The sequence below is a fragment of the Photorhabdus aballayi genome, assembly GCF_026153155.1.
In the GTDB taxonomy this organism is placed as follows: Bacteria; Pseudomonadota; Gammaproteobacteria; order Enterobacterales; family Enterobacteriaceae; genus Photorhabdus; species Photorhabdus luminescens.
Map to the genome: position 1 here is coordinate 1 of NZ_JAPFCD010000018.1, position 57,671 is coordinate 57,671.

55 protein-coding genes and 1 pseudogene (1 of these 56 running past the window's edge) are annotated in these 57,671 nt (G+C 40.6%); 24 read left to right on the top strand and 32 right to left on the bottom strand.

Features of this window, described 5'->3' with window-relative positions:
- Nucleotides 1-235 precede the first annotated feature (235 nt).
- The 3 genes from OO184_RS11390 to OO184_RS11400 all read left to right on the top strand — a co-directional run bounded on the left by OO184_RS11390 (nt 236) and on the right by OO184_RS11400 (nt 3,232).
- A complete protein-coding gene (locus tag OO184_RS11390; RefSeq protein ID WP_265379288.1) occupies nt 236-1,165 on the top strand; it encodes a nucleoside hydrolase in 930 nt (309 codons plus the stop codon).
- A 26-nt stretch (nt 1,166-1,191) separates the two neighbouring features.
- Entirely contained in the window at nt 1,192-2,184 is a 993-nt protein-coding gene (gene add / locus OO184_RS11395) for an adenosine deaminase (RefSeq protein WP_265379289.1), read from the top strand.
- 361 nt (nt 2,185-2,545) lie between these two features.
- On the top strand, nt 2,546-3,232 hold the full coding sequence (locus tag OO184_RS11400) for a Crp/Fnr family transcriptional regulator (RefSeq protein ID WP_265379290.1): 687 nt from the start codon (nt 2,546-2,548) through the stop codon (nt 3,230-3,232).
- Between the two features lie 78 nt (nt 3,233-3,310).
- Here OO184_RS11400 and OO184_RS11405 read toward each other — a convergent pair whose 3' ends face one another.
- Genes OO184_RS11405 through OO184_RS11420 form a run of 4 tightly spaced genes read right to left on the bottom strand, consistent with a single transcriptional unit; the run spans nt 3,311 to nt 8,015 of the window.
- On the bottom strand, nt 3,311-4,843 hold the full coding sequence (locus OO184_RS11405; protein ID WP_265379291.1) for an asparagine synthetase B family protein: 1,533 nt from the start codon (nt 4,841-4,843) through the stop codon (nt 3,311-3,313).
- A 35-nt stretch (nt 4,844-4,878) separates the two neighbouring features.
- Nucleotides 4,879-6,234 (bottom strand): 3-phosphoshikimate 1-carboxyvinyltransferase, encoded by a 1,356-nt coding sequence (gene aroA / locus OO184_RS11410; protein WP_265379292.1) that lies wholly within the window; start codon nt 6,232-6,234, stop codon nt 4,879-4,881.
- A gap of 28 nt (nt 6,235-6,262) precedes the next feature.
- Nucleotides 6,263-7,567, bottom strand: coding sequence for a carboxyvinyltransferase (locus OO184_RS11415; protein ID WP_265379293.1), 1,305 nt, complete (start codon nt 7,565-7,567; stop codon nt 6,263-6,265).
- 49 nt (nt 7,568-7,616) lie between these two features.
- Nucleotides 7,617-8,015 (bottom strand): RidA family protein, encoded by a 399-nt coding sequence (locus OO184_RS11420; RefSeq protein ID WP_265379294.1) that lies wholly within the window; start codon nt 8,013-8,015, stop codon nt 7,617-7,619.
- A gap of 427 nt (nt 8,016-8,442) precedes the next feature.
- On the opposite strand from OO184_RS11420, the gene OO184_RS11425 reads away from it, so the two are divergent.
- From OO184_RS11425 to OO184_RS11435, 3 genes are read left to right on the top strand one after another with little or no spacing between them, the layout of a single operon-like run.
- Nucleotides 8,443-9,723: an ATP-grasp domain-containing protein gene (locus OO184_RS11425; RefSeq protein WP_265379295.1), complete on the top strand. Its 1,281-nt coding sequence runs from the start codon at nt 8,443-8,445 to the stop codon at nt 9,721-9,723.
- A 15-nt stretch (nt 9,724-9,738) separates the two neighbouring features.
- Nucleotides 9,739-10,584 (top strand): EamA family transporter, encoded by an 846-nt coding sequence (locus OO184_RS11430; RefSeq protein WP_265379296.1) that lies wholly within the window; start codon nt 9,739-9,741, stop codon nt 10,582-10,584.
- Between the two features lie 49 nt (nt 10,585-10,633).
- The gene (locus OO184_RS11435) at nt 10,634-10,837 is read left to right on the top strand and encodes a hypothetical protein (RefSeq protein WP_265379297.1); all 204 of its coding nucleotides are present in this window, start codon (nt 10,634-10,636) and stop codon (nt 10,835-10,837) included.
- A gap of 104 nt (nt 10,838-10,941) precedes the next feature.
- On the opposite strand, the gene ppx is transcribed toward OO184_RS11435, so the two are convergent.
- The 5 genes from ppx to purM all read right to left on the bottom strand — a co-directional run bounded on the left by ppx (nt 10,942) and on the right by purM (nt 16,957).
- On the bottom strand, nt 10,942-12,474 hold the full coding sequence (ppx, locus tag OO184_RS11440; protein ID WP_265379298.1) for an exopolyphosphatase: 1,533 nt from the start codon (nt 12,472-12,474) through the stop codon (nt 10,942-10,944).
- A gap of 3 nt (nt 12,475-12,477) precedes the next feature.
- A complete protein-coding gene (gene ppk1 / locus OO184_RS11445) occupies nt 12,478-14,547 on the bottom strand; it encodes a polyphosphate kinase 1 (protein ID WP_265379299.1) in 2,070 nt (689 codons plus the stop codon).
- Nucleotides 14,548-14,610: 63 nt separating this feature from the next.
- Nucleotides 14,611-15,180, bottom strand: coding sequence for a spermidine N1-acetyltransferase (speG, locus tag OO184_RS11450; protein ID WP_088371496.1), 570 nt, complete (start codon nt 15,178-15,180; stop codon nt 14,611-14,613).
- A gap of 101 nt (nt 15,181-15,281) precedes the next feature.
- On the bottom strand, nt 15,282-15,920 hold the full coding sequence (gene purN, locus OO184_RS11455; RefSeq protein ID WP_265379300.1) for a phosphoribosylglycinamide formyltransferase: 639 nt from the start codon (nt 15,918-15,920) through the stop codon (nt 15,282-15,284).
- On the bottom strand, nt 15,917-16,957 hold the full coding sequence (gene purM / locus OO184_RS11460; RefSeq protein ID WP_265379301.1) for a phosphoribosylformylglycinamidine cyclo-ligase: 1,041 nt from the start codon (nt 16,955-16,957) through the stop codon (nt 15,917-15,919). The genes purN and purM overlap by 4 nt, the downstream gene beginning before the upstream one ends.
- A 227-nt stretch (nt 16,958-17,184) precedes the next feature.
- Between purM and upp the strand changes: the two genes are divergently transcribed.
- Nucleotides 17,185-17,811, top strand: coding sequence for a uracil phosphoribosyltransferase (gene upp, locus OO184_RS11465; protein WP_265379302.1), 627 nt, complete (start codon nt 17,185-17,187; stop codon nt 17,809-17,811).
- Nucleotides 17,812-17,879: 68 nt separating this feature from the next.
- Nucleotides 17,880-19,172, top strand: a complete 1,293-nt coding sequence (gene uraA / locus OO184_RS11470; protein ID WP_265379303.1) for a uracil permease — start codon at nt 17,880-17,882, stop codon at nt 19,170-19,172.
- 272 nt (nt 19,173-19,444) lie between these two features.
- Here uraA and OO184_RS11475 read toward each other — a convergent pair whose 3' ends face one another.
- The 7 genes from OO184_RS11475 to OO184_RS11505 form a co-directional block, all read right to left on the bottom strand.
- On the bottom strand, nt 19,445-19,645 hold the full coding sequence (locus OO184_RS11475) for an AbrB/MazE/SpoVT family DNA-binding domain-containing protein (RefSeq protein ID WP_132343420.1): 201 nt from the start codon (nt 19,643-19,645) through the stop codon (nt 19,445-19,447).
- A gap of 41 nt (nt 19,646-19,686) precedes the next feature.
- On the bottom strand, nt 19,687-19,857 hold the full coding sequence (locus OO184_RS11480) for a hypothetical protein (protein WP_155416447.1): 171 nt from the start codon (nt 19,855-19,857) through the stop codon (nt 19,687-19,689).
- A complete protein-coding gene (locus tag OO184_RS11485; protein WP_049581199.1) occupies nt 19,838-20,068 on the bottom strand; it encodes a hypothetical protein in 231 nt (76 codons plus the stop codon). Before OO184_RS11485 ends, OO184_RS11480 begins: the two co-directional genes overlap by 20 nt.
- Before the next feature lie 233 nt (nt 20,069-20,301).
- Complete coding sequence (locus OO184_RS11490) at nt 20,302-21,609, bottom strand: 6-phospho-beta-glucosidase (protein ID WP_265379304.1); 1,308 nt, start codon at nt 21,607-21,609, stop codon at nt 20,302-20,304.
- Nucleotides 21,606-21,947, bottom strand: a complete 342-nt coding sequence (locus tag OO184_RS11495) for a PTS lactose/cellobiose transporter subunit IIA (protein WP_265379305.1) — start codon at nt 21,945-21,947, stop codon at nt 21,606-21,608. The genes OO184_RS11490 and OO184_RS11495 overlap by 4 nt, the downstream gene beginning before the upstream one ends.
- An 18-nt stretch (nt 21,948-21,965) precedes the next feature.
- Entirely contained in the window at nt 21,966-23,294 is a 1,329-nt protein-coding gene (locus tag OO184_RS11500) for a PTS sugar transporter subunit IIC (RefSeq protein WP_265379306.1), read from the bottom strand.
- Between the two features lie 28 nt (nt 23,295-23,322).
- A complete protein-coding gene (locus OO184_RS11505; protein WP_265379307.1) occupies nt 23,323-23,628 on the bottom strand; it encodes a PTS sugar transporter subunit IIB in 306 nt (101 codons plus the stop codon).
- A 380-nt stretch (nt 23,629-24,008) separates the two neighbouring features.
- On the opposite strand from OO184_RS11505, the gene OO184_RS11510 reads away from it, so the two are divergent.
- Nucleotides 24,009-24,641 (top strand): hypothetical protein, encoded by a 633-nt coding sequence (locus OO184_RS11510; protein ID WP_265379308.1) that lies wholly within the window; start codon nt 24,009-24,011, stop codon nt 24,639-24,641.
- Between the two features lie 292 nt (nt 24,642-24,933).
- Complete coding sequence (gene hda, locus OO184_RS11515) at nt 24,934-25,641, top strand: DnaA inactivator Hda (protein WP_265379309.1); 708 nt, start codon at nt 24,934-24,936, stop codon at nt 25,639-25,641.
- Nucleotides 25,642-25,679: 38 nt separating this feature from the next.
- Here hda and arsC read toward each other — a convergent pair whose 3' ends face one another.
- Together arsC and bepA are read right to left on the bottom strand one after the other, a co-directional pair.
- Nucleotides 25,680-26,036 carry an arsenate reductase (glutaredoxin) gene (gene arsC / locus OO184_RS11520; protein WP_265379310.1) on the bottom strand — a complete coding sequence of 119 codons (357 nt, stop codon included), beginning with the start codon at nt 26,034-26,036 and terminating at the stop codon, nt 25,680-25,682.
- A 9-nt stretch (nt 26,037-26,045) separates the two neighbouring features.
- A complete protein-coding gene (bepA, locus tag OO184_RS11525; RefSeq protein WP_265379311.1) occupies nt 26,046-27,509 on the bottom strand; it encodes a beta-barrel assembly-enhancing protease in 1,464 nt (487 codons plus the stop codon).
- A 136-nt stretch (nt 27,510-27,645) separates the two neighbouring features.
- On the opposite strand from bepA, the gene OO184_RS11530 reads away from it, so the two are divergent.
- Entirely contained in the window at nt 27,646-28,725 is a 1,080-nt protein-coding gene (locus OO184_RS11530) for an AI-2E family transporter (RefSeq protein ID WP_265379312.1), read from the top strand.
- Nucleotides 28,726-28,852: 127 nt separating this feature from the next.
- Here the strand turns inward: OO184_RS11530 and bcp are convergent, their stop codons facing one another.
- Together bcp and OO184_RS11540 are read right to left on the bottom strand one after the other, a co-directional pair.
- Nucleotides 28,853-29,323: a thioredoxin-dependent thiol peroxidase gene (gene bcp / locus OO184_RS11535; RefSeq protein WP_265379313.1), complete on the bottom strand. Its 471-nt coding sequence runs from the start codon at nt 29,321-29,323 to the stop codon at nt 28,853-28,855.
- A gap of 26 nt (nt 29,324-29,349) precedes the next feature.
- Complete coding sequence (locus OO184_RS11540; RefSeq protein ID WP_265379314.1) at nt 29,350-29,895, bottom strand: glycine cleavage system transcriptional repressor; 546 nt, start codon at nt 29,893-29,895, stop codon at nt 29,350-29,352.
- Nucleotides 29,896-30,153: 258 nt separating this feature from the next.
- Here OO184_RS11540 and dapA point away from each other — a divergent pair, with 258 nt between their 5' ends.
- From dapA to OO184_RS11580, 8 genes are all read left to right on the top strand, one after another.
- The gene (dapA, locus tag OO184_RS11545; protein WP_265379315.1) at nt 30,154-31,053 is read left to right on the top strand and encodes a 4-hydroxy-tetrahydrodipicolinate synthase; all 900 of its coding nucleotides are present in this window, start codon (nt 30,154-30,156) and stop codon (nt 31,051-31,053) included.
- A 16-nt stretch (nt 31,054-31,069) separates the two neighbouring features.
- On the top strand, nt 31,070-32,119 hold the full coding sequence (gene bamC / locus OO184_RS11550) for an outer membrane protein assembly factor BamC (RefSeq protein WP_265379316.1): 1,050 nt from the start codon (nt 31,070-31,072) through the stop codon (nt 32,117-32,119).
- Between the two features lie 421 nt (nt 32,120-32,540).
- A complete protein-coding gene (purC, locus tag OO184_RS11555; RefSeq protein ID WP_265379317.1) occupies nt 32,541-33,254 on the top strand; it encodes a phosphoribosylaminoimidazolesuccinocarboxamide synthase in 714 nt (237 codons plus the stop codon).
- A gap of 610 nt (nt 33,255-33,864) precedes the next feature.
- Nucleotides 33,865-35,595, top strand: coding sequence for an ABC transporter ATP-binding protein (locus OO184_RS11560; protein ID WP_265379318.1), 1,731 nt, complete (start codon nt 33,865-33,867; stop codon nt 35,593-35,595).
- On the top strand, nt 35,592-37,244 hold the full coding sequence (locus OO184_RS11565) for an ATP-binding cassette domain-containing protein (protein WP_088374395.1): 1,653 nt from the start codon (nt 35,592-35,594) through the stop codon (nt 37,242-37,244). Before OO184_RS11560 ends, OO184_RS11565 begins: the two co-directional genes overlap by 4 nt.
- Nucleotides 37,245-37,487: 243 nt before the next feature.
- On the top strand, nt 37,488-37,688 hold the full coding sequence (locus OO184_RS11570; RefSeq protein ID WP_265379319.1) for a hypothetical protein: 201 nt from the start codon (nt 37,488-37,490) through the stop codon (nt 37,686-37,688).
- On the top strand, nt 37,681-37,836 hold the full coding sequence (locus OO184_RS11575) for a hypothetical protein (RefSeq protein ID WP_265379320.1): 156 nt from the start codon (nt 37,681-37,683) through the stop codon (nt 37,834-37,836). Before OO184_RS11570 ends, OO184_RS11575 begins: the two co-directional genes overlap by 8 nt.
- 123 nt (nt 37,837-37,959) lie before the next feature.
- Nucleotides 37,960-39,138 carry an alpha/beta hydrolase family protein gene (locus OO184_RS11580; protein WP_265379321.1) on the top strand — a complete coding sequence of 393 codons (1,179 nt, stop codon included), beginning with the start codon at nt 37,960-37,962 and terminating at the stop codon, nt 39,136-39,138.
- Nucleotides 39,139-39,144: 6 nt separating this feature from the next.
- Here OO184_RS11580 and OO184_RS11585 read toward each other — a convergent pair whose 3' ends face one another.
- From OO184_RS11585 to OO184_RS11625, 9 genes are all read right to left on the bottom strand, one after another.
- Nucleotides 39,145-39,375: a phosphopantetheine-binding protein gene (locus OO184_RS11585; RefSeq protein ID WP_265379322.1), complete on the bottom strand. Its 231-nt coding sequence runs from the start codon at nt 39,373-39,375 to the stop codon at nt 39,145-39,147.
- Between the two features lie 34 nt (nt 39,376-39,409).
- Entirely contained in the window at nt 39,410-40,633 is a 1,224-nt protein-coding gene (locus OO184_RS11590; RefSeq protein ID WP_265379323.1) for an ABC transporter permease, read from the bottom strand.
- Nucleotides 40,634-40,635: 2 nt separating this feature from the next.
- Nucleotides 40,636-41,301, bottom strand: a complete 666-nt coding sequence (locus OO184_RS11595) for an ABC transporter ATP-binding protein (protein ID WP_265379324.1) — start codon at nt 41,299-41,301, stop codon at nt 40,636-40,638.
- Nucleotides 41,285-42,442, bottom strand: coding sequence for an efflux RND transporter periplasmic adaptor subunit (locus OO184_RS11600; RefSeq protein WP_265379325.1), 1,158 nt, complete (start codon nt 42,440-42,442; stop codon nt 41,285-41,287). Before OO184_RS11600 ends, OO184_RS11595 begins: the two co-directional genes overlap by 17 nt.
- Before the next feature lie 24 nt (nt 42,443-42,466).
- On the bottom strand, nt 42,467-46,858 hold the full coding sequence (locus OO184_RS11605; protein ID WP_265379326.1) for a condensation domain-containing protein: 4,392 nt from the start codon (nt 46,856-46,858) through the stop codon (nt 42,467-42,469).
- Between the two features lie 175 nt (nt 46,859-47,033).
- Nucleotides 47,034-47,528, bottom strand: coding sequence for a hypothetical protein (locus OO184_RS11610; RefSeq protein ID WP_265379327.1), 495 nt, complete (start codon nt 47,526-47,528; stop codon nt 47,034-47,036).
- Complete coding sequence (locus tag OO184_RS11615; protein ID WP_265379328.1) at nt 47,525-48,535, bottom strand: hypothetical protein; 1,011 nt, start codon at nt 48,533-48,535, stop codon at nt 47,525-47,527. Before OO184_RS11615 ends, OO184_RS11610 begins: the two co-directional genes overlap by 4 nt.
- A 523-nt stretch (nt 48,536-49,058) precedes the next feature.
- Entirely contained in the window at nt 49,059-50,063 is a 1,005-nt protein-coding gene (locus tag OO184_RS11620; protein WP_265379329.1) for a hypothetical protein, read from the bottom strand.
- Nucleotides 50,064-50,067: 4 nt separating this feature from the next.
- Nucleotides 50,068-51,132 (bottom strand): radical SAM protein, encoded by a 1,065-nt coding sequence (locus tag OO184_RS11625; RefSeq protein WP_265379330.1) that lies wholly within the window; start codon nt 51,130-51,132, stop codon nt 50,068-50,070.
- Nucleotides 51,133-51,385: 253 nt separating this feature from the next.
- Between OO184_RS11625 and OO184_RS11630 the strand changes: the two genes are divergently transcribed.
- From OO184_RS11630 to dhbA, 3 genes and pseudogenes are all read left to right on the top strand, one after another.
- A complete protein-coding gene (locus OO184_RS11630; RefSeq protein WP_265379331.1) occupies nt 51,386-53,005 on the top strand; it encodes a (2,3-dihydroxybenzoyl)adenylate synthase in 1,620 nt (539 codons plus the stop codon).
- A gap of 22 nt (nt 53,006-53,027) precedes the next feature.
- Nucleotides 53,028-53,648 (top strand): annotated as a pseudogene (locus OO184_RS11635) (isochorismatase family protein); the annotation flags it as partial.
- 76 nt (nt 53,649-53,724) lie between these two features.
- Entirely contained in the window at nt 53,725-54,495 is a 771-nt protein-coding gene (gene dhbA / locus OO184_RS11640) for a 2,3-dihydro-2,3-dihydroxybenzoate dehydrogenase (RefSeq protein ID WP_265379332.1), read from the top strand.
- An 87-nt stretch (nt 54,496-54,582) separates the two neighbouring features.
- On the opposite strand, the gene OO184_RS11645 is transcribed toward dhbA, so the two are convergent.
- Nucleotides 54,583-54,732, bottom strand: coding sequence for a hypothetical protein (locus tag OO184_RS11645; protein WP_265379333.1), 150 nt, complete (start codon nt 54,730-54,732; stop codon nt 54,583-54,585).
- On the opposite strand from OO184_RS11645, the gene OO184_RS11650 reads away from it, so the two are divergent.
- Entirely contained in the window at nt 54,724-55,176 is a 453-nt protein-coding gene (locus tag OO184_RS11650; protein ID WP_049581226.1) for a DUF441 domain-containing protein, read from the top strand. The two genes, OO184_RS11645 and OO184_RS11650, sit on opposite strands and share 9 nt — an antisense overlap.
- Before the next feature lie 5 nt (nt 55,177-55,181).
- Entirely contained in the window at nt 55,182-57,233 is a 2,052-nt protein-coding gene (locus OO184_RS11655) for a tRNA(Met) cytidine acetyltransferase TmcA (protein ID WP_265379334.1), read from the top strand.
- On the opposite strand, the gene OO184_RS11660 is transcribed toward OO184_RS11655, so the two are convergent.
- Together OO184_RS11660 and OO184_RS11665 are read right to left on the bottom strand one after the other, a co-directional pair.
- The gene (locus tag OO184_RS11660) at nt 57,184-57,372 is read right to left on the bottom strand and encodes a YpfN family protein (RefSeq protein ID WP_139655930.1); all 189 of its coding nucleotides are present in this window, start codon (nt 57,370-57,372) and stop codon (nt 57,184-57,186) included. The genes OO184_RS11655 and OO184_RS11660 overlap by 50 nt on opposite strands.
- Nucleotides 57,372-57,671: the 3' portion of a M15 family metallopeptidase gene (locus OO184_RS11665; RefSeq protein WP_265379350.1), read on the bottom strand. The gene runs 363 nt beyond the window's last position; 300 of the gene's 663 nt are visible here — the last part of the coding sequence; its start codon lies beyond the right edge, outside the window — the gene reads right to left on this strand; it ends in the stop codon at nt 57,372-57,374. The genes OO184_RS11660 and OO184_RS11665 overlap by 1 nt, the downstream gene beginning before the upstream one ends.

A 57,671-nucleotide genomic window follows, 5' to 3' on the forward strand; every position in this document is an offset into this window, starting at 1 on the left:
AAATAACTGTGATTGCCTATCTTAGTCGGCTATTTTTCTTAATGTTTTATATATATAAATACTATTTAGGACATATTTTTACAAATTGTTTATTAGCGGAAGATTGTGAAGTAAATCACATATTGGTTATTTATCTCTGTGCATATTGTTTCTGGATTCTGGAAAAAGGTCATGTGACTTTTTTTTGGCGGAGCTTATAGACTAATGTAAGGAATATGATAAAGGGAAATAGGCTATGAGACATTTCATTATTGATACGGATACGGCTTCTGATGATGCAGTTGCATTACTGATGGCGCTCCGTGAGCCTTCAGTTTTTATTGAAGGCATCACTATTGTTGCCGGTAATTGCGCTATTGATCAATGTAGAAAAAATGCGTTGGTCAGTATTGAAAAAGCAGGAACATATATTCCTCCAGTATATGAAGGAATGAGCAAACCATTATTTAGAGATCACTATACTTCATATCATATTCATGGAAAAGAGGGTATGGGTAATATGAATTTATCAGAGTCTTCGTTAATAGTAGAAGATAAACATGCAGTAGATGCAATTATTGATATTGTGAGAAAATTTCCTGGTGAGATAGAGATAATCACTTTGGGACCATTGACAAATATTGCAATGGCTGTCTTAAAAGATCCGGATTTATACAAATTTGTTAAAGTGATTTATATTATGGGTGGTTCTGGATTGAAGCCGGGTAATATTACACCATTAGCTGAATTCAATATTTATTCTGATGCCGAAGCAGCGCATATAGTATTGAATTCTGGATTGCCTCTTATATTTTGTGGATGGGAGTTAGGTATGGAGGAGGCTTTTATTGATGAGTTTGATATGGATAAATTAAATTCTTTAGGTGATCTTGGTCAGTTTGCCGTGAGCTGTAATGAAACATTGATTGAATTCAATGCAGGAAGGACGAATAGAAAAGGATTTGATCTGCCTGATCCTATCACAATGGCTATTGCTTTATATCCGAATGAAATGATAGAGGATAAATTAGAGGCGTATGGTTATGTTGAATATCAAAGCGCACGTTCATATGGGCATTTAGTTATTGACTCAACCGATCTTCTCAATCATCCCCATAATATGACTGTGGTGACCAAAATCAAGGATAAGATATTTAAGCATAAACTATTTACATTATTATCGTAATTTTAATCATATTAGGAGGATAAAAGATGAATTTTAATCCTGATTTACTGAGAAAGGTAGAGTTACATACGCATCTTGATTGTGGGTTAAGTTATCATTTCGTTAGAAAGCTTATTCCTGATATTACCTATAAGTCATTTTGTGAGAAATATATTGCCCCTGAAAAATGCCATGATTTAGGTGATTTTTTAAATAAGATCATGCCTTCATTGAATTTATTACAAAAAAGGGATGTGATAGCCGATGCTGTGGAAGATCTTTTCATACAATTGAAAGACGATAACGTAGTCTATGCTGAGATTAGATTTGCACCTTTACTTCATCTTCGTTTAGGATTAAATGAGCGCGATATTGTAGAAATTGTTTTGGAGGCAATGAAAAATTCTTCAATCAAATATGGTATAGCAGCAGGTTTAATATTATGTACATTGCGGCATTTTTCAGAAGATCAAAGTTTGAGAACCGCATATCTTGTCAATGAATATTCTAATTACGGTGTTGTTGCTCTTGATCTTGCTGCCGATGAGGCAAGATATCCACTTAATGCGCATTTGAATGCGTTTAGAATGGTGTTGGAAAATGGTGGTAATGTGATTGCGCATGCAGGAGAAGCGAAAGGGGCTGAAAGCGTGCGTGAGACTATCAATAAATTAAATATTTCTCGTATAGGTCATGGTGTCAGAAGTATTGAAGATCGAGATGTTATTGATCTTCTTATAGAAAGAAATATACATTTAGAAATTTGCCCGACATGTAATATTGTTTGCGATATTTATGATATCTATGAAAACCATCCAATTAATTTTTTAAAAGAGGTTGGTGTAAATATTGGGGTTAATACAGATACTCGGACAGTTGCAAATATCAGCTTATGTGAAGAATATTTTAAGATTAATCGATACTTTGGTTGGCAGTATAATGATTTTATTGAAATAAATTTGAATGCGTTATATTCTTCCTTTGGTAGTAATGAACTGAAAAGCCGATTGGAAAAGGAAATAGTGAGATTGCCATTGTGAAAATTAAAATTCTATTTATCTTTGTGCATAATGAGAGAAATTTCCATCAAATATATTATCTGTAATCTGTAATCTGTAATCTGTAATCTGTAATCTGTAATCTGTAATCTGTAATCTGTAATCTGTAATCTTTACCCTATGTGACCGGGGTGAGCGAGTGCAGCCAACAAAGAGGTAACTTGAAAGATAACGGGTATATACCTAATAGATTTCGAGTTGCAGCGAGGCGGCAAGTGAACGAATCCCCAGGAGCATAGATAACTATGTGACTGGGGTGAGTGAAAGCAGCCAACAAAGAGGTAACTTGAAAGATAACGGGTATACTTAGTTATGGCGTAATTTAAGACATAGTGGATTAGATATGGATCGGGATAAAGAGAATAAATTGAAAGATTATGTTGATAAATATCATCTTGATAGCATTCTGCCAGCAGCATTTATGCCAAAATTAGATGTGGTTGAAGTTAAGAAAAATACCTATCTTACACACCAGTCATCAATTTTTACTCATATCTATATTTTAGTTGAGGGTAAACTAAAGGTTGAGTTTTATAATATTAATGGAAAATTTTTTGTTTTTGCCTTTGCTAATCCTCTTTTTCTTATTGGAGATTTAGAGCTTTTTCATTCCCAAGGAGATAACATAATTAATACTGTCTTTGCTCAGGAGCGAGCAGTACTGCTATCAATTCCGTTAGAGACGGTAAGGATATTTGGATTAACAGATCCTAGATTTCTTCAATTTGTTTGTAAACAACTCAGTAATAAGCTTTTTGAGTCTTCTTTATTTCGAACGAGCGTATTTTTAACTGTTGAGGATAAGTTAAAGCGATTTCTTTACTATCATTCGAAAAGCAATGGAACTGTGTTGGTATTAGAGAAAAGGGAAGATTTAGCATCTGTTTTAGGTGTTTCAGTCAGGCAATTAAATAGAGCTATTAAGAGTTTGAATGAAAAAGGGATAATTATGTCAAAGAATAAGAACGTTGAAATTATTGATTATGATTTTTTAAAAAGAGATATTGATTTTCAATTTAATGTTAATTGATGAAAGTAAAAAATTCTATTTTCAAATGGCTGCATTGTTAGCAGAATAAACAATGCAGCAATCAACATAATGGTTAAATTACGATATAAAATTAAAGTAACCAGATTCTGAAAAATCTTTGCCAGATTCTTTGAAACGTTCTTTTGGTAGTGGGTAGCCAAAAGCGAGATATTTTTCAGCGAAATAGAGAGAGCTTTGATTGGTTAAGCCGATAGAATTAAGTTTATCAACAATGCTCTCTGGTAGATCACATTTGGCCTCTTTAATGTAATCAATGATAGTATTTTTTACACCGCTACCATCTGGCATTCTTATTTTTGGTCTGTCAATGATATATTCGGGTATTTTTCCTCTGAATGCTTCACGTAAAATATGTTTTTCTACCCCATTATTGAGTTTGTAAGAGAAATCCAGGCTTAAAACGTAAGGAACCAGTGCTGAATCCATAAAGGGAACCCTTGCTTCAACAGTATTTCTCATGCTTGCTCGATCAACTCTTTGTAAATCAGTTCTATGAAGGTTATTTAATCGATATAAGGAGAGTTGATGGGGGGCTGGGTAGGTCTTAAATAAATCGTAGCCAGCAAAAATTTCATCACTACCTTCTCCACATAAAGCAATTTTAAAGCCAAGGCGGTTAGCAATATAATAGCCAAAATGAGCAATATTCGAATCAATGGCATCGATTTGTTCGAAAAATTCACCATAATAGATAGCATCTTGGATATTATTGATTAATTCTTCTTGAGTAAACGTATATATAATGTGTTTTATCTTATTCTCAGAGCAATATCTTTGGGCAATTTCAATGTCTTTTGAGCCGGGTAACCCAAATGAAATTGCTGTAACATCGTGGTGATATTTGTGTGCAAGATACAGCACGATGGTGCTGTCTATGCCGCCGCTAAACATAATTGATATGGGCAAATCTGTGTCAACCCGCTTTCTAACTGCATTATCTAACAGTGAATAGACTTTTTCTTTTGCCTGTTCGAAATTGTCATTGCTTGCAGAAATATTGGTGTCGTAGCTAATATATTTCTCACTGGTAAAGCCGTCGAAAATTGAACCGGGTTCAACGGGTATAATTTCTGAGTTAAATTCGATTAATGATTTTATTTCTGACGCCACATACCAGTTACCCTCTTTTTGGGTGTAATAGAGTGGCTTTATTCCGACATGATCTCTTCCTAATAAGAATTTATTATTCTTATTATCAAATAGAATAAAACTAAACATGCCATCTAATTTTTTAATAAATGACTTACCATAGCAAATATAGGCAATTAGGGCGACTTCTGCATCACCGCCATTTTTAAATTGATAACCTTGTTTAGTTAATTCATCTCGAAGCGACTTATAATTATAAATTTGACCATTCAGCACAAGATGAAGATCATGTTCTTGATTTGATATGGGTTGATAGGCTGAATCACGTTCGACAATGGCAAGTCTGTTGGTTGCGATTGCAAAATTATTTCTGACAACCTTCTCATTAAACCGAGATGCATCACCTCGATGCGCTATTTTTGACATTATAATCTGTAGCTTATTTTCAATATCATTAATAAGCCTGTTTTCTGTATTAAAAATACCACCAATTCCACACATAGTGAATTCCTTTGGTTAAGAGTTATCAATGATGTTTAAACGTCTTCTGGTATAGGGCCAGAATATTTTAATTCATTCACATCGGCGCCTAATGTGGATATTTCGGCGAAATACTCTGGATAGGTTTGACCAACATGATATGGCTCACTAATAATGAGTGGTTCATCACAATGTAAACCTATGGTTGTGAGCGCCATGATTAATCCATGATCGTAATGACCATCAACAATAACACCGCCTTTATATCCATATGGGTTGCCATAAATAATTAATTGGTCTAGCTTCTCTTCGGATCTAACCCCTATTTTGTCTAACTCCCGCCGGAAATCAGAAATTCTGTCTGATTCTTTATAGCGGATATGTTCAATGTTATAGAAAACGCTTTTACCGTCGGCAAACGCAGCTAATGCAGCAAGTGCAGGTACAGCATCTGGTGCTAATGAACCATCGAAATCCTGCGCTTTTAGGGTGCCGCCAGAGCGAATATTGAGACAATCTTCTCTGGTAAAGCTGATTTTCGTTCCGCTGTTAATTAAATAGTCCACTACCGCGCCATTACCTAATTCTTCCTCAAAGAAACCGTTTAGGGTGACGTCAGAATTCAGTGAGGCGCAAAGTGCAACGATCGCTGCCGTGCTGGCTGGATCAGCGCCGACGCTAAATTCTGATGGGATAAATCGACTCTTTCCTGTCGTAAAGAAATTGCGGAATTTATCGTCATGCTCAATATTAATGCCGGCTTTGCGTAAATTATTAATTGTCGTGTGAACCATCGATGGCGCGGTAATGGTATCGGTGACTTTTATTTGCAGATCTCGTTCACTAATAGCACCTAAATAAAGTAGTCCACTCAGGAATTGAGAGCTTTTTCTGCATGAAATTTCAGTGTAACTACCGATGTTTCTATCTGATTTCATGCTTATTGGTAAAAGTGAATCAGGCCCAACTGCGGTGCACTGAATATTGAGTAATTTTAGTGCATTGACCATTTCTGATTGTGATCGCGTACCTAACGAGTGACTATATTCTGTAATAAATTCAGTATCAGGCAAATAACCGGATACACCCATTAATAGCCGTAATACAACGCCAGAATTACCAGGGTTAAAGATGATTTTTTTATCAATTTTTCTGACATCTATGCCTGCTACGATTGTCCCTGTAATATCACTATTAAATGATGCTCCTAAATGGGAACAGTTTAATTTCATTGCTGTTGTATTGTTCCCTGATGCCATGTTATTTATTTTACTTGTACCTTCCGTTAATGATGCAGTCAGAATGGCGCGAGTTGAAGAGCTTTTTGAGGCAGGTAAAGTTATTGAACCATTTAGTGATTTGGTTTTGTTTATTTCGATAAATGGCGGATGATTATTACCATAATACTTCATATTTTTATCTCGCTTATTATACTGTTAGCTAACTTATTCTAGCCCCGAGAGAGCTTAAGGATTGAATAAATCCAGGAAAACCATCATCTAGTTTATGTATATGATTAATGGTTGTTGGTTCTCTTGCCCCTAGTGATGCAATAATATTAGATGCGCAAATTCGATGATCATAATAACTGAATATTTCAACGCCGCCTTTTAATGGCCCGTTACCGTTAATCCTTATTTTGTTGAAAGCGCCAGTATCATTAAAAATTAAATAACTTTTTCCTCCCATCATGCGTATATTTTCGTTGATAATAAATGCTCGTTGACATTTATGATTGTTTATAGCATTAAGACCGGAAAATGTGATATCTTCATTGCCATTAATCGCTGCCGCGATAATATTAGTGGCAACCGAAGGGAGTTCATTTAAATGGATTTCATCTGTAATAGTGTTATGTTCCTCTTTTAAGATGATATTAAGATTATTCTTAATTGGATTGTAGATTAAATTCATGCCAAATTTTTTATATATGTCAAATAATACTTTTTCGTTAATGGTATTACCCAGATAATAACTTTTTATGGTGACTTTACTTGGTCGATTAATACTTAATATTGACGAAGCGATGTAGCTTAGTGATGTAAAATCCGAAGGGATGTTGATAGTAATATCCTTTGATTGATATTCAGTTGAAATAAATGTGCTGCCTATTTGGGTGATTTTACTTCCCAGTAACGCCATCATTTTAATTGTTATATCGACATATCCATTCTTAGTTTCGCCGTTATTGTTAATGATAATACTTTTCCCTTTAATAAATGGCGAAACAAGAAGAGAGAATGACAGGAATTGCGTACTCTTATTGAAGTTTAATGGTGACTGTGACGGATATATTCTTCTGGAAACGATGACGATATTTTCTTCTCGCTTTTCCGCAAAGACATTCAGGTATGAAAAAAATGATTCATCATACAGGCTTTCTCTGTTAAACAGTGAATCATTGCATTTTATATAAACTTCTTTTTCTGTCAGTGACGCTAAAGCGACACTGATTCTAAACAACATACCAGAGCCATTAGCATTAATAATCCCATTGCAATGATATATTGGATGTGTTCCTTTCAATATAATATGATTTTCACCTCGATCCTGAATTTTCAATCCAAACTGTTGTAACGCGATAAGCAGATCCTCTGTTTCGGTACACCACGATATGTTATTTATGGTTGTTGTTTCTTCATTCAACAATGCTAATAGTAGCGCTCTTTGGATATGAGGCTTAGATGATGGTATGACTATTTCCCCATTAAGATTGGAACCGGGGAGCACGCTAATTTTGTTCATGCCAAGCCTCCAGTAGATCAATTACCATTGGTATTATTCTTTAATTTAACTATTTGCTATCAATAGCAATAGTCGTAATTTCAACGTAATGTTCTGTCTTCACCATTGATTTAACTGCAATGGTGGTATTGACTGGACGTATATCGCCAAATTTTTCATTAAATGCTCGACAGTAATCATCGAAATGTTGGAAATCTGTTAAATGTGTTACTGTGCTGACAACATCAGTCAGTTCTGCACCAAGCTCTTTTAAATATTTCTCAATTTTTTCTATGATAAATAGAGTTTGCTCGTAAGCATTTTCTCCCATAACATTTCCATCACCGTCTGAAGCGACACATCCTGCAATAAAGATCTGATTGCCAACTCTTTTTCCTCTCGAATACCCCATTTTATTTTCCCACGGAGAGGGGCTGAATACTGTTTTTCTAATTTCATGAGATGACATAAATACTCCTATAAATGAAAATATATAAGAAGAAGATTTGGGAACAATAAATTAATTTAAACAATTTATTCCGTTAACTAAAAAATATCCGTAAATCAATGCAGTATTAATAAAAGTATATAAAGTCTGATATGTCAAATAAAATTAATTATTAAAATAGAATAATTGTTTATTTTTTTATTTTAAAAATGAATAAATATTTTCTCTGGGTGGAAAAATTATTTTTTATGAAAAGATTTCTATTATTATTGAATTAGTTATGTATTAAAGGACTAAGTCTGGTTGTATTCTGATTGTTTTTGTATTTGAAAGTCACCTTAGTTGGAACTATACATGATGATTAGGTTATCTTAATTTTGATGTAGGTTTTATTTATTAATAAAAATAGATGATTTAAAGAGTAAATAAAATGAGTATAGAGTAATAATTGTTAACTGATGATGGGGGAGATATGGGCGTTTTTATTTTTATTGAAGCAAGACCGGTTGAATGTTTAGCGATTGATTATATTAGAAGTTTAGGATTTTCTCCTGTATTATTTACGTCAATGGAATCAATGAATAAGGGATTATATGATGATTTGAAGAAGGAATTATTTGATAATATTTATTATTTAGATACGAGAAGTAGTACAGATATCATTAATTTAATTAAAGATAACGGCATTGCTATTGCTGCGATCTTGGGCTGTTATGATGATTTTATGATTGTGGCGTCTGAAGTGGCGTTGGAATTTGGTTTACCTCACTCGGATATAGAGGGTTTGAGGAATGCATTTAGTAAGAAGAATGTTAGGGATATCCTGGCACAACATGGTTATGAACAACCTGCCTACGAGGTTTTTGCTTATAATAATATGCCAGAAAATCCTAAAGTTCCTTTTCCGTTTGTTATTAAGCCACTTCGTGATGCGGGGGCTTATGGGGTATCACTTTGTAAATCTTTAGATGATTACCACCATGTGATTGCGGAAATTTCATCTAATGGCTCAATATCAATGCTTGGAGAAGTCAATGAGGAGTTCTTGATAGAGGAATTCCTGCAAGGAAATTTTTATGGGGCTGAATTGGTTTATAGTCATGATGAATGGCATTTAATTGGTATCAATAGAATTTTTGTTTCTCCTGATGATAGCTTGTGTATGACAGGTTTATCTCATCCTGCTGAGTTGTCTGAATTTGAATTTACAATGGCTTGTAAGCTTGTTAAAGAGTGGGTAACCGTTTTGGGATTACGGGGTGGCGTAATAAATGTAGAATTTATTTATACCTCTCGTGGGCCTGTATTAGTTGAAATTAATTTGCGCATAGCGGGCGCCAGAGCGGCTCAACAGGTCCTCATGACCACTGGGATTAATATGGTCAAATACTTGGTAGACTTTGTTTGTGGTATCGAAAGTTTTATATCGCCAGAATCGGAAAAAGTTTATCCATTTGTCGCTGATGCATTTATTTTTTATCGTGGTGAGGGAATTGTTAATGATATCAGGATAGATGCTGATATCCCTTATTTCATCTCCGCAGGGTTTAAAAAAACACCTTTTACTATTTTATCCAAAAGTAGAAGTTTATCCAAAAGTAAAAGTTCATCGAAAAATAAAAATTTTGGTTCTATTGTCGGTTATGTTCTGGCTTATGGTAATAGCTGCGAGGAAGCGATGGAAAATGCTACATGTATTGCTAATAGCGTACAGTTAAAAACAAATTAATAAGAGATTATCATTATGGCTATTCTGATGGGATTGATTTCAGCATTATGCTGGGGAAGTACTGATTTTTTGGCAGGGCAAGTGGCAAGAAAAATCGGCGTTGCTAAGTCTTTATTCTATAGTCAGCTATTTGGTTTTTTTGTTTTATCATTGTTGCTGTTTTTTTATTTTGAGATGTCGTTTGTTAATGCAAGCTTTTTTCAATTGACCATTTGTGTTGTTGCTTCGGTTTGCAATTTAATGGCAATGGTGTTTCTGCTTAAAGCATTATCGATCGGCAAAGCTTCGATTGTCGCGCCGATTGTTTCGCTTTATGGCGCCGTTACCACGATTTTGTCACTGATAAATGGGAAACCAATGACCGCTTTGGTTCTGTTTAGTCTATTTATGTGTATTGTTGGTGCTTGTCTAACCAGTATACCCAAATCAAAAGATGGACAACGAGAATCATCCGGCTCAATTTTCTTTGCACTTTTATCTTCACTGATGTTTGGTTTAGGTTTCTGGCTGCAAGGGGAATTTGCTGTTAGAGATCTGGGGGTTATTAATGCATTATGGGTTTACTATTTAACTGCTGTGGTTGTTTTGTTCCTCACATTGTTAAAAAAAGGGAATTTATCATTACCGCCGATTTCAATTATCGCTCTGGTTTTTTCAATTAGTTTCTTTAGTTTGATCGGGTTTGCTTCATTAGCTTACGGTTCTGCAACGGGACATGTTGCCGTTGTTACCGTTTTGAGTTCATTGGCAAGTGGAGTCACTGCCTTATTAGGCTTTTTTATTCGCAGAGAACGGTTGAGCCGAATTCAGTGGATTGGCATTGTGGTAATAATAGTGGGTGTCATTCTTTTGAAATTATGACATTGATAATCGTTTGTTTCCCCGAAGAGTTCGGGGAAACAGTGAGGTAATGACATTGATTATTTCATTTGATGATTTTCACTTTTCTCTATTATGTCTTGTTTGTTTTGTTGATGATGCTCTAATGCCGCTATGGATGAATATACCCGTTATCTTTCAAGTTGCTTCTTTATTGGCTGCGCTCACTCACCCCGGTCACATAGTTCGCTGTGCTCCCGGGGATTCGCTTCCTTGCCGTCGCGATGCATCTTGAAATCCATAGGGTATAAATGAAACGGCCAGATAAAATCAAAAAGCTAATAAGTAAAACTAGTTTAGTTATCTGAGATCGCTTCTTTTTTTCATGGTCTGAAATCGTTATATTGATTCCTCGGCTATTTCTAATTGCCAACCCGTAACGTTATGCCAGTAACCTTGCTCTTTTTCCAGATCAAGCTGCATCAGGGTGTTTTCTGATAAATAATTGTGAGGCAGATAGAGTGCCCAATGACTATCATCAGTAACCAGTCTGAGTGATTCAGGCGTGGTTGTGGATTGGCGTTGATTATTGAGTAACGTTGCCAAACGTAGGATTTGAATTAATGGCAGATACTGTTTTTTCTTGAATAAATTGAATCTTGGCAAATCATCCAGTTTTATTGTTTTACGATGACAGCGAACCAAGGTTGCCAGTAGTAATTGTTGTTCCTGATTAAAGCCTGGTAAATTGGTGTTTTGCAGAATATAGGCAGAGTGTCGTTGTAATCCGCTTAAGTTAATACTTAATCCAACTTCATGTAGCATTGCTGCCCAGTGTAAAATCGCTTCGAGTTGAGGTTGAACCAGTTTGGGGTTCTGCATTGCCCACTGTTTGTAAAGTGTTTCCGTCGTATTAAGTACCCGCTTGGCCTGTTCTCTGTCGATATTATAGTGTTCAGCTAAGCTTTTTGCGGTTCTCTGGCGAATATCTTGATGACGGAAACGGCCTTCCATTTCATACAAAACACCTTCACGTAGCGCACCGTCTGAGAGTTGTAACGTTTTTATGTGCAGGGCATCGAATATACCGCATAAGATAGCCAGGCCAGGAATAAAAAAATGTTTACGATCGTCTGATAATCCAGGTAAGTCGAAGGTTTTTAATTTTTTGAATTTGAGTATTTCTTTGACTAACATCTCCAATCGTTCAGGGGTGATTAATCCGTCCTTTTCCCCCATTGCGACCAGTACTTCATAAACCGCTTTAATTGTCCCGGATGCGCCAAGCGCTGAATTCCAGCCTGTGATGCGATACTGCCATGAGAGATTCTCCAGTTTTTGCGCGGCTTCAAGCCGTGCTCTGCGGAATTTTTCTGCACTAATTTCGTCATCGGGAAAAAATTGGTGGGCGAAACTAATGCATCCCATGCGGCGGCTTTCTACCAATAAGGGTTCAAAATTTTCACCAATCACCAGTTCGGTGGAGCCGCCGCCAATATCAATCACCAGCTTACGGTCTTTTTCCGGTTGCGTATGTTCCACGCCCATATAGATTAGACGGGCCTCTTCATGGCCGGAAATAATTTCAATCGGGTAGGGGATAACATCTTTAGCGCGTTTGATAAATTCTTTTGCATTACTGGCTTCACGTAAGCTGTGAGTGCCCACCAGACAAACATTATCAGCAGGAAAGCCTTGTAATCGTTCAGCAAATAGGGCCAAGCAGGCCAGACCGCGCGCCATTGCTTCTTCGCTTAATCGATTGTTGTGGTCAAGGCCGTCGGCAAGATGGACGCGTTGTTTTAAACGGCTCAGGATCTGAAATGCACCGTTAACAATTCGTGCGATAATCATATGAAAACTGTTTGAACCCAGATCAATAGCCGCAATTTCTATTGGTCTGGGTGTCGGTTTGTCGTGTGTTAGCGGCATAAATTAAGCTCTTGGTTCAGGTTGTTCGAGGGCTTTTATATAGTCATAAATAGCCAGTTGTGCCCGGATTTTCCGCTTATTACCCCTTGGCACATAACTATTGCTCAGTTCTTTATCAACGTAACGGGCTTTTACCGTATCATTGAATTGTAATTCGAGAATATCCAGTACCCGTTGTTTTAATTGTGGATCAAGTAAGCAAACCGCAACTTCAATTCGGTAATCGATATTACGGGTCATCCAATCGGCAGATGAGAGAAAGACTTTTTCATCTCCGTCATTAGTGAATACGTAAACTCGATCATGTTCGAGGAAACGGTCAACGATACTGGTGATCTGAATATTTTCGCTAAATCCTGGTTGATTGGGCACTAGCGAACACATACCGCGTATCAGTAGACGTATTTTTACCCCCGCTTCTGAAGCGTCGTATAAGCGGTCCACCAGCTCTTTATCAACCAGATTATTAATCTTTAACGTGATGCCTGCGGGCTTATTTGCTCTAGCGTTGGCGATTTCCTGTGAAATAAGCTGGTTGAGCATCGCGCGGGAATTTTGCGGCGAAACCATCAGGTTTTCAAATTTAACCGGACGGTAAGGATTTTCAATGAAGTTGAATACTCGGCGCACTTCGTTAGTAATTTGCGGATTGGCTGTCAGCAAGGAGTAGTCGGTGTAGAGGCGAGCTGTTTTTTCATTAAAATTACCGGTACCAATGTGGGCATAGCGAACAATTTCTTCACCTTCCCGACGGGAAATAAAGAACAATTTTGCGTGAATTTTTAGTCCCGGTGCGGAGAAAATGACATGTACACCTGCTTCGGTTAGCCGTTTGGCCCAATGAATATTGGCTTCTTCATCAAATCGGGCCTGTAATTCAACCACAACGGTCACTTTTTTACCGTTATGGGCTGCATGGATCATGGAATCAATAATGCGGGAATCTTTTGCTACCCGATAAATGTTGATCTTGATGGAAAGTACATTGGGATCGAAAGAAGCCTGACGTAATAATTCCAGTACATGTTCAAAGGTGTGATAGGGATAGTAGAGCAGTACATCTTGTTCACGAATCGCATCAAAACCATTGCGGAAATTATCAAACCAGGTGTGTCGTAATCTCGGCAGAGGTTTATTGAGTAGATTTCTCTTCCCCTCATTGGGGAATTTAATGAAATCTTTAAAATTGTGATAGCGTCCGCCGGAAATCACCGAGTCATCGTTTGACAAGCCAAGTTTGCTACGCAGTAATTCCACCATTTCATCTGGCATTTCTCGCTGATAAACGAATCTTACTGGTTCCGCTGTCAGCCGTTGTTTCAATGTAGATGACATGAGTTCGAGCAAGCTTGATTCCATCTCGGTTGCTAAATCATATTCAGAATCACGGGTCATTTTCATTGAATAGGCGTTCAGTGAATCATAATCGAAAAAGCCTTTGAAAATTTCATCAAGACAATAACGCATAATATTGTCTAGCAGGATCATTGATTTGCGGCGGTGTGGCATTTCAGGCGGCAAGTTAACAAAACGTGGCACCTTATCTGACGGAATTTCCAATAGCGCATATTGGATATTCTGGCCGTGGACAATTTCAACTGCCAGATAAGTGTAGTCATCTTTCAGAAATTCAACCAGGTTGGTTTCTGGATTGATCAGGATTGGCGTCGTGTGCGGCCGCAGATGTTGACGAAAATATTGGCGTAACCAGATTTGTTGATTTGGTGAAATTTGTCGTTCATTGATGAGAAAAATTTGATTACGAGCTATTTCTAGTAGCAATTCATTATAGAGTACATCAAATTCTTGGTCGGTTTTAGCCACTTTAGCTTGAATTTTTTTCAATACATTCCGAGCGCTGGCGGCTGATCCTCGTTCTTCATTAATTAATATCCGCCGTTTTACATCAGCAAAACGGACTTTGTAAAATTCATCCAGATTATTGGAGTAAATACCAAGGAACCGCATCCGTTCTATTAATGGATTGCTCTTATCCGCTGCTTCTTGAAGCACACGTTCGTTGAATGATAACCAACTAAGTTCTTTCTCGGTATAGAGCCTGTCTTGGGACATTGTTACTCCAGGTGTTGAGGTAAAAGTATTAAAACTTTGAATACGACGGGGTGTCGTTTGTCGCTATATTCTTGTCTGTAATTGCTGACTCATTTTTTCATCTTGCTTGGAGGCAAAATATTGATGTTGGAAAATGCACATGCGAATGGCTGTGCGGTAACTACCATTAATAAAGAATTCGTCTATTAATTCGCCTTCAGTGTAGAAACCTAGCTTATTATAGATATGAATGGCCTTGGCGTTCTCTTTATCAACAATCAGGTAGAGTTTATACAGGTTAAGTACGGAAAATGCATATTCCATTGCCAGTTTTGCTGCTTTGGTTGCATGACCTTGGCCCTGATAGGCGGGATCGATAATAATCTGAAATTCTGACCGGCGGTGGATATAGTCGATTTCGACTAATTCAACTAAACCAACTTTAGCGTCAGCACTTTCGATAATAAACCGGCGTTCGTTCTGGTCGTGAATATGTTTGCCATACAGATCGCATAGTTCAACGAAAGCTTCGTAAGGTTCTTCGAACCAGTAACGCATAACACTGGCATTGTTATTTAATTGATGGACAAAAGGGAGATCTTCCCGTTCAAGGGGACGTAACCTAACAGGTGGAGTATGAGAACCACCAGACATTTGGCACCTCAGTGTTTTTAATAAAAAAGGAACATAATTAATAATAGTTCGCAGTGCCGGGTATGTTACCACAGCACTGTAATTAGCCGTTAATAAATAGATTATTCTGAGGCATAGCCTTCTGGAGGGAGAATCTTCCCATCCAGATACGCTTTGCCATTAACCATACTTAGGCGCCCTTCGACAAACCAGTTGATAACTAACGGATAGATATCGTGTTCCTGGGTCTGAACCCGTTTAACAACCTCACTTTCCTGATCATCGGCAAAAATAGGAACTTTAGCTTGCAGGATCACCGGGCCGCCATCCAATTCTTCTGTTACAAAATGGACGGAAGTGCCGTGTTCTGTATCACCATTTTCTATCGCTTTGCGGTGAGTATGCAGGCCAGGATATTTGGGTAACAGAGAAGGATGAATGTTTAACAAGCGGCCAAGATAGTGTTGTACAAAATCTGGCGTCAGGATACGCATATAACCTGCGAGGACCACCAAATCTGGCTGATACTGATCAATGGCATGCTTCAACGCTTCATCATAAGCCTGACGATCTGCATAGTTTTTCGGGCTAATGGCATGGGCGGGAATGTCCGCCTGTTTAGCGCGTAACAGACCGTAAGCATTTGCTGTATTACTAAATACCGCGCAAACCTGCCCATTGATTCTGTTATGTTGGCAGGCATCAATCACCGCCTGGAGATTGCTGCCGCTGCCAGAGATGAGGACAACGATATTTTTCATTGAATAATGACCTGTTGTTCACCTTCTTTCAGTGTCGCGATAGTGCCGATATGCCAGGCTTTCTCTCCGGCGGCAGTGAGTAATTCAATCGCTTGTTCAACGGCTGTTGGCGGTAATGCAATCACCATCCCGACACCACAGTTGAATGTCCGGTACATTTCATGACGGCTAACGTTGCCAGCCTGTTGCAGCCAGTTAAATATGGCCGGCCATTGCCAACTGGATTCGTTAATCTGCGCCTGAGTATTTTCAGGCAGAACCCGAGGAATATTTTCCCAGAAACCGCCACCAGTTAGATGAGCGATAGCGTGAACATCAACCTGTTCAATCAGGGATAAAAGGGATTTCACATAAATTTTTGTCGGGGCGAGTAGGTGATCCGCCAGTGATTTTCCTTCAAGCTCTGTTGTTTCTGGATCGGTGTTGCTGACGGCCAGGATTTTGCGTATCAGAGAATAGCCGTTTGAGTGAGGACCACTGGCGGCTAGGGCAATCAAGGCGTCACCCGCCTGAACTTTACTGCCATCGATGATTTCTGATTTTTCAACCACGCCGACGCAGAAGCCGGCAACATCATAATCTTCACCGTGGTACATCCCCGGCATTTCTGCGGTTTCACCACCAACCAGAGCACAGCCGGATAATTGACAGCCTTCTGCGATACCGGTGATAACGCTGGCAGCAGTATCAACATCCAGTTTCCCGGTTGCATAGTAATCGAGGAAAAATAGGGGTTCTGCACCTTGCACAACCAGATCATTGACGCACATTGCAACTAAGTCAATGCCGATAGTGTCATGGCGTTTGAGGTCCATTGCCAGACGTAACTTGGTACCGACACCATCGGTACCAGAAACCAGAATGGGTTCGCGGTATTTTTGTGGTAATGCGCATAAAGCGCCAAATCCGCCTAAACCGCCCATAACTTCTGGGCGACGGGTCTGTTTTACAACACCTTTAATGCGGTTGACTAAGGCATTGCCGGCGTCGATATCGACACCGGCATCTTTATAACTGAGAGAGGTTTTGTTGGTCACTCGAAGCCCCCAAGGCGGTTGCGTTTGATAAATTAAGACAGAATAGTAACAATTCTAACAGTCTAAGCAAACGTTTGCGAGACTCTTGTTTAGGATCTCAATTCTCTATAAGCAGAGCTATGTTTGATGAAAATCAACGGATTGGTAGTGGTGTTATGGTTAAAAGACGGTATAATCTCGCCGTTTTTTTGTCTGCTGGCGACATGACATACAGTTAGGAGAGGTCCATGAAGATCGTTGAGGTGAATCACCCACTTGTTAAACATAAACTCGGCCTGATGCGAGCGCATGATATCAGCACCAAACGCTTTCGTGAACTGGCCGCAGAAGTTGGAAGCCTTCTGACTTATGAAGCAACTTCTGATTTAGAAACTGAAAAAGTCACTATTGATGGCTGGTGTGGTCCGGTAGCAGTTGAGCAGATTAAAGGTAAAAAAATAACTGTCGTACCTATTCTGCGTGCAGGATTGGGTATGATGGATGGTGTATTGGAGAATGTTCCCAGTGCCAGGATTAGCGTCGTAGGGGTTTATCGTAATGAAGAAACCTTAGAACCTGTCCCTTATTTCCAGAAACTGGCCTCCAATATTGATGAACGTATGGCGCTGGTGGTTGACCCCATGTTGGCAACCGGCGGCTCTATGATTGCAACTATTGATTTACTGAAAAAAGCAGGCTGCCAGTCAATTAAAGTTCTGGTTTTAGTGGCTGCTCCTGAAGGTATTGCTGCGTTGGAAAAAGCCCATCCTGATGTGGAACTGTATACAGCTTCTATTGATGAGAGACTCAATGAACAGGGATACATTGTGCCCGGCCTGGGGGATGCAGGCGATAAAATATTTGGTACGAAATAATGAGTTAGCCGACTTTTGAGTCGGCTTTTTTTTGGTTCTAACGCAAGAATATTAAGAGGATAAAGAAAATGACCCGTCGTGCGATTGGCGTAGATGAGCGGCCTCCTTTTTTACAAACCATTCCACTCAGCTTCCAACATCTTTTTGCTATGTTTGGTGCGACGGTATTGGTGCCGATTTTATTTAAAGTCAACCCGGCGACCATTCTGCTATTTAACGGTATCGGTACATTGTTATATTTGGTGATTTGTAAGGGAAAGGTTCCGGCGTATTTGGGATCGAGTTTTGCTTTTATTTCGCCGGTTTTATTGTTGCTGCCACTGGGATATGAGTTGGCTCTGGGAGGGTTTATTCTGTGTGGTGTGCTATTTTGTCTGGTTTCACTGATTGTTAAGGTGGTAGGGCGAAGCTGGATTAATGTGATGTTTCCACCTGCGGCAATGGGGGCGATTATTGCTGTTATCGGTCTGGAGCTTGCTGGTGTTGCGGCTGATATGGCGGGTTTGCGTCCAGCGGAAGGCGCCGATGTTGATCCGACAACATTGACCATTTCTATGGTAACGCTGGCGGTAACTGTCCTTGGTTCAGTCATGTTCCGTGGATTTCTGGCTATTATTCCGATTCTTATTGGCGTTTTGGTCGGTTATGGGTTGGCGTTCCTGATGGGTGTAGTTGACTTGACATCGGTACGCGAAGCGCCTTGGTTTGCATTGCCGACTTTTTATACGCCACGTTTTGAATGGTTCGCTATGATGACGATCTTGCCTGCGGCGCTGGTTGTTATCGCTGAACATGTTGGTCATTTAGTTGTAACCGCGAATATTGTGAAGAAAGATTTGTTAAAAGAGCCGGGTTTGCATCGTTCTATGTTCGCAAATGGTTTATCAACCGTGATTTCCGGTTTCTTTGGTTCAACGCCGAATACGACTTATGGCGAGAATATTGGCGTCATGGCAATTACTAAAGTTTACAGCACTTGGGTTATTGGCGGCGCTGCGATACTGGCGATTCTGCTCTCCTGCGTCGGTAAACTGGCGGCGGCAATTCAGGCCGTGCCGGTTCCAGTTATGGGGGGTGTCTCGCTGTTGCTCTATGGGGTTATTGGCGCGTCAGGTATTCGGGTGCTGATTGATTCCAAAGTGGATTACAATAAAGCGCAAAATCTGATTCTGACTTCCGTTATTCTTATTATTGGCGTCAGTGGAGCGAAAATTAATATCGGTGTTGCCGAACTTAAAGGTATGGCGTTGGCAACGATTGTAGGTATCGGTATGAGTTTGATTTTCCGTCTGATTGCTGTTTTTCGTCCAGAAGAACGGTATATTGAATCTTCCGTTGAGTCTGTTAAGCACAGTAAATAACGGGACAATAAACTTGAACTTATACCCGTCATCTTTCAAGTTGCCTCTTTGTTGGCTGCGCTCACTCACCCCAGTCACATAGTTATCTATGCTCCCGGGGATTCGCTCCCTTGCCGTCGCAATGCATCTTGAAATCCATAGGGTATATTTCCCCGCTTTTTGAGTAGTTTTCATCATTATGAAGAGGCGGGGATGGTGATAATTATCTTATTCGTAAGGGAGATTTTGTTCGAAAGCAAGCCAGCAAATATCTCCACGTTTAGGAATGGACATTAGCCATCTAGCTCTTTGTGACTCGGTGCTGCCAGTTCGTCAGCATGAGCAGTATAAGCAGATAAGCCATTTAGTAAATCAGACTCAGTTAATCGTTTCTTGACTACTTTTTGAATAACTGCTCCTTCTTCATTGATATTAATGTTTACGATATCACCTGTTTTAAGATTGGCTATTGTTTTAAGATTTCCCAATAACATATTGTGGAGTAAAAAAGGAGCGAAAAGCTCCTCTCAAGTGTTTAGCGGACTACGTACCAGTTTCGTTTTTCATTGAGATACTGAACAGTACCCTCTCTTTCAGATTTTTTTAGGGCGCTGTAAGCCGCTCTCATGCGTTCCGCTTTTTTAGCTACTGCTTTTTCGAGTTCAAGCTTTTCTTTTTCAGCTTGTTCATGATGTATATATGACATAACCCCTCCCGTTTGGATCTAACTTGTTTTTTGCGTCAAATGAGACTTCGAAAAAACAGCCCCGGTTAAATCTGTAATTTTCAGGTAAAACGACAGAAGAATCTCCCTTTGAGATAATTTCCATTATAATCAAAGTATATTCCACGCCAAATACCTCAAAATCTGAGATATGTGCTTCCCCATATCCGAGGTTTTCTATTTTAAAAGGCATAGAGTTTCCCAAAATTTCAACGTGTTGAAACTTTATATTTCAATATTCTTCAATCAATTGATTTCATCACAGTATAATACAGACTTTCCTGTTTAAACTTAGTGTGAGAAATAATTGCGTATTGCACCGCAAAAAAAGTGACAAAATCAATTAACGATACCAGTATTAATTGGCAATAATGGGTATCTCTTTAACTTTATTCCGATCCTAATTTCAAATTAATTACTGTTTATTCATCGAAATTGTGGCAGATAATCACGGTTTATCATTAATACGTCATCCAATAGTGGTGAAGCAATATCTGCATCGGCAACCAGTGGGTTGGTAATCAGTGCTAATAGAGCTGCATTGCGATCGCCATAAACGGCTGCTTTGATCGTCAAACGTTCGTAGATTTTTATCTGTTGGGTCAAAGGATACATACTGTCAGGCAAACGGCCAAATGTCAGTGGGTGGGCGCCTTCTGCATTAATAATACAATTAGTTTCAATGACGGCATCGTCCGGCAAACCCCGAATAGCACCGTGGTTTGTGGTATTGACCACCAATTGGCTATCGAGATTGTTATGAATGGCGCAAATCAGATCCAGTGCGACCTCAGAATAGAATGCGCCACCGCGGAAACTGAGTTGTTCTGGTTTGTGATCAAGTTCTTGATCAGCATACAGTTCAAATAGTTCCTGTTCTACTTTCATGACCTGTTCTGCCCGAGTGCCTTGTTTGATTGCGGCTTCGCGCTCTTCCTGTAACATATTGCGGGTTTGATAGAAATAGCGGTGATAAGGGCAGGGGATTGCGCCTAGTGCCTTGAGTAGTGGTGGAGGCCAGGGTGCCTCTTGAATATTATTCATGGTTAAAACAGCACCATTGCATAGCATATCAAGAATTTGTTGAGTTTTATCCTGACCTGAAACCAGTACTTGATGCACCCAGACCATATGATTCAGCCCGGCAAAGCGTAACTGCACGTCCTGATAAGGGCGTTGTAACATATTAGCTATCATATGATGCATTGTGACTGGGACGTTACATAAGCCAATAATTTTTGCTTTGCTATAACGGGAAATTGCTTCGGTAACGATCCCGGCTGGATTGGTGAAGTTAATCATCCATGCGTCTGGTGCAAGTTGCTCGATTTTATGAGCGATATCTAGCAAAACAGGGATGGTACGTAGCGCTTTGGCAAATCCGCCTACGCCGGTAGTTTCCTGACCGATTAAGCCGTATTTTAGCCCCAAATGCTCGTCCGCAGCGCGAGCCGGAAGCTGGCCGACGCGTAGTTGAGTCAAAATAAAACTGGCGCCGCGAATGGCGTTATCTGGTGTGAAATGGACGCTGACAATAACGTGATCCATGTCGTGACGAGCTAACATACGGCGAGTAAGCGCGGCGATAATTTCTACTTTTTGTTTTCCACTGTCAATGTCAACTAATGCCAATTCAGATAGGGGAATACTTTTTTTGTGTTGAATAAGTCCTTCGACTAATTCGGGTGTGTAGCTGCTACCGCCGCCAATAACGGCTATTTTGATTCGTTTCATATTTTTTCCTCTTGTGATGGTATTCGGCGATAGAGTTCAATCATATCGTTGGCAAGATCTTGAATAACCATTGCGTTCATTAAGTGATCTTGAGCATGTACAGTGATGAGATTGACCGGTAATTTACCGCAGCCTTCATCCAATCCGATGAGGGTAGTTTGAATGGTGTGTGCTTCTTTGATTGCTTGTCGGGATTCAGCCATCAGTGTTTGTGCTGTTTGAAAGTCACCGTTTCTGGCATGTTGTAATGCCATTAGCGCGTGACTGCGTGCGCTTCCGGCATGAACCAGCAGTTCTACAATAGTTTTTTCTAAATCAATAGCTTGTTCTAAATCCATGTGTAAATCCTCCAAAAATTATGGTTGGGGTTGAGTTTCTACACCGGGGGATGCTGTGTTTTCTCGCTGTTTATCTTCTTCGTTGAGCAATTGTTTTTCATAAATTTTGAAGAAGGGATACCAGATAAAGAGGTCGATTATCATGAGTATGATAACTAGCACTGCCGCACGATAATCCCAAGCGGCGGAAATCATTGCGCCGAATGGCGCCGGTGCAGTCCAGGGGGAAAGGGCGATCGTTTTATGCACCAGGTCAAGATGCAGGGTGCTGTAGGACAATACTGCATTGACCAATGGCACAACCAGTAGTGGAATAAATAAGGTTGGGTTCATCACAATCGGTGAACCAAATAGCAGTGGTTCGTTAATATTGAATATGGATGGAACTACGCCCAGTTTTCCAATAGTACGCAAATGTATAGAACGGCTGCGCAGATAAAGAATCGCCAGAACCAGTGTAGAACCAGAGCCGCCAATACAGATATAAAACGACCAATAAGGGTCAGTAAAAATTTGTGTTGCAACAGTACCTTGAGCCATTAATGTCGCATTGGTAGCAATATTTGCCATAAAAATAGGGGCCATCAAACCAGTGACAATGTTGGCGCCATGAATACCAGCAAACCACAGTAGGTTAGAAATGAGTAGCGCCAGTATAATGGCAGGCAGAGTATCACCGACGGAGATGAGTGGGTGGAACATCTGCATTATGGCTGCGGGAATAAGTAGATTGAATTCACTCTGTAATAGCAAGCTGGCAGGATAAACTGTCAACAAGATACCTATGACTGGGTACAGAAGTTCAAAAGAACGGGCAATTGCTGGCGGCACTTGCGTTGGCATTCGGATGGTGATGTTATATTTTTTTAGTAGACGAGTTAGTTCAACTGACCAGATAGCGCAAATTAATGCGGTAAATACACCGGTGCCGCCGAGGAAATCGAGAGCTATTTTGTTTTCTATCTGTGGTGCTGCTGCTAGCAAAAACGCCACCAGTGACAGTAAAGCAGAAGTTAGCCCATCCAGACCGTAAGATTTAGCTAAACTATAGGCGGTACCGACCGCAACAAAGACACTCATTAAGCCCATAGTCATAAAGTAAGGCATGGTGATGGTGCCCCAGTGCGTTTTGGCAAAGGACAACCAAGTTTGGCCGAATGAGGATGTAGTCTGTAAATCGAAGGGTGGGTTTGCCACAATTAACATCATGCTGCCGATGATCAAAAATGGCATGGCCGAGATAAAGCCGTCACGCATTGCAATAATATGCCGTTGGTTACCGATTCGCCCGGCAATCGGGATAATATAGCGTTCTAAGATACAAGTAAAAGAGGTATAGAGACTCATGAGGGACTCCAAGTGGTGGTGAAATGGCTTATTCCAACAGGTTTAATGCCTTATCGAGAACCTTATCACCACGAAGGGTGCCATAATCCATCATGTCAATAACGTCTATTGGTTTGCCGAGTGGTTTGGCGATAGCGGAAAAATGAGATAATTGATACTTCACTTGTGGGCCGAGTAGAACAACGTCAACGTCGGTTATCAGGTGTTCTAATTCAACTATGGGGGCTGCTTTGATCTCAATGTCCAATGCCCGTTTTATCACTTCTGCTTGCATGCGTTGTACCAATATGCTGGTGGACATACCGGCTGCACAACACAATAGGATTTTTTTCATTGCTCAGTCTCCAGTTTGTTATATCGTTTCTTATGGGATAAGTGGTTAATGAGAGCTTTCACTTTATTAAGACTAGCAACTTATGTTAAATATGTTGCGATTTTGTTCGCATATTAATCAAGAATAGTTTAAGGAATAGGGATAGAATGTGATCTTCGTTTGGATTGTACAGAGTGTGAAAATGTCAAGTTATGTAGGACGTTGCAGCGAGATTTTTCACTTATGGAATGAGGGTGAGTGCTTGTTTATAAGTCGGTTAAACGTTGATCATTTACCATTTTGCTAATACAGTGGGCATTGGTAACCAGTGATGAGGCAGCGCCGAAGTAAAGATTTTCGGTTTTTTATCAGAAGTACTCCGACAACTGCTGGAGGAGACAATGAGTGATTATAGAGTAAAAGAAAAGATGCCAGTATTGATCCCTGAAGCGCATTTCAATATCAAACTTAATATGACAGAGAAAAATGTAGAACACACGCAGGCTTTCATTGAACGTGGAGTGAAAGACTTTTCTTTGCCTGGATTTGTTACCCCACACGGTTATCGCTTACTGACATCTGTTTCTGGCAATCAATATAGATTAGTGACTAATGCAGATATGCCTGAGACGGTTTACGCTGTGAAGTTGGAATTTATGGAGTATGTTGTTCCATCAAAAAAAACATGCACACAGATACTTGTGTGGCGTACAGTCCTTCCTCAACATGACGGAGCAGTGAGAGGTTTGCCACAAGAGTTTTTTAGATTTTTTCTAGAAAGATACTCCATTATTGTATCTGATAGTGAGCAAACGCTAGATGGACGTAGGTTTTGGGAGCGTATGATTGCTTGGGCTATCAGCATTAATGGCTATCATGTGTATGTTTCTGATGGCACCAAAGAGGAGCGTCCACTGAACCTGATTACTTCATGGGATGACTTCTGTGTAACTTGGGCTAATTATTGCTGGGGCCATGACAGGGATTATCACTATCATCGTCTCTTTGTTATCAGTAAAGAGCTATTGCATTGATTTATTTAAGAAAAAATAAAAATCACTATCTGATGGCTTTTTCTTAAATAATATACCTCTTAAATAACATTGGATTAAAAACTTAAATTTTTCCTATTATTCACATGCGGAATATTTTATAGGTGTTTGCGGTCCGTTCTGTGTTATGACAAAACATTATGCGCTTCTAGAGCTGGAATGGATTTAACTTATTGAATCCTAAAAATAGTTTTTTTATTATTTACCTATACAGTTCATTTACAACTATTTTCTGTGATAAACTTGTTGGCGTTTATTACCAGCTCTGTTTGAGGTGCTTCTGAACACACCATCGCAGCTTTCGTTACCTTTGTATCTTCCCGATGATGAAACTTTTGCCAGTTTCTTTCCGGGGGAAAATGCCACCCTGTTAGCTGCAATCAAATTGGCCATTAATCAGCCGCATGGCAGCTATATTTATTTCTGGTCCCGTGACAGTGGAGGCCGAAGTCATTTGTTGCATGCCGCCTGTGCTGAGTTGTCCCTGAAAGATGAAGCTGTGGGCTATGTTCCGCTGGATAAACGCGCCTATTTTGTCCCTGAGGTGCTTGATGGCATGGAACATTTATCACTGGTTTGTATTGATAATATTGAGAGTATTGCTGGTGATGAAGAGTGGGAAATGGCAGTTTTCAATCTTTATAACCGCATTCTGGAGATTGGTCGCACTTGTTTGCTGATTAGCGGCGATCGCCCGCCTCGCCAGATTAATCTTAAGTTGCCTGATTTGGCTTCTCGTCTGGATTGGGGGCAAATTTATAAATTACAACCGCTTTCCGATGATGAGAAATTACAAGCTTTGCAATTACGAGCTAAGTTACGCGGCTTTGAATTGCCAGAAGATGTAGGGCGCTTTTTGTTGAAAAGATTGGACAGAGAAATGCGAACCCTGTTTATGGCATTGAATCAGTTAGATCACGCTTCGATAGTTGCTCAGCGTAAGCTGACGATTCCATTTGTGAAGGATATTTTGCACCTTTAAAGATGATGGTGGTGTCACCATCATCATATCTATTCTTATCAATCAAGAATTTCTGTTACTTTTTCCGGTGGGCGCCCAAGTCTAGCTTTATCACCGCAAACGACGATTGGGCGTTCAATCAATTTAGGATTGGCGATCATCGCTTTCAATAAATCATGCTGAGTGAGTTTTTCATCAGCCAGATTCAACTCCTTGTATAGATCTTCTTTCGTTCTCATCAATTGGCGTGCATCATGGAAACCAAGTTGTTCTAGCAGAACGGATAATTGCTCTACAGTGAGAGGAGTCTCCAGATAGAGAATAATTTGTGGTTTAATTCCCCGTTCTTCAATAAGAGCCAGAGTTTCACGGCTTTTGGAGCAGCGGGGATTATGATAAATCGTCACCTGTTGCATGAGAATTCCTTAACGTTTGTATTGACTGTAACGCTGTTGTAGCTGGCGTAATTGATCGATACGAGCATCATAACGTGCTTGATCGTAACTGCCTAATTTTACGAGTGCGCTGGCGCTACTGAGGTATTTGATCGCATTGTCAAATTGACCGCGAAGCGCCATTTCTTCAGCATGCGCTGATAATTCTTCATGGCGTCTGCCTTGTTTGGCGGCGGCTTCGGCTATCAGGCGCCAACCGTTTGGATCATCTGGGTTATTGAATGTATAGCGGTGGAGTAGTTTTAAAGCTTGTTGATATTGCTTTGCGTGAATAAGCGCATTAGCGAGATTAATTTGTAATACCAAATTGTCCTTTTGTTTTTGTAAGGCGTTTTGCAACCGGGTGATAGCCTGAGCAATTCGGTTTTGTTCGATGTCGATATCAGTCATTGTGTCAATAAACCAGACATTATCTGGTTGTTTTGCTAACAGTGGTTCCAGAATAGCCCGTGCCTCAGTGTATTTTTTATCTTGAGCAAGCAAGATTGCCCGGCCATAAGCGGCGGCAAGTTGCTCTTTAGCTGTGCCGCTGCGGTAATTTTCTAAAATTTGTTCAAGATAGCTGCGTTGCTCGGTGGTGTACATGCCCATAACACGGACTCTGGCGAACAGAAAATCTTGAGATTGTGGAATGTTCTGGGCCGGGTATTGATTAGCACGGTTACGCGCATCCGCAAGGCGGCTGTCAGGTAGCGGGTGGGTGAGTAACATTTCTGGCGGCTTAGAACTGTAACGGGTTTGATCTACCATGATCTGCATAAAAGCTGGCATACCTTGAGGATCAAAGCCAGCCTTACGTAGTGTCTGCATGCCGATACGATCAGCTTCCTGTTCATTGGATTGAGTGAAACTGATCATGCCTTGTTGTACACCGGCAATAGTCCCACTGAGGGCTGCCATCCCTGCTTGTGGGTTAGCCATTAGCAAAAGGATAGAACCTAGCGTTCCTGCCCAGGCTAGCGGTGCTGTACGTTGCTGATCTTCCATCATTCGTGCCAGGTGGCGTTGAGTGACGTGAGAAATTTCGTGAGCTATTACGGAGGCAAGCTCGCTTTCATTACGGCTATAACGAAAAAGTGCAGCATGGAGTACCACATTACCGCCAAAGAAAGCATAAGCGTTGATATTCGGGTTATCAATCAGATAGAAATGGAAAGGCGTTTTAACTGAGTCCGCATGAGCCACTAGCCTTTGTCCAATGGCATTAATATATTGTGTTAACAATGGGTCATAAATCAGCGGAGCGTTGTCACGCATCTGGCGAGCGTAGAAATCGCCCATTGCCAGTTCCTGATTGATGCTCAGGATTGAGCCGGCCGTGGTACCGATATCTGGCAATGAATCTTCAATAGAGGCGCTGAGAACAGGAGGACTTGTTAGCAATAGTGTACTGATTAATATTGCTGTCAGAGATTGATTAGACATTATTTTCATAAAACAAAAGTGCTCTCATTTGGCCATCGTCTTAGATAATGCGTGTATGATAAACAAGGGTACCTTAAAATTAATCAATTAGTACAATTTTTAAGAAAAATAGAAATATGAATATTGCTATCAAGGAGCCTGGTTAATGCTGGATATGATTATACAGTGGTATCGCCGTCGGTTTACTGATCCGCAAGTTATTGCGTTATTTGTCATCCTTTTGGCAGGGTTTGGCATTATTTATTTCTTACATGGCATTTTGGCGCCTTTGCTGGTAGCGATTGTTCTTGCCTACTTGCTGGAATGGCCAACAGCTAAACTTGAAAGGTTGGGATGTTCGCGCACAGTGGCTGTTTGTATTGTGCTGATTATTTTTTCCGGTATCAGTTTGTTGGTCATCCTGATTGTAGCGCCAACTGCATGGCAGCAGGGGATTAATCTGTTGTCAGATATACCCAATATGCTTAATCGGTTTAATGAATATGCCCAGACATTACCGGCACGTTATCCGGTTTTGGTTGATGCTGGCATCATTGATATGATGGCCGAAAACCTGCGTAGTAAGATTTCAACTGCCGGGGAATCTGTGGTGAAGTTTTCGGTGGCTTCATTGATTGGTTTATTAACGCTGGCTATTTATCTGATTCTTGTGCCGCTGATGGCCTTTTTCTTGCTAAAAGATAAAACCCAGATGTTGCAAGCATTGCAACGGGTCCTGCCGCGTAATCGCATTTTGGCTGGGCAAGTATGGCGCGAGGTGAATCAACAAATTACTAACTATATTCGGGGTAAAGTCACCGAGATGGCGATCGTCGGTATTTGTACCTACGCGGTGTTTGCATTTCTTGGATTGGATTATTCATTACTGCTTTCTGTTTTGGTCGGGTTGTCAGTGTTAATTCCCTATGTAGGGGCGCTGATTGTCACGATTCCTGTTGTATTGGTTGCGCTATTTCAATGGGGAGTCGGGACAGATTTCTGGACCTTGATTATTGCTTATCTAGTCGTTCAGGGGTTGGATGGTAACTTGCTGGTGCCGATTTTATTCTCCGAAGCTGTAAACTTGCACCCTCTGGTAATCATTCTTTCTGTGATTACTTTTGGTGGTTTGTGGGGATTCTGGGGCATATTTTTTGCTATTCCGTTGGCGACGCTAATTAAAGCGGTGATCCATGCATGGCCGGAAGAGATAGTGATAACAGAACACGATGAAATAAAAGAGTAAATTTATTTTTAATGATACTGGTACCCGTCAGTAGAGGAAGCACGGGATGGGAATATCCCTCCCGTACTTGCCTTTATGCATCTTGAGCTGTTAAATGAGCGTGATTAAATTTTAAATCATTTTCTATTTAAGGGTGTTGTTTCAGATAATCCACCACGATTTGGTGGTGATCACTGGTCTTAAATTTATCAAAAACGTGCTCAATATTGCCGTTGGTATCGATCAGGAAACTGATGCGGTGGATACCATCATAGGTTTTGCCCATAAACTGTTTCTTGCCCCAGACACCAAACTGTTCAGCAACTTGATGATCCTCATCGGACAACAATGTGAAGTTCAGCATTTCTTTCTCCACAAAGCGTGACAATTTACTTGGGGTATCTGTGCTAATGCCTAGCACTTCAACACCTGATTCCTTTAATGTATCCATTTCATCGCGCAGACCACAGGCTTGGACAGTGCAACCAGGAGTCATTGCTTTAGGGTAAAAATAGACTAAAACACGCTGGCCTTCGAAATCAGATAAATCGATTGTTTCTCCATCTTGGTCAGGAAGGCTGAACTGAGGGGCCTTATCACCGGCTTTCAATGGGTTCATCCCGTATTCTCCGTTTAATCTTTCAACTAAAGTGGTTCAAGAATACTAATACTGCCTTGTGCATTTAGATCTGTACATAACTTATTAAACGCCTGCTTAATAATTATGCCGTCATCCTCTAATAGACTATGGGCGGTAATCTGGATCTGCAACCGAGCGGGGGTATCGCCTTCTGGCGGCTGTGTTTTTGATACCAGTTCAGCAATATTAAAATCCTGTGTGGTAAACAGATTGGTAAACTGCTCGACAATACCGGGTGAATCATCAACATCAACCTTAACGGAAACCGTGGAAGGAAATGTTGTATGGGTATCGCACTTTGTGCGTTTCATGACGATAAGAAGATCGAGTTCAGCTCCTTTCTGCGGTAGTGAGGATTCAATCATTGTGATAGCGTTCCAGCTACCGGAAAGCAGCATAATGAAGGTGAATTCCTCACCAAACATGGCTAAGCGGCTGTCTTCAATGTTACAACCACACTCACTCACAAGACGAGTAATGGTGTTGACGATACCAGGACGGTCAGCGCCTAAAGCGGTTATAACGAGAAAATGTTGTTCTGATTGTGGCAAAGTCACTTTTCCTTCTCTGCTATGGTTTCGTTAAGGTAAACATAAAAAGGCTATACTGCCAAGGCCAATTGCGTCAAAGTTGCGCTATTGTACTCCCATTCCCAGCCATTGAATTTCAACAAATTACTTTGGTTATCACTTCTTTTTAATAGAGGTTATCTGGTATTAACAAAATTCATTGAAATTCCGCGTTAAATAGTTTCCTTCTGGATGACTAAAAAGTACCATGAAGCTCTTGTTTGTATAGGGGGTTATGTAATGTCTAGCGGGAGATTTGAATTTACAGGCAGCATTGTTGCGCTGGTAACACCAATGGATGCGAACGGTCAGGTTGATAAGGCCAGTTTGAAAAAATTAATCGATTACCATGTTGCTAGTGGGACATCAGCGATAGTCTCGGTAGGGACAACCGGAGAATCTGCCACATTGAGTCATGATGAGCACGGTGATGTTGTTTTGACAACCGTAGAATTGGCTGATGGGCGTATTCCGGTTATTGCCGGAACAGGTGCAAATGCGACTGCTGAGGCAATATCCCTAACGAAACGTTTTGAAAACAGTGGCGTTGTTGGTTGCCTAACGGTAACGCCTTATTATAATAAGCCGTCGCAAGAGGGTTTATATCAGCATTTTAAAACAATTGCTGAAAATACGGATTTACCACAAATTCTGTATAATGTGCCTTCTCGTACCGGGTGTGATCTGCTGCCGTCAACTGTAGCGCGTTTGGCGAAGATTAAAAATATTGTCGCAATTAAAGAAGCTACAGGGAACTTAAATCGTGTTAGTCAAATCCAAGAATTGGTTAATGATGATAGTTTCATCTTATTGAGTGGTGACGATGCAAGTGGATTGGATTTTATTCAGCTTGGCGGCAAAGGGGTTATTTCTGTTACTGCAAACATTGCAGCGCCTGAGGTGGCTAAGTTTTGTGAATTGGCATTAAACGGCCAGTTTGCAGAGGCACGTAAGGTAAATAATCTCCTGATGGATTTACATCGTCAGCTATTTGTTGAACCTAACCCGATTCCAGTTAAATGGGGATGTTACAAATTGGGTTTGATTGCTGGTGACACCGTGCGTCTGCCGATGACGCCATTGACAGATGCAGGAAAAGTCTCAGTTGAAAAAGCCTTGAAAACGGCCGGATTACTGTAAAATTTAGGGAATTTTAATGGCAATATTGTTGCAAAAATCGAAGGTGATAAAGGTTGCTGGTATGTCACTTGTCGTGTTACTGGCAGCCTGTTCTGGCGACCAAAGTTATAAACGCCAAGTCAATGATGATGACACATATCTTGAAACACCTCCCCTGAAGGCGTTGAAAGTTCCTGCGGGTATGGTATTGCCATTGCAGAATGGTGAATATGATATTCCAGCAATAGCCTCTAAAGGGCAGGTTGGGAAAGCGCTTGATATTCGCCCGCCATCTCAGGCACTGGCCCTGTTGAGTGGTTCCCGTACTGAAAACAGTGTAAAGAGCAGTAAATTGCTACTTGAAAGCACTCCTGAGAATAGTCATCTGTGGTCACAGATTAACAATGTTCTGTTGAAAAAAGGTTACCCAATTAGCCAACGCGATGATGCTAGCCAGACATTGACAACTGATTGGATCGATTGGCCGCGTGCAGATGAAAATGTTCCATATCAGACTCGTCATCGTATTAGTGTCGCACGCCAGAGCTATCAGATTGAATTATCCGTTACTAATGAAGGGCTGAGACAAGGTGATCGACAGGTCACTGATTCTATTGAAATCCAGCGTTATAACTCACTGATGCTCAATGAATTAATTGAAGGTGTGAACCAGCAGCGCGAACGCATTAGCGATGATGCTGTGGCGAGTAATCTAGGTCCATTGGATGTACAGAGTGGCGGTGATACGTCTGGATTACCTCAGATGATTGTTCGTGCGCCATATAATATTGTTTGGGATAGATTACCGGCCGCACTGGAAAAAGTAGGCATGAAAGTGGGCAGCCGCAGCCGTTCAACCGGGGCTATTACTGTGACTTATAAAAGTCTCAGTTCATCTAGCTGGAAATCAATGGGTGTTAGTGAACCATCCATTAGTGAAGGTGATTACAAATTACAGGTTGGTGATTTGAATAACCGGAGCAGCTTACAGTTTATTAGTGATAAAGGTAAACCGTTGACCCAATCACAAAATGACGAATTAGTTGCAGCGTTGAAAGCCGCTTTCAGCCAGACCGCAGGATTATAAGCTTAATGGGTGAAAGCCCCTCAGATTATTGGTAAAGCGCTGGCTGTTTAGTTAGCGCTTTGATTTAATTGGAAGCTCATACGGAAAATGAGCTTGAGGCTATGTTAAGAATATCCCCTCTACGTAATTTCTTCCTGAAACGATATCTAAAGCGTTCACGATATTTTGGGTTTTTAACGATCCAGAAATATAGAATCGATTTTACCGAATGGCCTTTGAAGATAAGTTTTTCGAAGGTCATCAGCTTGTCTTGAAACTGAGAGGGAAGGGAGGCAGTTTTTTAGCATGAGATTTGGCTGTTTTTTAGACTAATCAGATAACTATAGAAAAAATCAGCCCTTTGGACAGGATTTTATCGACAATCTGTTTTATTATTTATCTATGGTATTTATACAGTGGTAATATCTCTGGAGTATATAAGATGCAAAAAAAAGCTGAGTTGTATCGTGGAAAGGCAAAAACGGTGTACACCACGGATGATCCTGATTTGCTAGTGCTGGAGTTCCGTAATGATACATCAGCGTTGGATGGCGAGCGTATTGAACAGTTTGATCGTAAAGGGATGGTGAACAATAAATTTAACCATTTCATTATGAGCAAATTGGCAGAAGCAGGGATTCCGACGCAAATGGAGCGTCTGTTATCGGACACTGAGGTATTAGTTAAAAAGCTGGATATGGTGCCGGTTGAATGTGTTATTCGCAATCGGGCTGCGGGTTCATTAGTCAGACGCCTTGGTGTTGAGGAAGGTTTGGTATTGAATCCACCTCTGTTCGATCTGTTTCTGAAAAATGATGCTAAGCACGATCCAATGGTGAATGAATCTTATTGTGAAACTTTTGGCTGGGTTAGCAAAGAACATCTGGCTGAAATGAGAAGATTAAGCTACAAGGCCAATGAAGTATTGAGCAAATTGTTTGATGACGCGGGTTTGATTTTGGTTGACTTCAAACTGGAATTTGGTTTGTTCAAAGGTCAGATAGTTCTAGGGGATGAATTCTCTCCTGATGGCAGCCGTTTGTGGGACAAAGAAACGTTGGACAAAATGGATAAAGATCGTTTCCGCCAAAGCCTTGGTGGACTGATTGAAGCGTATGAAGAGGTAGCGCGCCGTATTGGTGTTATTTTGGACTAATTACGCAAACGATTACCTAGGGCCGCAAGGCCCTTTTTATTGGCCCAAGTGATTCTGGTTGTGATCTTTTCATTGGCTTTTTATGACCAAATATTATCCGACAATGAAGTAGTTAATATGAATTAATCCAATTATAGAATAGACTACCTCTTTGTAAGAGGTGATTTGCTTAAGTTTAGAACAATTTAAGGCATGTTAATATTGAATAGGAATTCATTTATATAATCGCTATATATTTAAAAAATCATTATAATTCATTGGAATTATTGTTATTTTTTACTCCATCTATGATTTGTTGTTTGGAATAAATTATTTATTATTCATATTGGCGAGATATTTTACAATTAGTATATTAAATAACCTAATAAAGGTATTGACATTGTAGAATAAGGTATCAATTTTATTTTTCGGCTATTTTCTTGTGATAGTGTTTATAAACATTTCAATCAGATCGTGATAAATGCGAATATTTTGCGATAATTGCATTTTGCTAAATGTGAACCAGATCTTACTGTTGTGATCGATCTGTTATTAATAACCTTGATGTTGGCTGCATACACTGATGTTGCAAATAACATCGTTAATTTTGATGAGGTGCCATAACCTAAAGATGAAAAGCGTGATGTCAGAGAATTTAACTGTATGGCGGGTATTGTTACAAAGCGCCATACCATTTAAGGGGACTGTTCTATGTGCGTTTTTGGCCTTAACCGTTACATTATCGTGTGATCTAAGCGGTCCTTATATTATCAGGAACTATGTTGATAAGGCGACATCAGGGACGACTGTTGATCAACTTATCATGTTGGCAATCATTTATGTTTTTATTGCGTCGATTGGTGTTATCGGTAATTTGGTAACCAGTTACATGAGCACCAAAGCCGGTTGGGGTATTGCTGATACTATTAGATATAAGCTTTTTCGCCATGTGATGACAGTGTTGCCTGTATTGGAAATAGAACGACGATCACAGGGAGAGTTGCTGGAAAATATCGAAGGTAACGCAGATATTATAGGAAAAACGATTTCTAAAGCAGGCTTCAAAGCCATTGCTAATTTAGCGCTGACATTAGGGACATTGATAATTATATTCAGCGTTATGCCTCAGGCAGGTATTGCCATAACTGTCGTCGTCATACTAGTAGCATATGTGTTGACTCAATTAACCAGACTTTCTGTCCGTCGCTGGCTAATTGCGCGAAATGAAAAAGCCCGAATCTTTGGTTTTGTCGGTGATTCATTACATGCAATGGATGATTTACAACCATTGTCGCAGGCGCATTGGCCTGCCATTGCATTTCGTAAAATGTTGTCAATATTGCTCAAATTTGAACGTAGCGCTTATATTGGCGGCAGGGCTTTTTGGCCAATTACTCAGCTCTTTTTTGCACTCTGTTTCGGTATTGGGTTTGGCTTTGGGCTTCAGTTACTTGGTGAGAACAGTTTAAGTATTGGTACATTAACGATGGTTTATCTCTATGTTGATAAACTTCGGGAACCGGTGGAGGATATGTCATCAGAAATAGAGTTGATACAGAAATTGTTTGCTGCTTTGTCACTTTCAGCAAAAATGTTAAATGAAGGTACTCCTGATAAATCATCGGATAATTTATTGCCTGATGGTCCTCTCTCGATCCATTTCGATAATGTTGATTTCAGTTATAACGGAGAAGAAGCGCAAGTTTTGCATGGCGTTAATTTTTACGTCGCTCCGGGGAGTAAAATTGGCATTATTGGTAGAACGGGGGCGGGAAAAAGTACCATTCTTAATTTGATGTGTGGATTTGCGCGACCTGATTCAGGAAGAGTGACAATTGGTAATGTCGATGTCTCAACGATTAAACCTGAGGAGTTTGCAAAAAAGATTGCTGTCTTGAGCCAGCGTTCTCATCTGTTTTCCGCAACATTGCGGGAAAATTTAACGCTTTTCAGTAGTGAAATATCTGACGACCAAATTTGGGCGGTTCTGCAAGAATTAGATGCGCTTGAATGGGTTGGGGCATTACCTGATGGTCTTGATACACAGGTTGGTACTAATGGTCTGATGCTATCAGCAGGAGAAATTCAAATGATAGCGGGCGCCAGAGTGATGCTACAGCATTGCTCGTTAGTGATTATTGATGAAGGAACTTCTCAACTTGATCCCCGAACGGAAGAGAGTTGGCTGAAATTGCTTGAAAAGTTAAGCCACAATTGCACTGTCGTGATGGTTGCACATCGCCTTCACACGCTTTCGGTCGTTGATGAAATTATCATTATCGATGATGGGCGGATTCAACAACGAATCCCTGAAACAGAAATCGCAATGTTAACGAGTAATCATGATGGGCTCATGGTATGACTATATCCAATGTATCAACTAAACTGAAAATGTTACCGGCTTTGACTGAACTGATAAAAAAGTTTGCTCCTCTCTATTTCATTACCATGTTTGTGTGGACACTGATGCATGGTTTTCCTCTGTTGATTGGTTACCAAATCAGCAAATTACTTGATAGAGCGATGAATGAGCCGACTAACCCTGTCGTCTGGTGGTTGCTTGCTTCGGCGATTGCAACTATGGTTTTGCGATCGCTATTTCTATTCTTGGGATTAACTTTTGATTTTACGTTGATCTTCAAGGTTAGTGCTTATCTGAAAGAGCGGGTTTTGTGGGGAGTGAGCCATTGTTCCCACAATCAGAGACAGGCTTTTTCTCAAGGCGATATTCTGAACCGTATTCGTGATGATAGTGATGAAATTGCGGAATTTCTGAGTTGGACCTCTGATTTTATTTATCGTGCATTACTTTTAATTATCGCATTAGTTGTGCTTATCAACACTGACATAATAACCACACTTGCTCTTATGCCTATGATTGTGGGCCTGTGGGTCGGGGCGATACTTAAACGCAAGGTAGGGAATTTACAGAAGAGTAAACGTCAATCGCAAGGGGATATTGCCGGCAAGATTACTGATGTCTTAACGGGAATACGCGATCTGCGCCTTGGCAACAAAATGGAGGGGCAGATTGAGCGGTTATCGCAGAAATTTGTCAATCGACGGGCTATTCAAGCCAAACATCAGGTATTTACTGACCTTCTTTCTGGGCTGTTCAAAAATATTGTCATACTTGGGACGTCGGCTGTTTTATTGATAGTGAGTAAACGAATTGTCGATGGCAGTTTTACTGTAGGTAATTTGGCACTGTTTTTGACCTATATTGGCTGGATCAGTGAACAGATACTTTTCTTTGGTCGATCGGTTGCCTATTACAAAAATGCGGATGTGTGTTATGGACGAATCAGACAGTTTCTGGCAAATAAAGTAGATAAAAAAGAAACCAAAGAATATGGGCAAGATGAAATTCTGCATAAGCTGAGCGTTAGTCATCTGACATATTCAAAAAACCAGCCCCCTGTTTCATTTGAGGCAACGGCTAATCAGGTTATTGGCATTGTTGGTGATATTGGTTCGGGGAAGACCGCCTTTTTGCGTTACCTGATTGGTCTGGAAAAATCCAGTTCCGGCAGTGTGCTTTGGAATAACAAAGAGGTTCTGGGAAATGAAAACTGGTGGCGGAATCCACGTATCGGATATGCCAGGCAGAAGGCGGGGTTTTTTGGTGGAACCGTAAGACAAAACCTGGCGTTGGGTGATAAGGATATCGATGATGATGTCATGGTGCGGGCGCTGGAGGCAGTCGGTTTGACGCCCGGATCATATGAATTGCCAGAAGGGCTTGATACTGTCATTAATTCTGGCAGTGCTGGTCAATTATCTGGCGGCCAGCGTCAACGTTTGGCATTGGCCCGGATGTTATGTCGTCCCGCTGACGTTTATATTGTTGATAACTGTGATTCGTCATTAGATACGGATACGGCCCGTAGTTTATGGACTGTTTTACCTGAGCGCTGGCCGGGTTTGTGGATTGTTGTTTCGCATAATGCCGATCTTCTCGCTAAAGCGGATCATATTGTTACCGTTCAACAGCGGAGAGAGTTAACATAATCCATTGGATATCCACTCCTGGCTAAGTCGGTAGGAGTGGATGTCAATAATGAAATGGTATATATTTTTTCCATATCTGGTGAAAGGGGATTATGAGTAAGTAAACTATTTATAGTATGAAACTTGAATCAGATATGCATGATTACTTCGTGGCTGCTATTGCGGTGAATATGTGGATATTTGCAATAGGGTTGAGTTGGTCGTTCACTCTGTTATATTGTAAATATGAAAAGAGAGGTTGTTATGGCAAAAATTGCTGATTATCCACAAATGAAAAATTGTGCTTGGTATTTGGCTGAGGATACTGAGCTAACTGATCGTGATGCGCTTGTATTTTATGAACGCAATTGGAAATATATCGAAGAAGATAAGCTTGAACCGAAAGAGCGTCAGTTGATTGAACGACTCATCCATGAACAGGGGCATGGTTTTTTGAATGTCTAATTTTCGTCTTAAGTATCATAATCGTGCTTTCCTTCAGGAAAAGGTTGATATCGTACTCCAATCTGTAAAAGAGGGTAATGGTGTTGAACATAGCGACGTAAAAGCGATTTTTGCGGCTCGAAGAAAACAGGTTAAGGCTCATAAGTGAACGTGATTTGGGCACCTCAGGCGCTTTGCGATAGCGAGGCAATATGGGAGTGACTGGTTTTTGTCTGGATTTTAGCTTTAGTACATACATCACGGTTGTGGCCGCCGGAAGTTGAGTAATTACATGCTTATTAAGAACTTAATTGCCACATTGGAAGGTGAAATACAGATATTAATAACCACATTGCTTAATGAGCAATGGGAAGCAGCCAGGGAATTAATGAATGAATCATTGCGTATGGCGGCTGATGATTTAGCTTTAACTGTATTGGCAGACAGTTTGTGTAACTCAGATATCGATATTATTTATCAGCAGCAAGGTGCTTGTCATCTGCGGCTAAATACGCTCAATGGAAAGCTCAATCTTTATATTGGGATTAAAGATCGGCAAATTGATTCTCTCACATTATCTCGATGTCCAATACCTGATGCGTATGCAAAACAGGGTATTTTTATCGAAAAAACGTTAAAGACGTTTGGTCTTAGAGATGCCCCGGATGGTTTGGTCTGTTTGCCATCGCCACATAATGTCAAAGCACTTGTATTATTGCTTGCGGGTTCTGGTCCGCATTCGATGGATTATGATGTTGGTCCTAATCCACTGTTTCGTATGTTGGCGCATGAATTAAGTCAATATGGCATTGCGAGTGTACGTTTTGACAAACGCTATTACCGTATCCGGCAGAGAAATATGGACCCTGAAGTTGTCGATCTCAATACGGAAATTGTTGACGATGCTTGTAATATTCTGACCGGTTTAATGGGACATATTGAATTACACGATGTGCCGGTATTTCTGGTTGGGCACAGTTTCGGCGGATATGTCAGCCCATTAATTGCAAAGAACTTACAGCAAAAATCGGGTTTAAATGTTACGGGCATTGCGATGTTGGCGGCGCCTTTCCGTAATTTACTCCGGGTGATTTTATCCCAATTACCCAGTGGGAAAGAGCAAGATACAGTATCTCTTGAGAGCTTTTTGTCAGTGCCGGATAGTTATCTCAAACAGATTGAGAATTATCATGCATTTGACTGCTTAAACAGCTTGCCTGCAATGCCGTTATTTTTTGCTCAGGGAGATCAGGATTTCCAGATTTTGCATCATGTTGATTTCACGATGTGGAAAACTGCACTGCAAAATAATAAGCAGGCAGAGTTCAAACTCTACACTGGATTGAATCATATTTTATTGCCCACAATGGGGTGCGATGGTGGAGAGGATTATCTGCACCCAGGTCAGTTCCCGGTGCAGGTAATTGCAGATTTGACTGCATGGATCATTCGCCATTCGTCAATGAAATAGACAGCGCTATTTGTCTTTTTCGAGCAGTTTGATCCAATCGTTGATTGTCGGCCAGCGGGCTAAATCCGCAAAGTTGGTTGGATACCCCGCATCATTTAGCCGATCAACTAGCATCAGCATTTTTATTGAATCGAAACCGATATCAAAAAGATTTTCATCCTCCGGTATTTCCTCTGCTTCTGGGTGAAGCGCTCTGATTTCTCGATGTAAAACTTCATAGATAAGCTGATTTTTCATTGTGTCTCCAAAAGGTGTTATGAAACAAAACAAACTACAATTCTCTGATACCTTCGATTGGCGCTGATGCGGCTGCGCGATGTGATGGATATACACCAAACACGACGATAATAAAGCAGGCTGCGAGGGAAGCGAGTAAAAAAGAATAGAAAGAGAAACCAACCGCAATATCAAATAGTAATAAAATTCTGAAACCGATAAATGAGAATAACAGTCCTAATAGTGTTCCCAATAATGAAATTAAAAATGCTTCGGTAAGAAACTGATAAAAAATATCGGAATAACTTGCTCCTACGGCAAGTCGTATACCAATCTCTCTTCTACGTTCTCTGACGCTGATGAGAATGGTATTCATGACACTGACGCCCGCAACAAAGAGGGTCACTGATGATATTGACAATAGGAAAAGGTTAATTTTTGACTGGGTTTCATGCAACGTTTTCAATAATTCCGTGGTATTACGTATCTCGTAGCTTTGTTGATGTTTAAACCGTGACAACCGTTGTTCAACAGCGTATTTAACCGGCTCAATATGAGAGGCGTCTTTGGCTTTCAACACCATGCCGCTAGGAGGCGTATGACCGAACAGCCGTACCAGATAGCTATTACTTGGCAAAAATGCGGCATCATCGACGCCGGCATCCATGCTTTCGCCTTTCTGTGTCAAGATACCAATAACTTGCATCGAGATATCATTGATCTTGATGTTCTGCTCAAATGCGGTTTCTTTTTGTGGAAAAAGTCGTTCGGCCAGAGAGGCTCCCAAAACAACGACATTTGCCAAAGCTGCATCTTCTTGTGGCGTGTAAAAACGTCCACGATCAATCACTAGATTACGGATAATCGCGATATCTGCATTGGCGCCAATCAATTGACCATCAGCAGAGCTTTGTGGGGAAACTATTGTTCCTGACGCAGTATAAAACAGGGTGCTGTGGCTGATATATGGATTACTTGAAAGTGACGTTATATCCTCTGGTGTCAGATAATTATCATGGGAATCAAAAGCGCCGTTTTCCTGTCTCTTATATTTTACTGAAATGATATTACTTCCCATTGAAGAGACCATCTTGACAATATGATGCTTGGTTTCTGTACCAATTGCTTGCATGATTACAATCGAAGCTACCCCGATGGCAATGCATAATAGCGTCAAGAAGACGCGTGTTTTATGGGCGGTAAGGGAGCGTACCGCCATCTTGAGGTTAAACAGGATGACGGTTGAATAAACATTGAATTTTAAGGTTATTTTACTCATGCTCATTGAGTCACCAGACAACCATTATCCAGATATAGTTTGCGTTTGGCATATTTGGCGACAGCTTGGTCATGTGTTACCAGGATAATACCGCATCCATTATGATGTAATTCAGTAAAAAGCTGCATGAGATTGGTCGCATTAGCGGTATCTAATGCGCCGGTGGGTTCATCGGCGATAATAAATTTGGGGTTGTTGATCAAGGCGCGAGCTACGGCAACCCGTTGCTGTTCCCCTCCTGAAAGATGGCGCGGGTATTTATCTAATAAATTGTTAAGCTGGAGGCGATCGATTAAGTAGTGGAAATGTTCTCTGTCATAATCGAAGTTTCTTTTTAAGTAATACATGGGCATTGAGATATTTTCATCAATGCGGTAGTTTTCAAGCAGATTATAATTCTGAAAAACAAAGCCAAAATATTTTCGCCGTAAAAGTGCCAATGAGTGAATCTTTTGCTGAGTCACCGTGAGATCGTTAATAAGATATTCACCCGCACTGGCGATATCCAAAAGCCCGATTATATTCAGTAAGGTACTTTTCCCTGAGCCAGAGCGACCAAGAATAGCAATGTAATCATTCTGGTCTATGGTTAAGCAAATATCTTTCAGGACCAGATGTTGTTTACCTTCATTGCCGTAGGTTTTGCAGATATTATTTAACGTTATCATTGTGACTACCCCCAAGATTATCTTGTTTGGAAAGGACAACGATCTGCTCATTATTCTGCAATCCATTGACAACGACTGAACGTCTTCCGTCGTTATGGCCGATCAGCAATTTTCTTACTACGATGTTTCCCTCTTTCATCTCACGCAAAAAATAGGTGGTTAGATCATCATTCAAAGGTTGATGCCGTTTATTATTCAGTATGTCACTGGGTATGGTTACTACTCCGGTGCTTTCGTGGGTCACAATAGTGACATCCGCACTCATACTGGGTTTGAGCAGGAAATTATTATTAGGGACATCAAATAGCACCGTATAATAAACGGCATTATTAATGAGATCGGGCTTATACATAATCTTCTTAACATTGCCGTGCCATATATGCTGATTTGCGCCATAGATCTTGAAGGAGGCTTTTTGCCCCGTCACGATTTGGTTAATATCTGCTTCGGAAACTTTTGCGTAAACAGTCATATTGTTGAGATCGGCAATTTGCATGAGAACCGGTGTCTGTTGATTGACATTCAGCGTTTGCCCTGGGTCAACATGGATTGCAGTTACTACGCCGGCAATAGGCGAATAGATTTGGGTATAACTGAGGCTGACTTCTTCACTATGCAAAATATGTTCATTCTGCCTGATGTCTGCCTTAAGGCTTTCAATTCTTGCCTGACTTTTCTTAACGCCGAAAGCGGCTTCATCCAGCAGTTGCTGACTGGTTGCGGAGCGCAGGTTAAGCTCTCTTTGGCGCTTTTCTGTGATGACCAGAAGTTGATAGGCGTATTGTTCTTCCTGCAACATGGCTCGCAATTTTTCTAACCGTGCGCGGCTGGCCTCAACTTTAGTACGATAAAAAGTATCATCAATGCTGGCGACCAGTTTACCTGCTTCGACGATATCCCCGACCTCAACATATAACTTAGTTAACTGGCCTGAAATTTGGCTACCAACATTGACCTGTCTGGTTGGTTGTATAACACCGGCAGCACTTACCGTAGTAATAATGTCACCTAACGTTCCGGTGACGGTTTGTTCTGTCATAACCGTAGATGTCTCTTTTTGGCTAAAGTTGTTATAAGCCACGGCAAGAAAAGCGATTATGACAATGGTGATAACCACCCATTTCTTTTTTTTAACCAGCACAATCAGCATCCATTTTACTATTTGTTATCGTTCCGTATCGCCAGACATCAGGTCATGCTGAGTGTTTAGGCAATCCAATAAATCAATCAAAAACAGCCCCATGTCGCTGATAATATCTTCAGAGAAAATATCATCATCGTAGAGCCATTCCAGCCCTATTCCGGTTGGCAAATTGATCAGCTCGAGCGCAATATCTCCTTTAGGTTTGAGCCCCTTGATTTTTTCCTTGATGCAACGGGTTTCACCAAGATATAAATCAGTTTCAAATCCTATTTGAGAAGAAAAATAGTAGGTAACTTCCGGCAATTGCATACCGTGGTGGTGGTGAAGATGTTGTTTTAAATAGGCCAGTGAGATATTGGAATGCTTATTCGCGTTTGCCAGAAAATCGCGGACATATCTGGATACGTTAATTAGCGAAGTTTCCGCCGTAACGTAGGGCAGCAGTAGTGTTGTTGCGAAGCTACCAACGCTGTCAAACGATATGGGAGGAATGCGGTTGGCACAAGGAATACCTACAATAATCTCATTTTTATTGAGTAATGAATTAATGGTCATCAGAAATGCGCCAATCACGATATGTTCCAGAGTCACCGCATGTTTTTTCTGCGTGTTGGATAGCTCGGCAATTAATTGAGGAGACAACGGCATTGAATAACGTCGGCCCCGGATTCTCTGATGGGCTTCTGATGTATCATTACGCTGCCCGGTAATCGAAAGTACATTGAACAATTTTTCTGTCCAAAAATTTAATGTTTCGTCTGACATGCGCTGATTGATGACATTAATGCCTGTTTCCGTAGCGGTTTCAATCTTTGGTACATTATCTGCGTAAGCGGAAGATAATTTTTGCAGCACATGAGCAATCGACATCCCATCACAAAATGCATGATGGAAATTTAATAAAAGGTAGTGCTCATGCTCTGCTATTTTTAATAACTTAAAATATACCGGTGGATTATCTTGTAATGCCATCGGCTTAAATGCCATATCATTTAAGATTCTGCGTAATGAAATCTCAATATTGATGCCGGTAGCATGAGTTAAATCGATATATTCGAAAGGCAGATTCTCTTCGCTAGCCGGTGAGAAGGTTAAAGAGAGTTGCCCATCTATTATAGTGACTCTTTGGCTGAGGGTAGGGAAATATTGCATGGTATACAGCAAAGCGTAACGTAATTTATTTAAATCAATCTCGCCGGACAGATGATAATATAGTGGGATATTATGAGCGCCTGATCGATTAGAGATAGTATCGATAATCCAATAATATTGGTCGTGTTGCTCTGTCAGGCAAGTGCTATTTTTATCGGTTAAAATCGGTATTTGCCCTTGTTGAATGATAGATTGTAATAAATAACCTAATCTAGGGGCATGATAAAAATCTTCCAGATGCAGAGAACAATTAAAGCGTTGCTGGATCTTATTAATTAACAATAACGCTTTCAGCGAAGTACCGCCTGCGTCAAAGAAATTAGTTTCTTCATCAATAACGTTATCGCTATCACCAAAAACTTCCCGCCATAGAGTAAAAAATATTTCTCGTTTTTCCCCGTTAATCTGCGAAATATTATCTTCTTTATTCAATTCTGACACTGGAACAGAATCATTAGATGACGCTAATTCAACAATAAAAGGCACCTGCAATTTTGGATAACATCCACGTAAGAATGAGACGATTTCGTGGCGTGTGATTGAGTAGGAACCATCAGGTATAAATATATTAATATATTGGTACCCAGTTTCATTCTCTTTTATCGTTAAATGAATGTCATCAATATTGATCGCCGTTGTCAGTAATTTTTGCATTTCATCCAGATCGACACGTTTCCCATCAATTTTACGCTCTTTATCCAGGCGACCAATGAAATTTAAATTTCCGTGGTTATCATAAAATCCACGGTCTCCGGTTAAATAATAGATTTTTCCGTCGTTCAATTGTAGGAATTTACGTGAAGTTGACTGATTATCGTTAATATATCCGGTACAGATAGAATCACCACGAATGCATATTTCTCCACTACTGCCATTAATGATCTTATCAGTTCCATATTCCCGAATAACGATAGTGGTATTTGCTAGCGCTTTGCCAATGATATTACCGGGTTGAAATTTATCATCTATTTTGTGACTGCTAGCCACAACGCAACATTCTGTTGGGCCGTAAGAGTTAATCAAAGAAATGCCACATCCTACTTTTTCCAACCAATGATGAATGGCTTTATCCATTGCCAGATCGCCACCAATAATTGTCATTCTAATCGAAGGGGCGAGTTCTTTAATAGCTGCATGTAGGAAAAAGACAATTTGATGCCAATAATTGGTAGGAAAATTAACTATAGTGACTGATTGTGCATGGCAAAATGAAAACAGTGTATTAAGTTCAACGATCATATGATCGTTGGCAATCGCCAATGTAGCTCCTTGATAAAAACAGCCAAACACCTCTTCAATATAAGCATCGAAAACCGGTGTGCTGAAATTGAGAATAACGTCATCTTGTTTAATACCATACTGCTCTGTCATCGCAGACAAATAGGCATAAAGCCCTTTGAACGTAATTGGTACTGCTTTTGGTACACCTGTAGTTCCTGATGTAAAAAAGATATAGGCTTCGTCCTCTTGAGTCGCGGGGCGTTTTATATCATTCCCCAGAAATATCTCGGAAGGGCGAGTCTCTATATCTTCAATAAAGAGAAGATGCGTATTATTAATAACGTTTATTTTTTCATGATAGCGACGGGCAGTAATTAATAAAGAAATATTCAGGCTATTTAATATATTATTAATTTCTTCTTGCCCAAATGTCATATTGATTGGGACAAAACATAATCCCGCAGTATGGATTGATAATATAGATAATAAGGAATCTACCCCTCTGGGTAATAATACAGCGACTCTTCGGTTTTGTAGCGGGCAGGATAATAGCAGTTGACTGAAAGTTAATAATTTGTGGTAAAGTTCACGGTAATTAAGGCAATGTACACTGCTTATTTCTGCTTGATTTCCATAAATAACTGATTTTTTATCCGGCGATATTTCGACGATCTTTGCTATTCTGGAAATAATGTTATCTTTGATCGGGTGATTAGCGATAATATTTTCTGGGCGCCATAGAATAGAAGTAATATTATCCATTGGTTTAATTTCTTTATATTTTTCCCAATAGATCTCGATCGTTTCATTAATATTTTCTGCAATAGTGCTATAAATACGTAAATAATCATCGAGCAGAGCATGAGCGGCAAAATGACTATACAGACGGCTCCCCACATCCAATTCCACTAACGCTGATTTTTCATCAGGAAAGAACCGGATGTTAATACCATAATTATTGACCGCGCCGGAAGTCATACAACCGCGAATAGCGCGATTATCTTTCATAAGATCATGTTCAAGCTCATGCAGCAAATTAACATACGGGGCGGCAGTGAATTGATCTGCTCGACTAATTGCTTCATCGTTTAAATCATTTATATCAATGCGGCTATGCTTGCTGTGTAAACTAATTTGCGACTGCATTGCTACGAGGATCTGTTTTATTGTTGCCTGCGGCGTTAAAGAAACCATAAGAGGTAGGGTGTTCATTGCCGGGCGATAATAACGGTATTCTCCTTTATCACGTCGATTAGAGAAAGGTAAATTGATGATACTTGTTGATAAACGACCTTGTTTGGTCATTTGCAGACATAAAGCCAGCATCATCATTAACTTATCATTAAAGGTAAAACTACCGTTGTTTGCGGTGAGCGGCCGGCTTACTTTCATTGCTTTTGAGGGAAATAGGCGTTTACGGGCATAATCCTCTAATTCGGGTAGTTGGCTGAGGTAATTATTCCAATACTCTTTGTTGTTGGCATAATGCGCGTTTGCTTTATATTTAACATCGTTAAGGTAAGCCTGATAGGTAAAAACAGGCGCTGCTGTTGGGTGTGTTTGTCGTTCATAGCAAGACAAAACATCGTGAATCAACTGACCTATGCCCCAATAATCTGTGGCGATATGGTGCGCGATGATTCCCCAAAAACAGCACCCAACATCATTAAAGTAAAGATAATGCCTTATCGTCACCCCTTTTTCAGGCGCTAGCGGTTGAGTTGTTCGCTTGGCAAAATCAGTTTTTGCCGCGAGTTCTACTGCTGGATCTGACAATTTTATTTGTATAACTTCGACCGGCGTAGATCCCTTTTCCTGAAAAATATTGTGTCCGGCAATACGGTAACGTAAGGAAAAACCATCATTGTATTGATGAATGGTGATAATGGCCTGCTTCAATCTTGCCAGGCTAATATTATCACTGAAGCTGACGAATTCACCGACATTAAAGACAGATTTATCGTCAGCAACAGTATTAGCAATAGCTAAGCGGAGCTGTGTATAATTCAACGGCCAATAATTGTCACTATATTCCATCATTTTGCGGCTCCACGCTGTCTGCCTATCCAAATAGGCTATTTTATTTGCCCTTCTTTGCCATAAAGAGCGAACCTAGGCAGTGCTCAAAATCCTCACGTACTACGTGTACGCTCCGGTTTTTCCGCGCTGTCCGTGTTCAAACTGTCTGCAACAATTACGCCTATTGGGATAGGCGCTATATTTTACCTTGCAACTCGCCCTTTATTTTTTCAAAAATAGATTCATCTATGCATAATCCAATATTACCTTCTGAGTTAAAGCAAATCAGAGGGTTTTTGCTTACGCGTAGAATGAAATATTTATTCTTTCCCTTGTGATAATATCCAGACGAATAATGGATAATATGTATACCATTACTGCGGCTAAAATCTTCCAGGGAAACGCCTTCTTCCCGGCGTAATGAGGAAATAACCCATTCGTGTGAATATACTCCGGACTTCATCAATAATTTTTCTTCCTTGACCACGGCTTTATTTGATAACAACTGATAGCCTACAAATAAGGCGATGATGACAAAGAGAGTCGTCGCGATACTTGCCGCCAGTTTATTGGGATTGCTGTTACTGAGCCAGTATGGTACAGGCAGAAAAACTAAAGCGATCAGGACGAGCATAGCGACATTCATTAATATGACTTTGAAGTCTGGATTTAATCCCACGATATTATTCATGCTGCTGCCATTCCTAAAGATAATTCGGTAAAGAGATGAATCACTTCTTTGCGTTCTTCACGTGTTGCGGGCAGATTGATATAACCACACTTTTGCGCCGCAAACAGGCAAGCGGTGATTTCCCTTCTGACAGCTTCTTTAACCAGTGAATCGACCATTTCCTGGTTGTTATAGAGCCTGGCAAGATGAAGAGAAGCCGTGCCGGTTGAAAGGTCGCTATGATCAAGTTTGGGTAAATAATTTACCATACATACCGTAACCGCTGTTTGTACCGCCAGGCTTAAGTAGGCTACTACGTTAACTGCCGCCGCCGCATTCACTGCCGCGACAACTCGGGTGCCGACAGCCACGTTGACCGCAGCGACGACATTGGCTCCTACCGCAAGGCGAGCAATCTCAATACTGGTGTCATCTTCATGGTTTAAGGGTTCCAGAATTTCCTTCAGTCGGATAAGAGGAGGACTGTTTGTATCTTGGAGCTGATAAGCGTCGATATTCTCTTTAAAATGTGCGAACAGGCTGGCATCTTGATTGAGATGGTGATTGATTCGGCTTCTCAGACTTGAGCCCCTTTCGTTTAGGCCATAAGTTTTTAGATGGGAAAAGAGCGCTTCATAGTCATTAGTTTTTACCGCATTCATTAAGTCTTTATCATAAGTGATGAATAGCAGTAATTCCTCTGCGGAGCCGGGGCTAACGATATCTTTGTCTATGCCAAATTCAGCTAGCACTTTTTCCGGTGATTCCCGGTATTCTAATGCTAGATTAGGCTGCTGTTGTAGGGTTTCCCAGAATCGGTTATAGGTGATGATCTCTTCCCAAACTTCAACCGGAAGTTTGGCGTTTGACATTGACAACCTGAGCTTATTTTCTTCAACCTCTCCGGGAGAGAGTAATGAACGTGGCACGCCAAAGAGGCGGTTGCTATCAGTGCGAGCATTAACGGTGGGTATAACACTGCCAATAGCTGCGCCGGCAGCCACGCCAATAAATGTACGTCTTTTCATAATTCGTTCCTTTATAAGTTAACGGAATTCTTTTTTTATTGAGCGTTATATAAGATAAGATGTAACCTTTCCTTATTAAGTTTCTTCATTGCTGAGATAATTTCGTGAATTAATTATCTAACTGATATTTCTTACCTGCGATATTCATTGTGAGTATATATTATGATTACCATAACAGGATTTGGCTATCATTCTTGATACTCAATGGAAAAACATAGAATAATTTATCCTCTATTAAATTAAAGGTTAGACGATACTAACTATTAGCTGGATAGTGACATTTTGCAATAGCTTAGTTGATTAAATTTATATTTTGAGCGTTTAGACTAAATATGTTTTGCGACAAAAGGCTCTTATTTAGAGTCCGATCACAAAATAGTAAGTAAAAATATTCCTAAAGAAGAATAAAGCCTTTCCTTGATTACCACCTCATTCAATAAAAATTTTCTAGGCGAAAAAGAGTTATTTTAGCGATATTCGTTAGTAATAACGTTAAAATATGGATTTGATCCTGTCGTATTTTTCATACTGTCATCGTTTTTAAAGACAATTCAGTCAGAAGCTGCATGACTTCTTTGCGCTCTTCACGGGTCGTTGGCAGATTAATATAACCACATTTTTGTGCGGCGAACAGACAAGCCGTGATTTCTCTCTGGATTGTTTCTTTGACCAGTGTATCTACCATTTCTTGGTTATTATAGATCCTGGCAAGGTGAATGGAGGCAGCATTGGCGGAAATATCATTGTCATTAATTTGAGGCTGATAATGCGCCACGCATTTTCCAGAGACGGAGACTGCTGTCAATATTAAGACATGAGCTATCACACTGGTTGTTGTTGATACATTGACTGAAGTGGAGGTATGAGCGGTAACTACGGCCGCTATGTTAATGGCGGCAACGACATTCGCTCCTACTGCAAGGTTGGTATCATCTCCACTGTTCAAAGGCGCTAAAATTTCTTTTAATCTGAGAAGAGGGGGAATATTTGACTCGTTGAACTTATCTGGTGCAATGTGTTCTTTGAAATGTGCAATCAGATTGGCATCTTGACTAAGGTAATGATTAATTCGATTTCTCAGGTTTGATTTTCTTCTGTTTAAACCGTAACTTTTTAGTCGGGAAAATAATTCCTCATAGTCGTTGGTTTTTACCGCATTCATTAGCTCCTTGTCATAAGTGATGAATAGCAGTAATTCCTCTGCGGAACCGGGGCTAACAATCTCTTTATCTATACCAAATTCATCCAGCACTTTTTCCGGTGATTCTCGATATTCTAATGCTAAAGCAGGTTGCTGTTTTATGGTTTCCCAAAATCGGTTGTAAGTAATGAGCTCTTCCCAAACTTCAATGGGGAGTTTGGCATTTGACATTGACAGCCTCAGCCTATTTTCTTCGACTCCTCCCGGAGAGAGTAGGGAACGCGGCACACCGAAGAGACGGTTACTGTCAGCGCGGGCGTTAACGGTGGGTATAATACTGCCAACGGCTACTCCCGCCGCTGCGCCAATAAATGTACGTCGTTTCATCAATTTATTCCTCAGTTAAGTTAACGGCATTTTTTTCTGCTGAGTAGTAGATGAGATCCAGTCTTTCTTTAGCATTAAATTTCTTCATCACAGGAATGATTTCTTTGTGATAATTATCTAACAGATTGCGGCGTGTTCCTTCGTCTTTATGCAAATGAGCACAGGCTTGGCAGGGGTGAACGATTTTTTCCAGATTAATGTTGCTATCCAACGGGCGATATTTTTTTAGGATCTTATACGGCCCTTCTGTTCTTAACCATACTTTCATAAAGTCTTCTTCCTGACCTTTAAAAAGTTGAGATACATCGCCTCCTTGCAAACGGCCAAGTTTCATTTCAGGGATATGCTCTAACGTCAGCCCACAGCAAGCGGAAATTTCACCATGTGGTGTCAATACAATATTTTCGAAGACCTGATCGCATCCTTTTGCCAGTTGCTGATCCCGGTTTGGAACATCTTTCCGTTCTTCGCTGGTGTCATAAAACGGCATCCAGGTATTTCGTTGTAAATTAATCTTGTTTTGTTCTTTCAGGCGTTTAATGACCGGGTTCTGGGTGATTTGCGTTGCAATGGCGGAATCAGCGGTATCCTGCTCTACGGTAATCAGGGTTGTAATGTTTTGTTCGGCCAATGCTTCTGCTGCTGTAACTACGCTGTCAAGGGGAATCCATTCACTGTGATCTTTTCCTGTGCTGATGTTCATTTCTGTGATGCCGGCATCTATTAAATCTTGGGCGATTTTTTGCGCCTTTTCTCTATTTTTTCCCCAATAACCGTTAGTCACGCAACGAGTCAATAAGCCGTGATTTGAGGCAAAGCGAATAGCTTCAATCAGATCTTTACCTAGCAGGAAACATTCACCGCCACTGAAAACCACGAGCTTTAAACCGGGAAAATTAGCTTTTGAGTGTGCGATAAATTGTTTAATTTCATCCAGGCTTAAACGCGCTTTTACCGAGGGGTTGCATTCAAAACAACACTCTTTGCAAGCTGCATTGCAAGTATATGTTGTGATAACGGTGGCAGTATTCGGATATTGTTCCCAATACCCAGGAGGAAAGCATGACATAATTTACCCCTGTTGGATTAAAGGTTATACGTTACTAACTATTAGCAGTATGATTTTATTTTGCAATATATTTAGATAATTAAATTTGTATTTTGAGCGCTTGCGCTAAGTATGTCTTGTTACGAAATGCATTTATTTAGAAGCGGCTCACAAAATAAAGTTCGAAATATTTCTGGTTGAGGATAAAGTAAATATGCATAAACAGTAATCGACTATTGTTAACACATTGAATATTATTGTAAGGAATAAAATCATGTCTATTGAATTTACACCTTGGCCGGCTGAGTTAGCAGAACGTTATCGTGAAAAGGGTTATTGGCTTGGTAAGCCCTTAACTGACATACTTTATAAACAATGTCAGATACAACCTGAAGCAATTGCGATTATTTGCGGTGATCGTAAATTTAGTTATCATCAACTTGATCAACAATCTTCTGCATTAGCGACAAATTTAACGTTAGCGGGAATAAAAAGAGGTGATACTGCCATTGTACAATTGCCAAATATAGCTGAATTTTATATTACATTTTTTGCGCTACTGAAAATGGGTGTAGTACCTATTAATGCATTGTTTAGCCATAATAAATTAGAGTTACTTGCTTATGCACAGCAAATTGATCCAAGTCTGGTTGTACTTTCGTCAGAGCATCCACTTTTGCAGAATGATGATTTCCTGGAACAATTAAAAATAGATTGTCCACGGCTAAGAAATATCGTCGTTGATGGTCGCAAAATACAATATACCAATGAATTAAAACCGTGGTTAGAGTCAACAAATTTACCTTTGAATTTTGAAGTGACATGTTCAGATGAGGTCGCTTTTTTTCAACTTTCAGGTGGGAGTACAGGAACACCTAAATTAATTCCAAGAACGCATGACGATTACTATTATAGCGTAAGACGCAGTGCTGAAATTTGTGAGCTGACACAACAAACCCGTTATCTTTGTGCTTTACCTGCGCAACATAATTATCCGTTGAGTTCTCCGGGGGCGCTTGGCGTGTTTCATGCTGGCGGTTGTCTCATATTAGCAACAGATCCTGGGCCTACGACTTGCTTTCCACTCATACGTGAACATCAAGTCACAATGACTGCACTGGTGCCATCGGCTGTTGCATTATGGATTCAGGCGATTCGGAAATACGAATATTCACTGGAAAGCCTTCGGCTATTACAAGTCGGTGGAGCAAAGTTAAGTGAAAGTGTGGCGCGAGTGATACCGAAACTTTTTTCGTGTAAGTTGCAACAAATTTTTGGTATGGCTGAAGGGTTGGTGTGTTATACCCGGCTTAATGACGATGATGAACGTATATTTACCACTCAGGGGCGTCCAATGAGTGAAGATGATGAGGTGCGTATTGTTGATGATAACGGCAATATACAAGCGCCAGGTTCGGCGGGTATGTTAATCGTTCGTGGGCCATATACATTTCGGGGATATTATAAAAGTCCAGAGCATAATTCGAAGGTATTCGACAAAGAAGGTTTTTATTATTGCGGTGATGTGGCCTATATGACGAAAGAGGGGGATATATGTATAGTCGGACGTGAGAAAGATCAAATTAATCGCGGTGGTGAAAAAATTGCTCCGGAAGAAATTGAATCTTTGTTGCTCAAACATGAAAGTGTTATCCATAGCGCTTTAGTTTCGATGCCTGATCCTTTAATGGGAGAAAAAAGCTGTGCTTTTGTTGTGCTGGCTGATCCGAATATAAACGCATTGCAATTGCGGAAATATTTAAGAGGTCTAGGAATCGCGGAATATAAATTACCTGATCGTTTCGAATTTATTGATGTTATGCCTGTTACACCGGTTGGAAAGATTAATAAACGATTATTAAGACAAATCATTCGAGATAAATTGGAAAATTAATTAATCACATGAAGGTGTTGAAATGACCATTCCATCATTGAAAAATTATAGGTTACCTCAGCCGAAAGATTTTCCAGGCAATAAAGCATCCTGGTTATTCGAACCTCATAAGGCAATTTTACTTATTCATGACATGCAGGACTATTTCTTGCAGTTTTTCGGTAATAATAGCCCTTTAGTTAATAGATTAATTGAAAATATTCATTTGTTGAAAGTATTTTGTAAAGAAAAAGAGATTCCCATTATATATACAGCACAACCTAAAGTACAAAGTGGTGAAGAGCGAGCATTACTTAATGATATATGGGGAGAAGGCTTGAATAGATCACCTCATTTACAGAATATCAGTCATGCTTTAGCTCCTGCCAACGATGATATTGTGATAGTTAAGTGGCGTTATAGTGCGTTTCAACGTTCTTCGTTAGAAGAAATTATAAAAGAATTAGGGAGGGATCAATTAATTATTTGCGGGGTGTATGGACATATTGGTTGCATGATTACTGCGGTTGACGCATTCATGAGAGATATAAAGCCTTTTTTAGTGGGTGATGCGATAGCGGATTTTACGCTTGAAGATCACCTTATGGCTTTAAGATATGTTGCTGAAAGATCAGGAATGGTTGTGAGTACTAAAGAAATAATTTCATCAGTAAATTTCGATAAATCGGATTTATAAAAATTGCATAATAAATCGCTATTAAAATTAAAGAAGAAATAAAATGAAAAATAAACAAAATTTACAAATGGATTTTAGCCATAAAACTGTCTGGGTAACTGGAGCGGCACGCGGCATTGGTGAACAAATTGCCCGTGATTTTACCGCGCTTGGCGCTAATGTCATAGGTTTCGATCGCGTATTTGAGCAAGATAATTTGCCTTATAAATGTATACAACTCGATATCAGCGATCCAGACAAGGTCGAAATGGTTTGTTCCCAACAACTGTCTATCTCAGCTAAATTAGATGTTCTGGTTAATGCTGCCGGTATATTGCAATTGGGCAATGTTGATGAGTTAAATATTAGTGACTGGCATCATTGTATTAATGTTAATACTTCTGGGGCTTTTTATCTATTTCGTACCGTGATTCCCCATTTTAAACGTCAGCGCAGTGGCAATATTATTAGTGTCAGCTCTAATGCGGCACATGTTCCACGTATGAGAATGGCGGCTTATTGTGCATCAAAATCAGCACTGACAAGTTTAACCCATTGTGTTGGGTTAGAACTCGCGCCATTTGGTGTACGTTGTAATGTTGTATCGCCCGGTTCGACGGATACGCTTATGCAGCGTTCTATGTGGAAAACCGATGATGATGAAAAAAATACGATTAACGGATATCCTGAGCAATATAAATTGGGTATTCCTCTCGGTAAGATTGCAAACGTTAATGAAATTTCACATACCGTACTCTTCTTGTCTTCTGATTTGGCAAGCCATATAACGCTACAAGATATTGTGGTTGATGGTGGTGCGACATTAGCTTGTTAATAGTTTGAATTAATACGAAAATACCGGTCATTTCTGTAACGTAAGGAAAAATTACCCTAGCCTAAATAGGATTATACCCTATGGATTTCAAGATGCGTCGCGACGGCAAGGGAGTGAATCTCCGGGAGCATAGATAACGATGTGACCGGGGTGAGCGAGTGCAGCCAACAAAGAGGCAACTTGAAAGATAACGGGTATAGGCTGTTGTAGGGTATTGAAATCAAATCTATGAGCCATCTCGATCCTACTTTACTGGTGCTGCTAGTGTTGGCAGCACTGGGTATCATCAGCCACAACATGACTGTCACGCTTGCAATGCTGCTCTTGCTGGTTATCCGTATCACGCCACTGAATCATTTTTTCCCGTGGGTGGAAAAATATGGGCTGACTATCGGTGTACTTATTCTGACCGTGGGCGTCATGGCGCCTATCGCCAGTGGAAAAATTACGGTACAAGCTGTCCTCAACTCGTTTATGAATTGGAAATCGTTACTTGCGATAGTGATAGGGGTATTAGTGTCATGGTTAGGTAGCCGGGGTGTTTCACTCATGTCTCATCAGCCATCAACCGTTGCTGGTTTGTTGGTGGGGACGGTATTGGGTGTAGCCTTGTTTAAAGGTGTTCCTGTGGGACCGCTGATTGCCGCGGGGATTTTGTCATTGTTGATTGGTAAATCATAGCCGCTATGTTGCCAGATCAACTGAGTGTGATACAGACGGAAATGCAGCAGCAAGGGTTACGTCGTTTGCTGGTGTTGAGTGGCGATCATCATTGGTGCCATTTACAGGCTGATGAGTTACAGCAGAGATTTACTGGTGATTGGTTATGGATCTCTTATCGTAAACAGAACGCTGTGTTGCCGGAAAAGGCGGCCAGTTTATTAGGTCAGGAATATCTGCACGGCATATTTGACGCTACCGAAGGTTTTAATGCGGAAGCACTGGCGATATTGGCAGGCACATTGAAAGCCGGAAGTTGGTTAGTGATGATGGTTCCATCTTGGCGCCAATGGCGTTATCAACCCGATAAGGATAGCTCGCGTTGGAACGAACAGTTAGATGCTATGCCAGCGCCGCATTTTGTTCAGCATATTCAGCAGCAAATTGTTAGCGATCCCCAAGTTTTGCTATGGCGGCAAAATGATCCCTTATGCATCCCTGAATTTCCACGGTATAGCGCGTGGCAACTGCCTGATGGCAATCCAACCGCCAGCCAGCAGGCCATTTTGGCGCGACTTTTGCGGGCAAATCAGGGGGTATGGGTCATTACTGCGCCAAGAGGACGAGGTAAATCGACACTTGCAGGGATGTTAATGCAGCAATGGCAAGGAAATTGCTGGTTAACTGCACCGGCAAAGGCGACAACTGAAGTTATCAGGCGCTATGCGGGGGAAAAGGGAAAATTCTGGGCCGTAGATAATTTGCTTAAATATTGTAGACAAAATAGCGTGTCAGATATTGATTGGCTGCTTATCGATGAAGCCGCTGCTATTCCAATGCCTCAATTATCTGAATTGATCAGCTATTTTCCTCGGATATTGCTGACCACAACTGTGCAGGGATATGAAGGTACGGGGCGGGGATTTTTACTTAAATTTTGCGTAGGAATTCCTGATAGCCATATCCTGAACCTGACGGCTCCTGTGCGTTGGGCTGAAAATGATCCGTTGGAAAACTGGTTGGAAAGCGCTTTATTGTTTGAGGATGCAATTCCGGTCAATGATGCCGATCAGGCGATCAGTTATCACGTCTATCATCAGCAACAATGGATTAAACAGCCTGAATTGCTGAGGCAGTTTTACGGCATATTAACCAGTGCTCACTACAAAACTTCACCTTTGGATTTACGGCGTTTACTTGATGCCAAAGGTATGCAATTTGTTGCCGCTGTTGGAAATAATGCCTTAATGGGGGCTTTATGGATGGTTGAAGAAGGCGGGTTGTCGTTTGAGTTAGCTCATGAAATATGGGCAGGCAGGCGTCGTCCAAGAGGAAATTTGGTTGCTCAATCGTTAGCTGCTCATAGCAGTTTACCCCAGGCGGCGGTTTTGAAATCTCAACGTATCAGCCGGGTTGCTGTACAAGCCAGTCATCGCAGGCAGGGTATTGCTCAGGGAATGATCGCGTATCAACGGGAAAGGGCAGAAAAACAAGGCGTGGATTTTATTTCTGTTAGTTTTGGTTATACCGCGGAGCTCTGGGCGTTATGGCGGAAATGCGGCTTCCAATTAGTGCGAATGGGAACTCATCTAGAAGCCAGCAGTGGTTGTTATACAGCAATGGCGATTCTACCATTGAGTGAACAGGGGATTGCTCTGAGGATTCAAGCTCAACAACAGCTTGCCCGTGATGCGCATTGGCTAGAATCGCAGATTGGATTTAGCTTGCCTGTCGATTATCAAATTGATCGCCATCTCAATCAGCATGATTGGCAGGAACTATCAGGTTTTGCATTTGCTCACCGGCCATTTTCTGCTTCATTACCGGCCTTGCAACGATTGTTGCTGAACAGTGATTTGCCGTTGATTGCGCTGAGAAATCATCTCCAGCAGGAAATGAGTGTTGAACAATGCATCACCGTATTGAAGTTGAATGGCTATAAAGCATTAATGCAACTCTGGCGGCAAGAAACCGCACAGGCGTTGTCAAGTCTCGATAAGAAACTTGCCAGAGACTGGCAACAGTGGACTACGGCTTTTTCTGCGGCCAATCATCTTCATCATCCCACTTGCGATTAAGATCCCGATGAGGAGGCAGCTCCGGTTTATTGTCCAGAAATTTTTTCACATCCAGGCGGCGTAACTCTTTAATAGCATTGAGAATAACGCCAACCAATAAAATTAAAATAACCCACCAGTAATCGGCTAACCATTGCATTAGGTTGTCTCCTGCTCAACGTGGAGGTAATTTTCAAATATATAAGGTAAGTTAGCCGATAACCAGTCAATACCTGCGATATCATGCTGTTGCCATACTTCCAGTAATATCTGTTGAGTCAGTAATTTTTCTAATTGTTTGGCTAATGGTTGATAGCTGATATGCCACGGTTCATAAGCGACGCCGCTATTGTGACTGATAAAAGGACGGTAAAAACCGAAATGGGCCATATTTTCGGTTAACCAGCGAGTTAATGGCTCAAAATAACCGCCATGTTCATATTCCCAAGGTTCGAGTAA

What these genes read in the sequence shown, in the direction of transcription:
- OO184_RS11390 (WP_265379288.1), top strand. Translation starts at nt 236, where the DNA reads ATGAGACATTTCATTATTGATACGGATACGGCTTCTGATGATGCAGTT.
- add (WP_265379289.1), top strand. Translation starts at nt 1,192, where the DNA reads ATGAATTTTAATCCTGATTTACTGAGAAAGGTAGAGTTACATACGCAT.
- OO184_RS11400 (WP_265379290.1), top strand. Translation starts at nt 2,546, where the DNA reads ATGGATCGGGATAAAGAGAATAAATTGAAAGATTATGTTGATAAATAT.
- OO184_RS11405 (WP_265379291.1), bottom strand. Translation starts at nt 4,843, where the DNA reads ATGTGTGGAATTGGTGGTATTTTTAATACAGAAAACAGGCTTATTAAT.
- aroA (WP_265379292.1), bottom strand. Translation starts at nt 6,234, where the DNA reads ATGAAGTATTATGGTAATAATCATCCGCCATTTATCGAAATAAACAAA.
- OO184_RS11415 (WP_265379293.1), bottom strand. Translation starts at nt 7,567, where the DNA reads ATGAACAAAATTAGCGTGCTCCCCGGTTCCAATCTTAATGGGGAAATA.
- OO184_RS11420 (WP_265379294.1), bottom strand. Translation starts at nt 8,015, where the DNA reads ATGTCATCTCATGAAATTAGAAAAACAGTATTCAGCCCCTCTCCGTGG.
- OO184_RS11430 (WP_265379296.1), top strand. Translation starts at nt 9,739, where the DNA reads ATGGCTATTCTGATGGGATTGATTTCAGCATTATGCTGGGGAAGTACT.
- OO184_RS11435 (WP_265379297.1), top strand. Translation starts at nt 10,634, where the DNA reads ATGACATTGATTATTTCATTTGATGATTTTCACTTTTCTCTATTATGT.
- ppx (WP_265379298.1), bottom strand. Translation starts at nt 12,474, where the DNA reads ATGCCGCTAACACACGACAAACCGACACCCAGACCAATAGAAATTGCG.
- ppk1 (WP_265379299.1), bottom strand. Translation starts at nt 14,547, where the DNA reads ATGTCCCAAGACAGGCTCTATACCGAGAAAGAACTTAGTTGGTTATCA.
- speG (WP_088371496.1), bottom strand. Translation starts at nt 15,180, where the DNA reads ATGTCTGGTGGTTCTCATACTCCACCTGTTAGGTTACGTCCCCTTGAA.
- purN (WP_265379300.1), bottom strand. Translation starts at nt 15,920, where the DNA reads ATGAAAAATATCGTTGTCCTCATCTCTGGCAGCGGCAGCAATCTCCAG.
- upp (WP_265379302.1), top strand. Translation starts at nt 17,185, where the DNA reads ATGAAGATCGTTGAGGTGAATCACCCACTTGTTAAACATAAACTCGGC.
- uraA (WP_265379303.1), top strand. Translation starts at nt 17,880, where the DNA reads ATGACCCGTCGTGCGATTGGCGTAGATGAGCGGCCTCCTTTTTTACAA.
- OO184_RS11475 (WP_132343420.1), bottom strand. Translation starts at nt 19,645, where the DNA reads ATGTTATTGGGAAATCTTAAAACAATAGCCAATCTTAAAACAGGTGAT.
- OO184_RS11480 (WP_155416447.1), bottom strand. Translation starts at nt 19,857, where the DNA reads ATGTCATATATACATCATGAACAAGCTGAAAAAGAAAAGCTTGAACTC.
- OO184_RS11485 (WP_049581199.1), bottom strand. Translation starts at nt 20,068, where the DNA reads ATGCCTTTTAAAATAGAAAACCTCGGATATGGGGAAGCACATATCTCA.
- OO184_RS11490 (WP_265379304.1), bottom strand. Translation starts at nt 21,609, where the DNA reads ATGAAACGAATCAAAATAGCCGTTATTGGCGGCGGTAGCAGCTACACA.
- OO184_RS11495 (WP_265379305.1), bottom strand. Translation starts at nt 21,947, where the DNA reads ATGGATTTAGAACAAGCTATTGATTTAGAAAAAACTATTGTAGAACTG.
- OO184_RS11500 (WP_265379306.1), bottom strand. Translation starts at nt 23,294, where the DNA reads ATGAGTCTCTATACCTCTTTTACTTGTATCTTAGAACGCTATATTATC.
- OO184_RS11505 (WP_265379307.1), bottom strand. Translation starts at nt 23,628, where the DNA reads ATGAAAAAAATCCTATTGTGTTGTGCAGCCGGTATGTCCACCAGCATA.
- OO184_RS11510 (WP_265379308.1), top strand. Translation starts at nt 24,009, where the DNA reads ATGAGTGATTATAGAGTAAAAGAAAAGATGCCAGTATTGATCCCTGAA.
- arsC (WP_265379310.1), bottom strand. Translation starts at nt 26,036, where the DNA reads ATGCAACAGGTGACGATTTATCATAATCCCCGCTGCTCCAAAAGCCGT.
- bepA (WP_265379311.1), bottom strand. Translation starts at nt 27,509, where the DNA reads ATGAAAATAATGTCTAATCAATCTCTGACAGCAATATTAATCAGTACA.
- OO184_RS11530 (WP_265379312.1), top strand. Translation starts at nt 27,646, where the DNA reads ATGCTGGATATGATTATACAGTGGTATCGCCGTCGGTTTACTGATCCG.
- bcp (WP_265379313.1), bottom strand. Translation starts at nt 29,323, where the DNA reads ATGAACCCATTGAAAGCCGGTGATAAGGCCCCTCAGTTCAGCCTTCCT.
- dapA (WP_265379315.1), top strand. Translation starts at nt 30,154, where the DNA reads ATGTCTAGCGGGAGATTTGAATTTACAGGCAGCATTGTTGCGCTGGTA.
- bamC (WP_265379316.1), top strand. Translation starts at nt 31,070, where the DNA reads ATGGCAATATTGTTGCAAAAATCGAAGGTGATAAAGGTTGCTGGTATG.
- purC (WP_265379317.1), top strand. Translation starts at nt 32,541, where the DNA reads ATGCAAAAAAAAGCTGAGTTGTATCGTGGAAAGGCAAAAACGGTGTAC.
- OO184_RS11560 (WP_265379318.1), top strand. Translation starts at nt 33,865, where the DNA reads ATGAAAAGCGTGATGTCAGAGAATTTAACTGTATGGCGGGTATTGTTA.
- OO184_RS11565 (WP_088374395.1), top strand. Translation starts at nt 35,592, where the DNA reads ATGACTATATCCAATGTATCAACTAAACTGAAAATGTTACCGGCTTTG.
- OO184_RS11570 (WP_265379319.1), top strand. Translation starts at nt 37,488, where the DNA reads ATGGCAAAAATTGCTGATTATCCACAAATGAAAAATTGTGCTTGGTAT.
- OO184_RS11575 (WP_265379320.1), top strand. Translation starts at nt 37,681, where the DNA reads ATGTCTAATTTTCGTCTTAAGTATCATAATCGTGCTTTCCTTCAGGAA.
- OO184_RS11580 (WP_265379321.1), top strand. Translation starts at nt 37,960, where the DNA reads ATGCTTATTAAGAACTTAATTGCCACATTGGAAGGTGAAATACAGATA.
- OO184_RS11585 (WP_265379322.1), bottom strand. Translation starts at nt 39,375, where the DNA reads ATGAAAAATCAGCTTATCTATGAAGTTTTACATCGAGAAATCAGAGCG.
- OO184_RS11590 (WP_265379323.1), bottom strand. Translation starts at nt 40,633, where the DNA reads ATGAGTAAAATAACCTTAAAATTCAATGTTTATTCAACCGTCATCCTG.
- OO184_RS11595 (WP_265379324.1), bottom strand. Translation starts at nt 41,301, where the DNA reads ATGATAACGTTAAATAATATCTGCAAAACCTACGGCAATGAAGGTAAA.
- OO184_RS11605 (WP_265379326.1), bottom strand. Translation starts at nt 46,858, where the DNA reads ATGATGGAATATAGTGACAATTATTGGCCGTTGAATTATACACAGCTC.
- OO184_RS11610 (WP_265379327.1), bottom strand. Translation starts at nt 47,528, where the DNA reads ATGAATAATATCGTGGGATTAAATCCAGACTTCAAAGTCATATTAATG.
- OO184_RS11615 (WP_265379328.1), bottom strand. Translation starts at nt 48,535, where the DNA reads ATGAAAAGACGTACATTTATTGGCGTGGCTGCCGGCGCAGCTATTGGC.
- OO184_RS11620 (WP_265379329.1), bottom strand. Translation starts at nt 50,063, where the DNA reads ATGAAACGACGTACATTTATTGGCGCAGCGGCGGGAGTAGCCGTTGGC.
- OO184_RS11625 (WP_265379330.1), bottom strand. Translation starts at nt 51,132, where the DNA reads ATGTCATGCTTTCCTCCTGGGTATTGGGAACAATATCCGAATACTGCC.
- OO184_RS11630 (WP_265379331.1), top strand. Translation starts at nt 51,386, where the DNA reads ATGTCTATTGAATTTACACCTTGGCCGGCTGAGTTAGCAGAACGTTAT.
- dhbA (WP_265379332.1), top strand. Translation starts at nt 53,725, where the DNA reads ATGAAAAATAAACAAAATTTACAAATGGATTTTAGCCATAAAACTGTC.
- OO184_RS11650 (WP_049581226.1), top strand. Translation starts at nt 54,724, where the DNA reads ATGAGCCATCTCGATCCTACTTTACTGGTGCTGCTAGTGTTGGCAGCA.
- OO184_RS11645 (WP_265379333.1), bottom strand. Translation starts at nt 54,732, where the DNA reads ATGGCTCATAGATTTGATTTCAATACCCTACAACAGCCTATACCCGTT.
- OO184_RS11655 (WP_265379334.1), top strand. Translation starts at nt 55,182, where the DNA reads ATGTTGCCAGATCAACTGAGTGTGATACAGACGGAAATGCAGCAGCAA.
- OO184_RS11660 (WP_139655930.1), bottom strand. Translation starts at nt 57,372, where the DNA reads ATGCAATGGTTAGCCGATTACTGGTGGGTTATTTTAATTTTATTGGTT.